This window comes from Citrobacter sp. On2M (assembly GCF_018035235.1).
Classification (GTDB): domain Bacteria; phylum Pseudomonadota; class Gammaproteobacteria; order Enterobacterales; family Enterobacteriaceae; genus Citrobacter; species Citrobacter meridianamericanus.
Window position 1 is genome coordinate 173,015 of the sequence record NZ_WPCV01000004.1, and the last position, 57,671, is coordinate 230,685.

At 52.1% G+C, this 57,671-nt stretch carries 52 protein-coding genes and 2 pseudogenes (2 of these 54 running past the window's edge); 24 read left to right on the plus strand and 30 right to left on the minus strand.

Going from position 1 to position 57,671, the window contains the following annotated elements; translation table 11 throughout:
• The 4 genes in view from kdpC to kdpF are tightly spaced (at most 20 nt apart) and all read right to left on the minus strand, a layout consistent with a single transcriptional unit that may run on beyond the window.
• A protein-coding gene (gene kdpC / locus On2M_RS11145; protein WP_187252804.1) for a potassium-transporting ATPase subunit KdpC crosses the window boundary here: on the minus strand, positions 1–535 show its 5' portion. Its footprint begins 32 nt before the window's first position; the window shows 535 of its 567 coding nt (coding positions 1–535); its start codon is at positions 533–535; its stop codon lies beyond the left edge, outside the window.
• An 8-nt stretch (positions 536–543) separates the two neighbouring features.
• Entirely contained in the window at positions 544–2,592 is a 2,049-nt protein-coding gene (gene kdpB / locus On2M_RS11150) for a potassium-transporting ATPase subunit KdpB (RefSeq protein ID WP_151219531.1), read from the minus strand.
• 20 nt (positions 2,593–2,612) lie between these two features.
• Entirely contained in the window at positions 2,613–4,292 is a 1,680-nt protein-coding gene (kdpA, locus tag On2M_RS11155; protein WP_210904827.1) for a potassium-transporting ATPase subunit KdpA, read from the minus strand.
• On the minus strand, positions 4,292–4,381 hold the full coding sequence (gene kdpF / locus On2M_RS11160; protein ID WP_001670793.1) for a K(+)-transporting ATPase subunit F: 90 nt from the start codon (positions 4,379–4,381) through the stop codon (positions 4,292–4,294). Before kdpF ends, kdpA begins: the two co-directional genes overlap by 1 nt.
• A 308-nt stretch (positions 4,382–4,689) precedes the next feature.
• Between kdpF and On2M_RS11165 the strand changes: the two genes are divergently transcribed.
• Both On2M_RS11165 and phrB read left to right on the plus strand, forming a co-directional pair.
• On the plus strand, positions 4,690–4,896 hold the full coding sequence (locus tag On2M_RS11165; RefSeq protein ID WP_151219533.1) for a YbfA family protein: 207 nt from the start codon (positions 4,690–4,692) through the stop codon (positions 4,894–4,896).
• Between the two features lie 125 nt (positions 4,897–5,021).
• Positions 5,022–6,440: a deoxyribodipyrimidine photo-lyase gene (gene phrB, locus On2M_RS11170; RefSeq protein ID WP_151219534.1), complete on the plus strand. Its 1,419-nt coding sequence runs from the start codon at positions 5,022–5,024 to the stop codon at positions 6,438–6,440.
• Between the two features lie 140 nt (positions 6,441–6,580).
• Here phrB and dtpD read toward each other — a convergent pair whose 3' ends face one another.
• Positions 6,581–8,062 (minus strand): dipeptide permease DtpD, encoded by a 1,482-nt coding sequence (gene dtpD, locus On2M_RS11175; protein ID WP_151219535.1) that lies wholly within the window; start codon positions 8,060–8,062, stop codon positions 6,581–6,583.
• A gap of 289 nt (positions 8,063–8,351) precedes the next feature.
• On the opposite strand from dtpD, the gene ybgI reads away from it, so the two are divergent.
• Genes ybgI through nei form a run of 8 tightly spaced genes read left to right on the plus strand, consistent with a single transcriptional unit; the run spans position 8,352 to position 14,645 of the window.
• Complete coding sequence (gene ybgI, locus On2M_RS11180; protein WP_071696195.1) at positions 8,352–9,095, plus strand: radiation resistance protein YbgI; 744 nt, start codon at positions 8,352–8,354, stop codon at positions 9,093–9,095.
• Positions 9,096–9,110: 15 nt separating this feature from the next.
• On the plus strand, positions 9,111–9,767 hold the full coding sequence (gene pxpB, locus On2M_RS11185) for a 5-oxoprolinase subunit PxpB (RefSeq protein WP_151219536.1): 657 nt from the start codon (positions 9,111–9,113) through the stop codon (positions 9,765–9,767).
• Positions 9,761–10,693, plus strand: a complete 933-nt coding sequence (gene pxpC / locus On2M_RS11190; protein WP_151219537.1) for a 5-oxoprolinase subunit PxpC — start codon at positions 9,761–9,763, stop codon at positions 10,691–10,693. The genes pxpB and pxpC overlap by 7 nt, the downstream gene beginning before the upstream one ends.
• Complete coding sequence (gene pxpA / locus On2M_RS11195) at positions 10,683–11,417, plus strand: 5-oxoprolinase subunit PxpA (protein WP_210904828.1); 735 nt, start codon at positions 10,683–10,685, stop codon at positions 11,415–11,417. The genes pxpC and pxpA overlap by 11 nt, the downstream gene beginning before the upstream one ends.
• Before the next feature lie 53 nt (positions 11,418–11,470).
• Entirely contained in the window at positions 11,471–12,193 is a 723-nt protein-coding gene (locus On2M_RS11200; RefSeq protein ID WP_151219539.1) for a DUF969 domain-containing protein, read from the plus strand.
• Positions 12,190–13,185: a DUF979 domain-containing protein gene (locus tag On2M_RS11205; protein ID WP_187259439.1), complete on the plus strand. Its 996-nt coding sequence runs from the start codon at positions 12,190–12,192 to the stop codon at positions 13,183–13,185. Before On2M_RS11200 ends, On2M_RS11205 begins: the two co-directional genes overlap by 4 nt.
• A gap of 9 nt (positions 13,186–13,194) precedes the next feature.
• Complete coding sequence (gene pcp / locus On2M_RS11210; RefSeq protein ID WP_210904829.1) at positions 13,195–13,839, plus strand: pyroglutamyl-peptidase I; 645 nt, start codon at positions 13,195–13,197, stop codon at positions 13,837–13,839.
• A 14-nt stretch (positions 13,840–13,853) separates the two neighbouring features.
• On the plus strand, positions 13,854–14,645 hold the full coding sequence (nei, locus tag On2M_RS11215; protein ID WP_210904830.1) for an endonuclease VIII: 792 nt from the start codon (positions 13,854–13,856) through the stop codon (positions 14,643–14,645).
• A 2-nt stretch (positions 14,646–14,647) separates the two neighbouring features.
• On the opposite strand, the gene On2M_RS11220 is transcribed toward nei, so the two are convergent.
• Positions 14,648–15,496 carry an AraC family transcriptional regulator gene (locus tag On2M_RS11220; protein WP_210904831.1) on the minus strand — a complete coding sequence of 283 codons (849 nt, stop codon included), beginning with the start codon at positions 15,494–15,496 and terminating at the stop codon, positions 14,648–14,650.
• 191 nt (positions 15,497–15,687) lie between these two features.
• Here On2M_RS11220 and On2M_RS11225 point away from each other — a divergent pair, with 191 nt between their 5' ends.
• From On2M_RS11225 to On2M_RS11240, 4 genes are all read left to right on the plus strand, one after another.
• Positions 15,688–17,469 carry a DUF2264 domain-containing protein gene (locus On2M_RS11225; protein WP_247604980.1) on the plus strand — a complete coding sequence of 594 codons (1,782 nt, stop codon included), beginning with the start codon at positions 15,688–15,690 and terminating at the stop codon, positions 17,467–17,469.
• A gap of 24 nt (positions 17,470–17,493) precedes the next feature.
• Positions 17,494–18,759, plus strand: a complete 1,266-nt coding sequence (locus On2M_RS11230) for an oligosaccharide MFS transporter (RefSeq protein WP_187252798.1) — start codon at positions 17,494–17,496, stop codon at positions 18,757–18,759.
• A 21-nt stretch (positions 18,760–18,780) separates the two neighbouring features.
• Positions 18,781–19,971 (plus strand): glycoside hydrolase family 88 protein, encoded by a 1,191-nt coding sequence (locus tag On2M_RS11235; protein WP_210904833.1) that lies wholly within the window; start codon positions 18,781–18,783, stop codon positions 19,969–19,971.
• Positions 19,972–20,051: 80 nt separating this feature from the next.
• Positions 20,052–20,840: an oligogalacturonate-specific porin KdgM family protein gene (locus On2M_RS11240; RefSeq protein WP_151219546.1), complete on the plus strand. Its 789-nt coding sequence runs from the start codon at positions 20,052–20,054 to the stop codon at positions 20,838–20,840.
• A gap of 19 nt (positions 20,841–20,859) precedes the next feature.
• Here the strand turns inward: On2M_RS11240 and On2M_RS11245 are convergent, their stop codons facing one another.
• From On2M_RS11245 to On2M_RS11270, 6 genes and pseudogenes are all read right to left on the minus strand, one after another.
• Positions 20,860–21,897, minus strand: coding sequence for an AbrB family transcriptional regulator (locus On2M_RS11245; RefSeq protein ID WP_210904834.1), 1,038 nt, complete (start codon positions 21,895–21,897; stop codon positions 20,860–20,862).
• A 122-nt stretch (positions 21,898–22,019) separates the two neighbouring features.
• A pseudogene (locus tag On2M_RS11250) lies at positions 22,020–22,424 on the minus strand (DUF2251 domain-containing protein).
• A 76-nt stretch (positions 22,425–22,500) separates the two neighbouring features.
• Complete coding sequence (locus On2M_RS24420; protein ID WP_255588270.1) at positions 22,501–22,635, minus strand: bacteriocin immunity protein; 135 nt, start codon at positions 22,633–22,635, stop codon at positions 22,501–22,503.
• A 170-nt stretch (positions 22,636–22,805) separates the two neighbouring features.
• Positions 22,806–23,090, minus strand: coding sequence for a bacteriocin immunity protein (locus On2M_RS11260; RefSeq protein ID WP_151224955.1), 285 nt, complete (start codon positions 23,088–23,090; stop codon positions 22,806–22,808).
• A pseudogene (gene tssD / locus On2M_RS11265) lies at positions 23,077–24,816 on the minus strand (type VI secretion system tube protein TssD). The gene On2M_RS11260 and the pseudogene tssD overlap by 14 nt, the downstream one beginning before the upstream one ends.
• 219 nt (positions 24,817–25,035) lie before the next feature.
• On the minus strand, positions 25,036–26,319 hold the full coding sequence (locus On2M_RS11270; RefSeq protein ID WP_151219548.1) for a citrate synthase: 1,284 nt from the start codon (positions 26,317–26,319) through the stop codon (positions 25,036–25,038).
• Positions 26,320–27,016: 697 nt separating this feature from the next.
• Between On2M_RS11270 and sdhC the strand changes: the two genes are divergently transcribed.
• The 8 genes from sdhC to sucD all read left to right on the plus strand — a co-directional run bounded on the left by sdhC (position 27,017) and on the right by sucD (position 36,790).
• Positions 27,017–27,421, plus strand: coding sequence for a succinate dehydrogenase cytochrome b556 subunit (gene sdhC / locus On2M_RS11275; RefSeq protein ID WP_016152282.1), 405 nt, complete (start codon positions 27,017–27,019; stop codon positions 27,419–27,421).
• The gene (gene sdhD, locus On2M_RS11280; protein WP_005122550.1) at positions 27,415–27,762 is read left to right on the plus strand and encodes a succinate dehydrogenase membrane anchor subunit; all 348 of its coding nucleotides are present in this window, start codon (positions 27,415–27,417) and stop codon (positions 27,760–27,762) included. Before sdhC ends, sdhD begins: the two co-directional genes overlap by 7 nt.
• On the plus strand, positions 27,762–29,528 hold the full coding sequence (sdhA, locus tag On2M_RS11285) for a succinate dehydrogenase flavoprotein subunit (protein ID WP_003022919.1): 1,767 nt from the start codon (positions 27,762–27,764) through the stop codon (positions 29,526–29,528). Before sdhD ends, sdhA begins: the two co-directional genes overlap by 1 nt.
• Positions 29,529–29,543: 15 nt before the next feature.
• Complete coding sequence (sdhB, locus tag On2M_RS11290) at positions 29,544–30,260, plus strand: succinate dehydrogenase iron-sulfur subunit SdhB (RefSeq protein ID WP_003022921.1); 717 nt, start codon at positions 29,544–29,546, stop codon at positions 30,258–30,260.
• A 364-nt stretch (positions 30,261–30,624) separates the two neighbouring features.
• A complete protein-coding gene (gene sucA, locus On2M_RS11295) occupies positions 30,625–33,426 on the plus strand; it encodes a 2-oxoglutarate dehydrogenase E1 component (protein WP_151224956.1) in 2,802 nt (933 codons plus the stop codon).
• Positions 33,427–33,440: 14 nt separating this feature from the next.
• Positions 33,441–34,664 carry a 2-oxoglutarate dehydrogenase complex dihydrolipoyllysine-residue succinyltransferase gene (gene odhB, locus On2M_RS11300; RefSeq protein ID WP_210904835.1) on the plus strand — a complete coding sequence of 408 codons (1,224 nt, stop codon included), beginning with the start codon at positions 33,441–33,443 and terminating at the stop codon, positions 34,662–34,664.
• A gap of 90 nt (positions 34,665–34,754) precedes the next feature.
• Positions 34,755–35,921: an ADP-forming succinate--CoA ligase subunit beta gene (gene sucC, locus On2M_RS11305; RefSeq protein WP_003022927.1), complete on the plus strand. Its 1,167-nt coding sequence runs from the start codon at positions 34,755–34,757 to the stop codon at positions 35,919–35,921.
• A complete protein-coding gene (sucD, locus tag On2M_RS11310; protein WP_003022929.1) occupies positions 35,921–36,790 on the plus strand; it encodes a succinate--CoA ligase subunit alpha in 870 nt (289 codons plus the stop codon). The genes sucC and sucD overlap by 1 nt, the downstream gene beginning before the upstream one ends.
• Positions 36,791–36,887: 97 nt before the next feature.
• On the opposite strand, the gene On2M_RS11315 is transcribed toward sucD, so the two are convergent.
• The 8 genes from On2M_RS11315 to otnK are packed head-to-tail and all read right to left on the minus strand — an operon-like array spanning position 36,888 to position 43,648.
• Positions 36,888–37,541: an aspartate/glutamate racemase family protein gene (locus On2M_RS11315; protein WP_151219549.1), complete on the minus strand. Its 654-nt coding sequence runs from the start codon at positions 37,539–37,541 to the stop codon at positions 36,888–36,890.
• Positions 37,538–37,957 (minus strand): heme-binding protein, encoded by a 420-nt coding sequence (locus On2M_RS11320; RefSeq protein ID WP_151219689.1) that lies wholly within the window; start codon positions 37,955–37,957, stop codon positions 37,538–37,540. The genes On2M_RS11315 and On2M_RS11320 overlap by 4 nt, the downstream gene beginning before the upstream one ends.
• Positions 37,958–37,962: 5 nt before the next feature.
• Positions 37,963–39,309 (minus strand): bile acid:sodium symporter family protein, encoded by a 1,347-nt coding sequence (locus tag On2M_RS11325; RefSeq protein WP_187259446.1) that lies wholly within the window; start codon positions 39,307–39,309, stop codon positions 37,963–37,965.
• Between the two features lie 21 nt (positions 39,310–39,330).
• Positions 39,331–40,143 carry a 3-keto-5-aminohexanoate cleavage protein gene (locus tag On2M_RS11330; RefSeq protein WP_210904836.1) on the minus strand — a complete coding sequence of 271 codons (813 nt, stop codon included), beginning with the start codon at positions 40,141–40,143 and terminating at the stop codon, positions 39,331–39,333.
• 34 nt (positions 40,144–40,177) lie between these two features.
• Positions 40,178–40,954, minus strand: coding sequence for a TIM barrel protein (locus On2M_RS11335; protein WP_210904837.1), 777 nt, complete (start codon positions 40,952–40,954; stop codon positions 40,178–40,180).
• Complete coding sequence (locus On2M_RS11340; RefSeq protein ID WP_187252788.1) at positions 40,935–41,744, minus strand: DeoR/GlpR family DNA-binding transcription regulator; 810 nt, start codon at positions 41,742–41,744, stop codon at positions 40,935–40,937. The genes On2M_RS11335 and On2M_RS11340 overlap by 20 nt, the downstream gene beginning before the upstream one ends.
• A gap of 6 nt (positions 41,745–41,750) precedes the next feature.
• Positions 41,751–42,395: an aldolase gene (locus tag On2M_RS11345; RefSeq protein ID WP_210904838.1), complete on the minus strand. Its 645-nt coding sequence runs from the start codon at positions 42,393–42,395 to the stop codon at positions 41,751–41,753.
• Entirely contained in the window at positions 42,392–43,648 is a 1,257-nt protein-coding gene (otnK, locus tag On2M_RS11350) for a 3-oxo-tetronate kinase (RefSeq protein ID WP_151224961.1), read from the minus strand. The genes On2M_RS11345 and otnK overlap by 4 nt, the downstream gene beginning before the upstream one ends.
• A gap of 372 nt (positions 43,649–44,020) precedes the next feature.
• On the opposite strand from otnK, the gene On2M_RS11355 reads away from it, so the two are divergent.
• Complete coding sequence (locus On2M_RS11355) at positions 44,021–44,914, plus strand: PocR ligand-binding domain-containing protein (protein ID WP_210904839.1); 894 nt, start codon at positions 44,021–44,023, stop codon at positions 44,912–44,914.
• Here On2M_RS11355 and cobA read toward each other — a convergent pair.
• The gene (cobA, locus tag On2M_RS11360) at positions 44,893–45,681 is read right to left on the minus strand and encodes a uroporphyrinogen-III C-methyltransferase (protein WP_210904840.1); all 789 of its coding nucleotides are present in this window, start codon (positions 45,679–45,681) and stop codon (positions 44,893–44,895) included. The two genes, On2M_RS11355 and cobA, sit on opposite strands and share 22 nt — an antisense overlap.
• 404 nt (positions 45,682–46,085) lie before the next feature.
• Between cobA and On2M_RS11365 the strand changes: the two genes are divergently transcribed.
• The gene (locus tag On2M_RS11365) at positions 46,086–46,988 is read left to right on the plus strand and encodes a LysR substrate-binding domain-containing protein (protein ID WP_151219554.1); all 903 of its coding nucleotides are present in this window, start codon (positions 46,086–46,088) and stop codon (positions 46,986–46,988) included.
• A 57-nt stretch (positions 46,989–47,045) separates the two neighbouring features.
• Here On2M_RS11365 and cobO read toward each other — a convergent pair whose 3' ends face one another.
• The 9 genes from cobO to glmL form a co-directional block, all read right to left on the minus strand.
• On the minus strand, positions 47,046–47,648 hold the full coding sequence (gene cobO / locus On2M_RS11370; protein ID WP_151219555.1) for a cob(I)yrinic acid a,c-diamide adenosyltransferase: 603 nt from the start codon (positions 47,646–47,648) through the stop codon (positions 47,046–47,048).
• A gap of 9 nt (positions 47,649–47,657) precedes the next feature.
• Positions 47,658–49,310, minus strand: coding sequence for a class I fumarate hydratase (locus tag On2M_RS11375; RefSeq protein ID WP_151224962.1), 1,653 nt, complete (start codon positions 49,308–49,310; stop codon positions 47,658–47,660).
• A gap of 93 nt (positions 49,311–49,403) precedes the next feature.
• Positions 49,404–50,405, minus strand: a complete 1,002-nt coding sequence (glsA, locus tag On2M_RS11380) for a glutaminase A (protein ID WP_151224963.1) — start codon at positions 50,403–50,405, stop codon at positions 49,404–49,406.
• Positions 50,406–50,479: 74 nt separating this feature from the next.
• Positions 50,480–51,787: a dicarboxylate/amino acid:cation symporter gene (locus On2M_RS11385; RefSeq protein WP_151219558.1), complete on the minus strand. Its 1,308-nt coding sequence runs from the start codon at positions 51,785–51,787 to the stop codon at positions 50,480–50,482.
• A gap of 168 nt (positions 51,788–51,955) precedes the next feature.
• A complete protein-coding gene (locus tag On2M_RS11390; RefSeq protein WP_005122536.1) occupies positions 51,956–52,273 on the minus strand; it encodes a DUF4387 domain-containing protein in 318 nt (105 codons plus the stop codon).
• Positions 52,270–53,640 carry an acyclic terpene utilization AtuA family protein gene (locus On2M_RS11395; protein WP_003831426.1) on the minus strand — a complete coding sequence of 457 codons (1,371 nt, stop codon included), beginning with the start codon at positions 53,638–53,640 and terminating at the stop codon, positions 52,270–52,272. The genes On2M_RS11390 and On2M_RS11395 overlap by 4 nt, the downstream gene beginning before the upstream one ends.
• A 3-nt stretch (positions 53,641–53,643) precedes the next feature.
• The gene (locus On2M_RS11400; RefSeq protein ID WP_005122534.1) at positions 53,644–54,885 is read right to left on the minus strand and encodes a methylaspartate ammonia-lyase; all 1,242 of its coding nucleotides are present in this window, start codon (positions 54,883–54,885) and stop codon (positions 53,644–53,646) included.
• Positions 54,885–56,330: a methylaspartate mutase subunit E gene (locus tag On2M_RS11405; RefSeq protein ID WP_151219559.1), complete on the minus strand. Its 1,446-nt coding sequence runs from the start codon at positions 56,328–56,330 to the stop codon at positions 54,885–54,887. The genes On2M_RS11400 and On2M_RS11405 overlap by 1 nt, the downstream gene beginning before the upstream one ends.
• An 18-nt stretch (positions 56,331–56,348) precedes the next feature.
• Positions 56,349–57,671: the 3' portion of a methylaspartate mutase accessory protein GlmL gene (gene glmL / locus On2M_RS11410; RefSeq protein ID WP_187252783.1), read on the minus strand. 66 nt of this gene lie beyond the right edge of the window; the window shows 1,323 of its 1,389 coding nt (coding positions 67–1,389); its start codon lies off the right edge, out of view — the gene reads right to left on this strand; the stop codon is at positions 56,349–56,351.

The window sequence follows — 57,671 nt, forward strand, 5'->3', positions numbered from 1 at the left end:
CCAGGTTCACCACCGGCTGGCCGATAAAACTGACCAACGGCTTTTGCGTATATTGTGCAACCAACCGCGTAACCTCTTCAACGCTGAGGTTGCGAGCCTGCGCCACGCGGGGAATTTGCCAGGCTACTGCGGCTGGCGTCAGGTTGTTATCCAGTCCGCTGGAAGAAGCTGTTACCAGTTCAACCGGAACCGCAGGATTTGCCTGCGGGTTGGCGGCACGCAGCGCGGCAATCCGGCTTTGTAGCTGTTTATCCAGTTCCGGGTTGCTGGCTGCCAGATTACTGCCGCCTGAAGCCATTGGATTATAGGGCATTTCCGCTGTCGCTGAGGGGCGTCCCTGAAAATAACCGGCAGCGGTAAACTGTTGCCCAATAAGCTCAGAGCCGCGAACAGTCTGACCTTCGCGCAGAAGCGAACCGTTAGCCTGGTGGGGAAACCACCATTGCCCCAACGCAGTGGTCAGCAGCGGATAAGCACCACCGGTGATAAGCATCAGGAAAATCAATGTTGATAATGCAGGACGTAATCCACTCATCTGAAACCTCACACCAGACCCAGCAGGGTCAGCAGTAAATCAATCGCTTTGATACCGATAAACGGCACAACCAAACCACCCAGACCATAGATCCACAAATTGCGGCGCAACATCGCGGATGCGGACAACGGTTTGTAGCTCACGCCTTTCAGTGCCAGTGGGATTAGAAAGACGATGACCAGCGCGTTAAAGATGACCGCGCTGAGGATCGCCGAGTCCGGCGAATGCAGCCCCATCACGTTCAGCGCGTTGAGCTGCGGGTAGGTGGCGGCGAATGCGGCCGGGATGATGGCAAAATACTTCGCTACGTCGTTGGCGATACTGAAGGTGGTCAGCGAACCGCGCGTCATCAGCATCTGTTTACCAATGTGCACCACTTCAATCAGTTTGGTGGGATTGGAGTCGAGGTCCACCATGTTGCCCGCTTCTTTCGCTGCCTGGGTTCCGGAGTTCATGGCAACGGCAACATCGGCCTGCGCAAGGGCTGGAGCATCGTTGGTTCCGTCGCCGGTCATCGCCACCAGACGACCTTCCGCCTGATACTGACGAATTAGCGCCAGCTTGGCTTCCGGTGTGGCTTCCGCTAAGAAGTCATCCACACCGGCTTCTGCGGCGATTGCTGCGGCGGTCAGGCGGTTGTCACCGGTGATCATCACCGTTTTGATCCCCATTTTACGCAGTTGGGCAAAACGTTCTTTAATTCCGCCTTTTACGATATCTTTCAGGGCAATCACACCCAGTACGTGAGAGCCTTCGGCCACCACCAGCGGCGTTGCGCCAAGACGAGCGACGTTTTCGACCTTCTGCTCCACATCGGCAGGAAAGTGGCCGCCGTTGGCTTCAACGTGACGACGAATGGCATCAACCGAGCCTTTGCGGATCATACGGTTGTCAATGTTGATGCCGCTCATCCGGCTTTGGGCGGTAAACGGCACAAAGGTGGCGTGCAGCGATTGCACGTCGCGAATACGCAGATTAAAGCGCTGTTTAGCCAGGACAACAATGCTGCGGCCTTCCGGTGTTTCATCGGCCAGGGATGAAAGCTGCGCGGCATCGGCCAGCGTTTTGACGTCCACACCCTGAGCGGGCAGAAAATCTGAAGCCTGACGATTACCCAGCGTAATAGTGCCGGTTTTATCCAGCAGTAGTACGTCCACATCACCTGCCGCCTCTACGGCACGTCCGCTGGTGGCGATGACGTTCGCGCCCAGCATACGGCTCATCCCGGCGACGCCAATCGCGGAGAGCAGCCCGCCTATCGTCGTAGGGATTAAACACACCAGTAGCGCAACCAACACCGTGACGCTGACTGCGCTTCCTCCCCAGGCGGAAAACGGCCATAGCGTGGCGGTCGCCAACAAAAAGATAATGGTCAGGGCAATCAGCAGGATTGTCAGGGCGATTTCATTGGGCGTTTTACGCCGCTGTGCGCCTTCAACCATGGCGATCATCCGGTCGAGGAACGTTTCACCGGGGTTTACGCTGCATTCGATAACCAGCCAGTCGGAGAGAATGCGGGTGCCGCCAGTGACGGAGGCGAAATCACCACCGGATTCACGAATCACAGGTGCGGATTCACCGGTAATGGCACTTTCATCTACCGACGCGCCGCCTTCGATCACCTCGCCGTCACACGGAATAATATCGCCAGCTTCCACCAGCACGATGTCGCCTTTACGTAAATCATCTGCGGGGACGTGATCCATCGCCGCGCCGTATTTCGGTTCGCGAAGTTTGCGGGCGAAGGCGGTTTTTTTGACGCCTTTCAGGCTGTTGGCCTGAGCTTTACTGCGTCCTTCCGCCAGCGCTTCAGCAAAATTGGCGAACAGAACGGTAATCCACAGCCACAGACTTATCGCGCCGGTAAACCTCGGGCTGCCCGGCATATGGCCTGTTGCCATCGCCACGGTTAACAGGGTCGTTAACAGACTGCCCAACCAGACGATAAACATCACCGGATTACGCCACTGGGTATGTGGGCTTAATTTTTTCACGGCGTCCATCAGCGCTTGTGCGACCAGAGAGGGTTCGAACAGCGCCAGTTGCTTGCGACTCATAGTAATGTGCTCCGCATCACTTAGTGTAATGACAGGTATTCTGCGACTGGGCCAAGCGCCAGGGCAGGAACAAAGGTGAGAGCGCCAACCAGTAACACCGTACCGATTAACAACCCAACAAACAGTGCGCCATGGGTAGGTAGCGTGCCGGGGCTTGCTGGCTGGATCTTTTTACTTACCAGCGATCCGGCAATCGCCATCACGGGAATGATCACGCCGAAGCGGCCGAAGAACATGCACAAGGCCAGCAGGCAGTTCCAGAACGGGCTATTGGCGCTTAATCCGGCGAATGCGCTACCGTTGTTGTTCGAGGCAGACGACACGGCATACAGCACTTCGCTAAACCCGTGTGGACCCGGGTTTAGCATGGCGCTGCGGCCAGCTTCGGACATCATCGCTATCGCCGTACCGAGCAGAACCAGCGTAGGGGTGACCAGAATCGCCAACGCGGTCATTTTCATTTCGCGCACGTCGATTTTCTTACCCAGATATTCCGGCGTGCGGCCAATCATTAACCCAGCGATAAATACCGCCAGCAACACGAATAACAGCATGCCATACAGACCTGAACCCACACCGCCGAAGACCACTTCGCCAATCTGCATTAACCACATCGGTACCATGCCGCCCAGTGCAGTGAAGGAGTCATGCATCGCATCAACAGCACCGCAGGATGCGGCTGTCGTGACGACGGCAAACAGACTCGTGGCCAGCACGCCAAAGCGGTTCTCTTTACCTTCCATGTTGATATTGCTGTCTGCACCGAATGCCATCAGGTGCGGGTTGCCCTGAACTTCGGCCCACATCACGACGGCTACGCAGACCACAAAAATCAGTGACATGGCCCACAGTAGGGTCCGCCCCTGGCGGCGATCGCCCACCACATCACCAAAGGCAAAACACAAGGCGGTGGGAATTAAGAAAATGGCCAGCATTTGGACCAGGTTGGTCAGCGCGGTTGGGTTTTCAAACGGATGTGATGAGTTTGCATTAAAGAAACCACCGCCGTTTGTACCGAGCATCTTAATCGCTTCCTGTGAGGCGACCGGCCCCATTGGCAGCAGTTGTTTCACCCCTTCAAGGGTGGTAATGGGCTGATAAGGCAATAGATTTTGCAACGTACCTTGCTGAATGAAGAACAGAGTAATGATCAACGCGATGGGAACCAGGATCCACAGCGTAATGCGAACCAAATCGACCCAGGCGTTGCCCAGCGTATTCATACTCTGGCGCGTGAAGGCGCGAGTCAGGGCAAAAATCACCGCAATACCGGTCGCCGCAGACAGGAAGTTCTGCACGGTCAACCCGGCCATCTGGCTGAAATAGCTTAAGGTGGTTTCGCCAGCATAGGATTGCCAGTTGGTATTAGTGACAAAACTCACTGCGGTGTTGAGCGCCAGATCCCACGAAAGCCCTGGCAGTTGCTGTGGATTTAACGGCAGCAGGTTTTGCGCCATCAGCATCGAAAACAGGACCAACAGGCCAAGCACATTGAGCGCGAGGATAGCCAGCAAATACTGCCGCCAGTTCATCTCCTGCTGCGAGATGCCCAGACCGCGCCAGAGCAGATGCTCCACACCAGCCAGACCCGGCAGGGATGTATTGTTGATCAGTCGAGCCAGCCCGAACCCTAACGGTCTGGCGATGACAAACAGCACCAGCAAGAAACTGGCAATAAGTAAGAATCCTTGGGCCGCCATCAGAACGCCTCCGCATTAATCAGGGCATACACCAGGTAACCTAATAATAAAAAGACCAGCACAATGCCGGTTATCACGCCTGCACTCACAGTGCACCTCCAGTGGCATAAATGTGATAACCAGAGCGTAGATTTTTACCTGCAAAGATTTCGCAAAAATCAGCGGGCGGGGTATAAAAAAAGTATAAAAATGGCAAAAACCATTATTTAACTAATGATTAGTATTAATTTAACTTTTATGTAACTTAATTACAGTTTTAAGCTAAACGGAGCATCAATAGATAAAAATAAGTGGTCGGATGAGTAGCAAAATTACACACAAGGCGGTATTATTTTCATCAGTTAACCAAATTTATTTTTCCGGTGCGATTCACCGAGCAGATATATGGGAGAGGATTATGGACTTATATAAAGAGTATCCAGCACACATTGTTTTCTTACGCCGTACCTTTGCCGTTGTGGCGGGCGTGCTGGCGCTACCGGTCATGCTTTTCTGGAAAGACCGCGCCCGTTTTTACAGCTATCTGCATCGCGTATGGTCTAAAACCAGCGATAAACCGGTGTGGATGGAGCAGGCTGAAAAAGCCACCTGCGATTTCTACTAAGTTATCGTTCTTGCTTAAAAAAACCGCTCACAGCAATGTGGCGGTTTTTTTTTATGTGTAGATGTCTACACTTGTCGGTGTAATGAACAAAGCGTGGCAATGACTAATTTATATCCGGGAGTATTATGACCACCCATCTGGTCTGGTTTCGACGTGATTTACGTCTGCATGACAACCTCGCGTTAGCGGCAGCCTGTCGCGATCCTTCCGCGCAAGTTTTAGCGCTCTATATCTCTACTCCTGAGCAGTGGAAAGCCCACGAAATGGCCCCACGTCAGGCTGCGTTTGTGAATGCGCAGTTGAATGCCTTGCAGGCGGCGTTGACGGAAAAGGGCATCCCGCTCTTGTTTGATGAAGTTGCAGATTTCGCGGCCAGCGTAGAAACCGTCAAAAACGTCTGCGCACAGCATAACGTCAGCCGGTTATTTTATAACTATCAATACGAAATAAACGAACGTCAGCGTGATGCCGCCGTCGAGAAATCATTACTCCATGTGGTGTGCGAAGGTTTTGACGACAGCGTGATCCTGCCTCCGGGGTCAGTCATGACCGGCAATCATGAGATGTATAAAGTCTTTACACCGTTTAAAAATGCCTGGCTGAAGCGAGTTAAAGAGGGGGTTCCAGAATGCGTTAGCGCGCCGAAGGTGAGAGAAAGCGGTGCGCTTGATGTTCCGTTAACATCAATAACGCTGAGCTATTCGCAGCAAGATTTTGATGCGCAGCTATTTGCGGCAGAAGAGAAATTAGCGATCGCGCAATTACGTAAGTTTTGCCAGCAGGCCGCGGGAGAATATGAGCAACTACGTGATTTTCCGGCGGTTGACGGTACCAGCCGATTGTCCGCGAACCTGGCGACAGGCGGGCTTTCGCCGCGCCAGTGCCTGAATCGACTGATCGCGGAGCAGCCGCAGGCTCTGGAGGGCGGGGCGGGCAGCGTCTGGCTGAACGAACTTATTTGGCGTGAATTTTATCGTCATCTGATGGCTTATCATCCGGCGCTGTGCCGGCATCAGCCGTTCATCCGTTGGACCGATCGTGTGCAATGGCAGAATAACCCGACACATTTGCAGGCCTGGCAAACGGGGAATACCGGATACCCTATTGTCGATGCGGCGATGCGTCAGCTCAACGCTACAGGCTGGATGCATAATCGATTACGCATGATTACGGCCAGTTTTTTAGTCAAAGATCTGCTAATCGACTGGCGTAAAGGCGAGCAATATTTTATGTCGCAGCTGATCGATGGCGATCTGGCGGCCAATAACGGTGGCTGGCAGTGGGCTGCCTCAACCGGAACCGACGCTGCGCCGTATTTCCGTATCTTTAACCCTACAACTCAGGGCGAAAAATTTGACCGTGACGGCGAGTTTATCCGCCAATGGCTGCCGGAACTGCGTGAAGTGCCGGGGAAAGCCATTCATGACCCGTGGACGTGGGCTGAAAAAGCGCAGGTGTCGCTCAACTATCCTCGTCCAATTGTCGATCACAAACAGGCAAGGCTGGCAACGCTGGCGGCCTATGAGGCGGCACGTAAAGGATAGCGTAAACCATGTTGGAGCAGGGAATAGATCGCGAAATGGTAAAACTGGTGACAGGTGTTTCTGAAACGGATTTGGCTGTAAGCCATGCATAATCGCCAAAAAACAGGCCCGAATCTTATCACATCATCGGGCCTGTACATTCAGGACTCTACTGCCAGCGGACGGTTTCTGAATTTAAGCGACTGGTATAACCAAATCAGCAGCACCAGCACCACGCAGGCCAACGCGCCCCAGGTAATTTCGCTAAAGACATCAATATACGCATTGATCGAATAGTTGATCGCCCCCGCACTGTCAAACGAGCCTTGCGACGTCTGATCGGCGATAACGCCTGCCAGATAGTTGGCGATGGCGCCGGAAAGCAGCATATAAATGCCTGTTAATACGCCGGTCACCCCAGGGATCTCGATACGCGTAATTTGCGACATCGCCACCGGGTCGATAAACAGTTCGGCAAAGCCCATGACCGCCAGCCCCAATACCATCAGCGGCATGGAAGAGTGGCCGTAGGCTGCGGACCAGCGGGCGCTTAAGGTCAGAATGCAGAACCCTGCGCTCATCAAACCGAGGCCCAGGGCGAATTTACCCCAGATACGTACGGTTCGATTGCCGCCAACGCTTTCTTTGACTACCCAGGCCAGCACGATACCGCACAGCATAACGGCAAAGGCGTTAACCGACTGGAACATCGCGGTCGGGACGGAATACCCCAAAATATCGCGATTAACGAAGCGGTCAATATACAGGCTAATCGAGCTGCCGCCCTGTTGAGCAAAGGCCCAGAACAGCAGGCTGAAGAAGGTCAGCGTCACGATAAGCCCCAATTCTTTGCGCTGCTTCTGGTTTTGCGCCTGACGGTAAATCTTCGCCAGAACCGCCAGACCAATAACCGTGGCAACGATCAGTGCGTAAACGGACCACTCTTTCCAGAACAGGACGGTAATCAGCAACGGTGCTGCAACCAGCAGAACTAACAGCCAGGCCCAGTTTGGCAGCATATACTTTTTCGCACACAGCACGGTTTTGTTGACGCCAGTGGTATGAGCGAAATGGCGATTACCGCATAAGAAAATCACCAACCCTGCCAGCATGCCAATCGCAGCCAGCGCAAAACCCATCGCCCAACTGTACTCTTCCTGCACGTAGCCGCAGGCAATGGGCGCAATGATCGAACCGATGTTACCGGCAGCGTAGAGCAGAGAGAATCCACCGTCGCGGCGCGGATCTTCAGGCTGATACAACTCGCCCAGCAGGCAACTGATATTGGATTTAAACAGACCGTAGCCGCAGACAATAATCGCCAGCGACAAATAAAGGAACGCCGGAGCCATTTCACTGGCGCCCAGGACCAGATGTCCCACCGCCATTAAAAATGCGCCGATCATTACCGCCATACGATTGCCGAGCACCTTATCGGCCAGGTACCCCCCGAGAATAGGCGTGACGTAGACCAGAGAGCAATAGGCGCTGAACAGTTCATATGCGTGATTATCGTCGTACTTCAGCTGGTTGGTGAGATAGAGGATCAGCAGTGCACGCATGCCGTAAAAACTGAAGTATTCCCAGATTTGTAGCGCGACGACGTAGTAAATCGCCCGCGGTTGAGATGCTTGTTTATTCATTATTTTCTCGAAGTCAATGCCTCGCGACTGGCCTAACGTGCTGCGCGAGTGTGTTTCCTTAAAGTTGTAACTTTGATACAGATCTGATTATTTTTGCAATATGCTGTCTGATTGCATAAATATACATGAATTAGATCGCGTGAGGGGAAGCAAATTGCCTTCAAAGATGGTGTGATTGTTTCTTGATGTGTCAGTGAAATGGCTATCGACGAATGCTGGCGGGGACGCTATTTTAACCTAAGCTGTGATGCTGATTGGGCAGGCAGAACTAATGACTACGAGGACGACGATGAAAAACACCGAACTGGAACAACTGATCAACGACAAACTGAATAGCGCCGCCATTAGCGACTATGCGCCGAATGGTTTGCAGGTTGAGGGCAAAGAAACGGTGCATAAAATCGTGACCGGCGTGACCGCAAGTCAGGCGTTACTGGACGAGGCGGTACGCCTGCAGGCGGATGCGGTCATCGTTCATCATGGTTATTTCTGGAAAGGTGAATCCCCGGTAATTCGCGGCATGAAGCGCCATCGTCTGAAAACGCTGCTGGAAAATGATATCAACTTGTATGGCTGGCACCTGCCATTGGACGCTCATCCCGAGCTGGGGAATAACGCGCAACTGGCCGCGCTGTTGGGGATTACTGTGATGGGGGAAATCGAGCCCCTGGTGCCATGGGGAGAACTCTCCATGCCGGTTCCGGGGCTGGAACTGGCATCGTGGATTGAAGCGCGTTTAGGCCGTAAACCGTTATGGTGCGGTGATACCGGGCCGGAAACCGTTCAGCGCGTCGCCTGGTGTACGGGAGGCGGTCAAAGTTTTATTGATAGCGCAGCCCGGTTTGGCGTCGACGCTTTCATCACCGGTGAAGTTTCAGAGCAAACCATTCATTCGGCCCGCGAACAAGGGCTGCATTTTTATGCTGCCGGCCACCATGCGACCGAACGTGGCGGCATTCGCGCATTAAGTGATTGGCTCAATGAAAATACCGATCTGGACGTGACCTTTATCGATATTCCTAATCCGGCGTAATAAAGAGGGACGAAAGTGCAGCGAGCGCGTTGTTATCTGTTAGGTGAAACAGCGGTGGTTCTAGAACTGGAACCGCCCATTACGCTGGCGACTCAGAAACGCATCTGGCGTCTGGCGCAGCGTCTGGTTGATGCCCCTAATGTACTGGAAGCTATTCCGGGTATGAACAATATCACGGTGACCTTGCGCGACCCGCAAACGCTGGCTCTGGATGCGATTGAACGCCTGCAGCGCTGGTGGGAAGAGAGTGAGGCGCTGGAGCCGGACTCACGCTTTATTGAAATACCCGTTACCTATGGCGGTGAGGCCGGCCCCGATCTGGCAGAGGTCGCCCGGCACAGCGGATTAAGCGACAAGCAGGTTGTTGAGCTTCATGCGTCGGTTGATTACGTGGTGTGGTTTATCGGATTCCAGCCCGGATTTCCCTATCTGGGGAGTTTACCTGAACAGCTCCATACACCCAGGCGTGCAGAACCGCGTCTGCTTGTTCCGGCAGGTTCTGTGGGTATTGGCGGATCCCAGACGGGGGTCTATCCGCTTTCCACGCCTGGCGGGTGGCAATTGATTGGCCGTACCTCCGTTGCATTATTTGATCCAAAACGGCAAGAGCCGATTCTGTTACGGGCTGGTGATACCGTGCGGTTTGTCCCGCAGAAGGAGGGGGTATGTTAAATATTATTCGCGCTGGCATGTATACCTCAGTCCAGGACGGGGGACGCCATAGTTTTCGTCAATCCGGAATCAGTCACTGCGGCGCGCTGGATAAACCGGCACTGAACGTTGCCAACCTGCTGGTGGGCAACGATGCGAATGCCGCTGCGCTGGAAATCACGCTGGGGCAGCTGGTGGTGGAATTTGAAGCCGATGGCTGGTTTGCCCTGACCGGTGCGGGATGCGAAGCGCAGCTGGATCGTACTCCCGTATGGAGCGGATGGCGGCTACCGGTGAAAGCCGGGCAGCGCCTGACGCTAAAACGTCCGCATCACGGCATGCGCAGCTATCTGGCGGTAGCGGGCGGTTTTGATGTTCCCGAAGTTATGGGTTCGCGCAGTACCGATCTCAAAGTGGGCATTGGCGGGCTGGAAGGGCGCCTGCTATGTGATGGCGATCGGCTGGCAATTGGCACTTCAACCCGGCAATTCAGCGGGCCGCAGGGCGTAAAACAGCTGATGTGGGGAAACAATATTCGTGCGCTGCCCGGGCCTGAATATCAGGAGTTCGACGAGGTATCGCAGGCTTCTTTCTGGCGTTCGCCGTGGCAGCTCAGCCCACAAAGTAACCGGATGGGGTATCGTCTGCAAGGGCAGCCGCTGACGCGCACGACCGATCGCGAGCTGCTGTCACATGGTTTGCTTCCCGGTGTGGTGCAGGTTCCGCATAACGGCCAGCCGATCGTACTGATGAACGATGCGCAGACGACAGGCGGCTATCCGCGCATCGCCTGTATCATCGAGGCGGATATGTATCATCTGGCGCAGATCCCGCTCGGCCAGCCGATTCATTTTGTGCAGTGTTCGCTGGAGGAAGCGCTCAAGGCGCGCCAGGATCGGCAGCGTTATCTGGAACAATTAGCATGGAGACTAAACAATGAAAATTGATCTCAATGCAGACCTCGGCGAGGGATGCGCTAACGATGCCGCGTTGCTGCAACTGGTCTCTTCAGCCAACATTGCCTGTGGGTTTCACGCTGGTGATGCGCAGACAATGCTCTTAAGCGTGCGTGAAGCGCTAAAAAATGGCGTGGCGATAGGTGCGCATCCGAGCTTTCCGGATCGGGAAAATTTTGGCCGTAGCGCTATGACCTTGCCTGTGGAAACGGTGTATGCGCAAACGCTGTATCAAATTGGTGCGTTGGCTGCTATTACGCGGGCTGAGGGTGGCGCAATGCGTCATGTCAAACCGCACGGTATGCTGTATAACCAGGCCGCTAAAGATCCTCAGTTAGCCGATGCGATTGCCAAAGCGGTACATGCCTGCGATCCGTCGCTGGTTCTGGTGGGCCTTGCAGGCAGTGAGCTGATCCGTGCCGGAGAACACTATGGCCTGGTAACGCGCCAGGAAGTGTTTGCCGATCGGGGTTATCAGGCTGATGGCAGTCTTGTAGCGCGCAGCCAGCCAGGCGCACTGATTGAAGATGAAGAGCTGGCGCTGGCGCAAACGTTAGAAATGGTGCAATCCGGCAGAGTAAAAAGCCAGAGTGGAACATGGGCGAGCGTGACGGCCCAGACGGTATGCATTCATGGGGATGGCGAGCACGCACTCGCTTTTACCCGTCGCTTGCGTAGCGCCTTTGAAGCATGCAATATTCAAATTAGCGCATAAAATTATTCATACAAAACAATAACATATTACACAACAACATAAGGGATTTAATTATGGGAGAGGCTATTTCTCTCTGGCCATTGACGGGGATCGCCGTCATCGTGGTCGGATTTCTTTTACGTTTTAACCCGGTATTGGTGGTTATTATTGCCGGGATCGTCACGGGACTGGCGGCGCATATGCCTATCGCCACTATTCTCGAGAAACTGGGTGAAGGTTTTCTTAACACACGCAACCTGCCGTTTATCCTGCTGATCCCACTGGCGGTAATCGGTCTGCTGGAGCGTCACGGTCTGAAAGAACGTGCACAGACGTGGATCGCAAAAATTCGCAGCGCAACCAGCGGCCGTCTGCTGATTGTTTATTTGTTCATTCGCGAAGCGACCGCTGCGTTAGGGCTGACCAGTCTGGGGGGACATCCGCAAATGGTGCGTCCGCTGCTGGCGCCGATGGCGGAAGGAGCCGCTGAGAAAAATCACGGCGAGATACCTGGGGCGGTACGCTATCGACTGCGCGCCATGTCCGCTGCGACCGATAATGTCGGGCTGTTTTTCGGTGAAGATATCTTTGTTGCTTTCGGCGCCATCATCTTCATGCACAACTTTATGCTGGAGTCCGGCGGGATCCAGACTGAACCGTTACACATTGCCCTGTGGGGGATCCCGACGGCAATTTGTGCCTTCTTGATCCATGGCGCACGTCTGTGGCGTCTGGATAGCTATTTGCAACGTGAAGTGGCGAAAGCGAATGCCGTAGCGAAAGGGGAAGCACAATGAATTTTCAACAAAGCTACCTCTACTGGCTGGCGGGCGCGGTATTACTGATTGTGGCCGTCATGTCCTGGCAGGATAAAGCGAACCCGCGTCGTTTCACCACTGGTCTGTTTTGGGGCATATACGGCGTACTGTTTCTGCTTGGTGACTGGACATACTCGCTGTTTGGCGACAAACGCGCGGTACATATTGCCGTCGGTGTTGCGGTGGTCGTCCTGGCGCTGATTGCCGGTTTTGGTGGCGTGAAGCTGGGAAGCTACCATCAACGTACACAACAACAGCGTGAAGAGAGCGCCAGCCGACTGGGTAACCGTTTGTTTTTCCCTGCGCTGGCTATCCCGGTGGTGACCGTTATCGGCGTGCTGATGTTTAATCACATTCCGGGCTTACAGGATGCGCTATTTGGGCCGGGCAATCACGCCACGCTGGTGACGCTGTTTTCGATGACCGCAGGTTCATTAATTGGTCTGGCAATGGCGGTTAAAATGACCCATGAGCGGGCGCATCAACCGATCCAGGAGGCGCGTCGCCTGCTGGATTCCATTGGCTGGGCTTTCATCTTGCCGCAGATTCTGGCTACGCTCGGACTGTTGTTTACGGCAGCGGGCGTAGGCAGCGGCATTTCATATCTGACGCAGGAATATCTGGCGGTAGACAGCCGTTTTATCGCGGTGGCAGTGTACACCATCGGCATGGCATTGCTGACGATGGTGATGGGTAATGCGTTTGCAGCTTTTCCGATCGTGACCGCCGGGATTGGTATTCCGATCCTCGTGCTGCAGCACGGCGGTAATCCGGCGGTAATGGCGGCAATTGGTATGTTCTCCGGTTATTGCGGGACATTGATGACACCGATGGCGGCGAATTTTAACATTGTCCCTGCTGCGCTACTTGAGCTACCGGACAAAAACGCGGTGATTAAGGCGCAGGTGCCAACCGGCATACTGCTGCTGCTGGTCAACGTGTTCCTGATGTATTTCCTGATGTTCTTGTAAGGTGACAGGATGAAAACAGTACTCATCACGGGATTTGAACCCTTTGGCGGCGAGTCAGTTAACCCTTCCTGGGAAGTGGTCTCGGGTCTCGACAATGCTATCATCGGTGGGTGTCGCGTCGTCGCCCGCCAGTTGCCGTGCGTCTTTGGCGAGGCTCTTGTCGTACTCAATGACGCGATTGACGCGCTGTCGCCATCGCTGGTGCTCGCAGTCGGGCAGGCCGGGGGCCGCACGGATATCACCGTGGAACGCGTGGCAATCAACGTGGACGATGCGCGTATCGCGGACAATCAAGGTCAACAGCCAGTAGATGTGCCGATTGTGGCCGATGGTCCGGCGGCATGGTTTAGTACACTGCCGATCAAAGCGATGGTTGTGGCGATGCGCAACGCGGGAGTTCCGGCCTCGGTTTCCCAGACCGCTGGCACTTTCGTGTGTAACCACGTGATGTATGGCCTGCTGCATAAACTACGCGACGCACCGGCGGTGAAGGGCGGCTTTATTCATATCCCTTATTTGCCGCAACAGGCCGCACAGCATCCCGGGGCGCCAAGTATGGCGGCTGAAACAGTGCGCCGGGCGCTGGAAGTCGCAATTGCCACAGCATTGCAGGTGGAAAATGACATCGCAGTGACGGGCGGCGCAACACATTAACAAAGGACAGTATTATGCCTGAAGGCCCGGAGATCCGCCGCGCGGCGGATAACCTGGAGGCGGCAGTCAAAGGCAAACCCCTGACCGATGTCTGGTTTGCCTTTGAGCAGCTAAAACCGTATCAATCTCAACTGATTGGGCAGCGTGTTACTCAGCTTGAAACGCGGGGGAAAGCATTACTGACCCATTTCTCTAATGGTCTGACGCTGTACAGCCACAATCAGCTCTATGGTGTGTGGCGAGTGGTGGAGACGGGCAACATCCCGCAGACCTCACGGGTACTCCGTGTCAGTTTGCAAACACAAGACAAAACTATCCTGCTCTATAGCGCGTCTGATATCGAGATGCTGACGCCAGAACAACTTACCACCCATCCGTTCCTGCTGCGGGTTGGGCCGGACATACTGGATCTACGTTTAACGCCCGATGACGTTAAAGCACGTCTGTTATCCCCGCGTTTTCGCAACCGGCAGTTTTCTGGCCTGCTGCTTGATCAGACATTTCTCGCCGGATTAGGTAACTACTTGCGGGTAGAGATTCTCTGGCAGGTAGGGTTGACCGGGCAGCATAAAGCGTCGCAGCTTGCCGATGAACAGTTGGATGCGTTGGCGCATGCGCTGCTTGATATTCCACGTCTGTCCTATAACACCCGCGGGCTGGTGGATGAGAACAAACATCACGGCGCGCTGTTTCGCTTTAAGGTCTTTCACCGCAATGGCGAAGTCTGTGAGCGCTGTGGTGGAATCATTGAGAAAACGACGCTCTCTTCGCGACCCTTTTACTGGTGTCCGGGATGTCAAAGATAGGTCTATACCGAAGCATAGGTTTTGCGATATTGCAGCGGCGTTTTACCCATGTTTTTGCGAAAGCTGGTAATAAACCAGGCATATTCGGAGAAGCCGACCTGGGCGGCGATATCGCGTACCGAGCCGTTGGTATGTAACAGCAGTTCGCAGGCCTGACGAATACGCCGCATCATCAGGTATTCCTGAATAGTGCCCCCGGTCTCTTCGTGAAAACGGCGCGAGGCATGACCTCGTGAACACCCCATTTCACTGGCGATATCTTCCAGCGAGCAGCGCTGATGAAAGTGTGTTTCGATCCAACGGATAATGCTTACCGAAAATGTATTTTGCCCCGTGGCCTGCGCCTGATGTGGCAGTAGGCTAATAAGTTGCATCACCAGGAATGCGCTGTCACTGATGCTAAAGGTCTGGCTTTTGAGCTGTTCTTCAAACCGGCTCAGCAACGTTTCAATGACCGGCTGAACGTCGCCTACGTCAAATACCCTCGCTTTCTCTCCCCTGGCGCACAGCTGGCGCAGCAGCATTTGCTGTCGAGGAAAGTCCCGCAGGTACTGCTCAATCTGCGGGGCGTTAAAGTGCAGCGTTGTGCGGTGATAAATATTGCGTGCATTCTGTTCGACAAACACTTTATGCAACTTTCCTGGCGGGAAAATAAAGATTCGCCCAGGTTTAACGGTGTACTGCTGGTGCTCCATAAGCGCGATACCAACCCCCTGAGAGACCGATAGTATCTCCACGCACTGATGCCAGTGATAGTAGTTGGCAGGCATATTCTTCATACGATTAAAGTAAATCGACTTATCGTTGATATTAATGTGTTCAAGATAGCTGCTGTCTTCAGTCTGCTGCATAACTGTCTCATTGGGTGATGTTAACAAACTTAAGTTTTTATCACTGTAATCGAATTTTTGCTGTGAAATGCAGATGAATGTTGTTCTTCATCACCAGTGTTGTGCGGAAATACGACAATTATCACATTTGTATGTCAGGCCAAATCCTTATTATGCGCCCAACACTTCATCAAATGAAACGAGGTTTCATTATGCGGGCAAGGCAAGAATATGTAGAAATGGCGCGGAAATGGTTGGTATCAGCCATTCCTCATCTCACTCGCGATAATACGCGGTTGGACGTTGGAAATACGTCAGCACAATATCCGGCAGACATTGCCGGAATAGAGGGGTTCGCGCGTTTGTTGTGGATCCTATCGCCGTTGCTGAGCGGAGGAGAGGCGAGTGATTATCGTGAGACATTTATTCGCGGTATTCGTCATGGCTGCGATCCCAAACATCCGGACTATTGGGGCAATCTGGTCGATAACGATCAGCGCTGCGTGGAAATGGCCGCTTTTGGCGTTGCGCTGGCGCTGCCGAATACGGGGTTGTGGAACGAGTTAACAGCCGATGAGCAGGGCAATCTGGAGCGCTGGTTACGGCAAAGTGCTGAAATCCAAATCCCGGATAATAACTGGCACTTTTTCCCGGTATTGGTGCAGGTCGGGCTTAAATGTGTCGGACTCCACTACGATATGATGGTTATTGATAAACATCTGAACGCGATTGAGTCGTTCTGGCTCGGTAACGGCTGGTATTCCGACGGTGCAGGCAAACCGCGCGATTACTATATCTCCAGTGGGTTTCATTTTTACAGTTTGCTGTATAGCCATTTTATGCAGGACGCTGACCCTGAACGTTGCCTGCGCTATCGCCATCGCGCGCGTCAGTTTGCCAAAGATTACATCTATTACTTTACCAGTGACGGGAATGCGATTCCGTTTGGTCGCAGCCTGACTTATCGCTTTGTCCAGGTTGCGTTCTGGAGCGCTGTCGTCTGGACAGGGCTGGATGTTTTTACGCTCCCTATCGTAAAAGGCGTTATTTTGCGCCACCTCGACTGGTGGTTAGCGCAGCCTTTCATTGATCCGGAGGGGTTATTCTCGCTGGGATATACCTATCCGAATCTGGTGATGACTGAAGATTACAACAGCCCGTGCTCGCCCTGGTGGGCATGTAAGGCATTGCTGATTCTGGCACTGCCGGAACAGAGCACGTTCTGGCAAGCCGAGTCGGCCCCGTTGCCTGAACCAGAGCCAATTCATCCGATCAAGGAAGCTGGGCAATTTGTCGTTCATGATGATGAAAATCGACACGCCTGGATGCTGATGTCCGGGCAGTACGATCGCAATAATTTTGTCAATTTCGATGCCAAATACGGCAAATTTGCTTACTCCAGCCACTTCGGTTTTACCCTTGAGCGTGGTCTTTATGGCATCAACCATGCGGCCTGTGATTCGATGCTGATGTTCAGCGAACAGGACAACTATTGGCGCGGCCGCCGTGAGTGCGAGGCTGTAGAAATGACCGATACGTTGATTCGAAGCCGTTGGCTCCCATGGTCAGATGTCGCAGTGACGACCTGGCTGATCCCGTTTCAGCAAGGGCATATTCGAATCCATCGCGTGGAAACCGCGCGTACGCTTGAGTGTGTGGAAGGGGGATTTGCGCTTAATCGCCATCAGCTTATCGATACCAAAACTGCACAGCACGAGGTCACGCTTCGCGCCATCTCAGGTGTATGTCAGATAACCGATCTGTTGGCTGGACGCCAACCGGAGGTCGTCACTACGCCACCTAACAGCAATATTCTGTATGCATCTCCGGGAGAGATCCCCTGTCTTCGTAGCACGCTTACACCGGGCACGCACTGGCTGGCCTGCGCCATCAATGCCACTTCGCTTTTATGGCTGCCGCCCCCAGTGGCAATGGCCTTCGACTGCGAAAACCAGGCGCTGACGCTGGGTGCCAAAACGTTGGAAATCTTATAACTAACGCATCTCCGGAGAAAAATAATGGCTAACTCTGTGCAGTCGACGCGCTCGGCTTACATAAAATTAAGTCTGTTTGTATTCCTGTTTACCTTTACCTGGGCGGCCAGTTTTGGTCTGTATGCTATCTGGCTGGGAGATAAAGCCGGGCTGGATGGTGTGGAAATCGGCACGGTGTTTGCTGTAAACGGCGTTTTTGCGGTAGTTATCAAACCTGTTTACGGTTACATCATGGATAAAATGGGCATGAAAAAACATCTGCTTTATTTTGTCTGTCTCGTTTCGGCCCTGATGGCACCCTTTTTCATCTGGTGTTACCTGCCGCTATTACAAACGCATTTTATCAGCGGGATGATCGTCGGCGCGCTATTTTTCAGCCTCGGTTGGTATGCGGGCGTGGCGGCGGAGGAGTCCTATGTTGACCGTTTCAGCCGTCTGTACGCGATGGAGTTTGGCCGGATACGCATGTGGGCGGCGCTGGGGTGGGCAACGGCGTCGTCATTCTCCGGTTATCTCTACAATATATCCCCCAAAATAAACTTTGTTATCAGTAGCGTCTCCGCACTGTGCATGTTTGCGGTTCTGTTGACGCTGAAAGTTGATCACTTTGGCCAGGAAGAGAATAACGTCCTGTCGAAAGAGAAGATTGTGATTGGTGATGTGTTCGAGCTGTTACGTAATAAAAAATTCTGGACCTTTGCGCTGTATATCGCGGGAGTGGCATGGATGATGTTTATTGCCGAGCAACAGTTCTCTCGCTATTTCGTCACTTTCTTTAGCACTAAAGAAGAAGGTAATGCCATGTTTGGCTATATGAGTACCGCGCAGTCGGCCGCTGAGTTTTTCGGCATGATGCTGGTGCCTGCCATTATTAACCGCATTGGCGCCAAGCAGGGGATGATCCTGACCGGTCTGGTGATTAGCTTACGTTTGATTATCTCCGGACTAACTAACGATCCGCTGATTATCTGTCTGGTTAAACCATTATATGGAATTGAAATCGCCCTAATTCTGGTTTCAGTCTTCAAATATATTGCCGAGCATTTCGATAAACGCGTTAACGCCACGATGTATCTGCTGGGCTATCAGGCCATGATTTACGTCGGCTCAATTGTCGTGGCGCCGCCTGCTGGCTATGCCTACCAAAAAATTGGTTTTGAGCATACCTATCTGATTATGGGCGTGGTTGCCCTGGTATTTACCGGGATCTCTGCCTTCACGCTTTCTACTTGCTATCAACATAAAAAAAATATTGCAGCCCCTGTCCATGGGCAAGAAGCCACCCATTAAAGTAAAGAAAACGAGAGAATTATGTCTGCAACTATTCGTAAAGAACCGATCGTTCCTGTTGTCCTGCGAAGCGGCGAACGCGCTGCTATTGCGCAGAAGATTCGCCGTGCTTTACCGGTAATTTTATCTGCTATCGATCGTAACAGCGTTTATTTTGGCTCGCGTTTTCCCGATGCGGCATGTGAGGACGGGCGTTATCCAATTATTGATAATCAGGAATGGACTACCAGTTTCTGGACTGGCCAACTGTGGCTGGCATGGGAATGGACGCGTAATGATGCCTATCGTACGTTGGCCGAACAACATGTTCGTTCTTTTGGCGAACGTATTGCCAGACGGGATCATACTAATCACCACGATCTGGGTTTTCTGTACAGCCTTTCCTGCATAGCGGCTAATAAACTGACCGGCAATCGCGAGGCAGCTTATATCGCGCAGCAGGCAGCAGAAGTGCTGATGGAACGCTATCACGAGAAATGCGGCATTATTCAGGCGTGGGGCGAACTGGATAATCCAGAGCAGCAGGGCAGGATGATTATAGACTGCAATATGAATCTGCCATTACTGTATCAGGCCAGCGCCAGCACCGGCGATCCACGTTTTGCAGAAGCGGCAAAAAATCATATTGAGCAGGCACGACGTTATATTGTGCGCGAGGACGGTTCGACGTTCCATACGTACTATATGGATGTTCACACCGGGGAACCGCGATTTGGCAATACTCATCAGGGTTTTTCTGATGATTCCTGCTGGTCGCGTGGGCAGGCATGGGGCGTTTATGGCTTTTTGCTGAATTATCTCTATACCGGAGATGAACGACTACTGGAACTGAGTCAGACGCTGGCAAATTACTTTATAAATCGTTTACCGGAAGATCTTATTTGTTATTGGGATTTGGCACTCACCGATCCCCATAGTGAAAGGGATAGCTCAGCCAGCGCAATACTTGCCTGCGCCTTGCTGGAGTTGGTTAAGCAGCTCCCGGCGACTCATCCAGATCGTGAAAGCTACGAAGCGCTGGCATTACGAATGATTGCGCGAATGCTTGATGACTATCTCAATACTGTGCATAAAGCAGGCGAAGGATTATTACAGCACTCTGTATATTATTTTAAAGGTAATGTTGGCGTCGATGAATGCTGTGCGTGGGGTGATTATTTTCTGATGGAAGCATTGACCCGCGCAACATCCTGCTGGAATAGCTACTGGTAATATACCGCTCCCCCAGTTTAATAAATATGCTATTGGTTTAGCAGGGGGAGCTTTTATCTCTGTACGGCGAGGAAAGTATAATGAAAAGCAATAATATTAAGAAGGCCATATTAATGGCTATATTGGTCATGCCCTCAACTGGCGCTTTGGCTGCGGAAAATAATACGACAACGGTCCCTCAGGTAAAATCAACTCCTTTTACGACGGTTTATTTTGCGCCGCGTACGCAGTATCGTACAGCCAGCAAAGGTTTTTTACAGCGACTGATGTTAACCGGCGTGGTACAGGATCCTGACTCAATTTTCAGCAAAATGTACTGGAGTTTTGAAACCGATGCCGATCTAGGAAAAAACATGGATCAGTGGAAAAGCAGCTATCAGGAAGCTGAGTTTAACAAACCTTTTGCGCTGGGTGAGAGTGACTTCTGGCTTGAGCCTGGCGTGGTGTTTCACTGGGAGTCTGCCGGTTCACGCGTTGATCCTTATATCGGGATTGGCTATCATTTTGATCCGACGCTGGGTGCGGTTTTACGCTATCGCTATAACCACCAAAACCATGACAGCGAAACATTGCAAGGCGACTGGGATGATTCTTCGGAACACCGTGTCGATATTTATTTAACCAAATATTTTACGCCAAACTTCTGGGTGCAATACAATCCGACGTATTACAGTAAAACTCATGGCGATAAATTTGAGTATGCTAATGGCAAGAATCATACCCTGCAGCATAACTTTGTATTTAATTTCCATGCTACGCCACGTTTTTATCCGTTTTTTGAATTAGGCTATCTTGATAAATATAAAGATGGTAATGATACAAAAAATGAATATCAAATCAGGGTAGGGTTTAAATATAACTTAAACTGATCCGGGTTTATGAGGGGAATTATTTTGGCGCATGCACCGAAATAAATCTCGCCACTGCCGGACCAGTCAATAATATACTGAATAGCCGCAGGGTTTGCATCGCCATGATCAGCGCCATATCGGCGTGGCTTCCTGCGGCAATCACCGCGACAGAATCCACACCACCTGGACTGGTCGCCAGATAGGCAGTGAGAAAATCAATCTGCATGTAATGCGCCAGTCCCCAGGCCATCGCGGCGCAGATCGCCATCAGTGAAAAAATGGACAACAGGATCTGCGGCAAAGGGCGCAGCGCCATTAAAAATATCTGCTTGTCAAAGCCCAGGCCGATTTGCCAGCCGATGGCCATATAGGCTATCGCCAGTAGCCATTCCGGCAGTTCAATCACCATCACTCCGCTTGCATTCAGCAAGGCACCCACCAGCATCGGCAATAGCATGACGCCAGAGGGAATACGCAGTAAGCGTCCAGCCGTGCCGGCAACGGCGGCCAGCATCAGAGTGCTGAAAAGATTGCCGCTTAGAGGCGGAAACCAGATGATTTGTTCACTGACCGCCTGCGCCTGGTCGCCCATCACCAGCCGGGTGACCATCGCCGCCGCGCCGACCACCAACAGTACGCGCAGATACTGCATAAACGCCACCAGTCGGATGTCGGCACCATAATCCTGGGCCATTGCAACCATTGCCGCTGCGCCGCCTGGTGACGAGCCCCATGCGCCGGTGTTACCCGGTAGATTACTGTAGCGAACCAGCAGCCAGCCGATTATCGCGCTGCTGATAAGGGTTGCCAGCAGGATAACAATCACCATCGGCCAGTGGGCTGCAAGGGTTGTGAAGATTGAACCGGTCAGATTTTGGGCAATCATGCAGCCGAGAATCGCCTGCGCGCCAAGAAATGTGCAGCGGGGAGGATGCAGAGAGATGCCGCGCAGACTGAAGATGATGCCGACGATCATCGAACCGAGCAGCAAGGGTCCTGGAAGATGAATAAGCAGAAAGAGCAGGGAAAGCAGGAGCGATAGCACAAACAACAGGCTCCACTGCAAAACAGGCATCCCATGCTCCTGAGTTATATGTTGCGTTTAACGTGTTGATACAGCATAGAGAAAAAGTCCGCTGAAAAAAATATCAAGTATCAATAAAAACGGACTAACCGGTGATCGGGTATTGATGCCTGTTATCTGAATAAATCATCGACAGCATCATTCCATGCATGCCCAAAGACAGACCATTCCTGACTGATTGTAGGTGGAAAACCGCTCCGGCAGTATCCATTTTTAGATTCAAAATCAAAGACACCGTGTGGGTAACCATTTATTAGCAACACACATTTCTTACTGTCTTCTGACCAACCGATCTTCACATCTGATGGGATATGCCCATCTGACACATCTTCTGCATTGTAAATATGCAGTGCATCTTTGATAGGATTTCCGTCTGCTGATTAATCAAATGCATAGAAGTACCCTGTTTGGCCATCATCTTCAAATACAGCAGTGTAAGAACCTTCTGGGGCCAAACTTTCTATTACCTGCTTTTCACCGACGATGAGTTGAGTTTGAACAGTGACCGTTATTGTCATTTTAATTTCCCTGGATGTATAAAACTACGTTGTTCTGAAATTGATATTGATGATTTAAGTGCTTGATTTGGAATGTTTATATTAATTGTTTAAATGATGGGCGTCCCTGGAACTTACGCCATCTTTTGATTTCATCAATGACGCCTTGCAGGCTGTCTTCTCGGTCATCTGGGGGATAAAAAATCAAACCATTACCTTCCGGATGATCCACTATTTTATCGAAATGATCGACTAATGAGTCGATGTAATATTCACGGTCTATTTCTCCCTGGTAGCGTGGGTTTGTGGAGAATTCATATGAATTCAGCTTCGGTGTAGTCTTCGAGTTTTTGCTTAAGATGATTCATATATTCACTGTTTTAATAAATTTCTTTGCAGAACTTATTTAGAATCTTTAAATAACTCTAAGCCATGAGATGCTCTCCATTTTTTTATTTCCCTGAATATTCCCAAGGGTGAACATTCAATCTCATCTGGTGTATTAAAAATCAGTCCATTACCAAGTGGATGCTGGGTGACTTTGACTACATGCAGTTGTAGATCATCGATAAATTTACCAAAATCCTTGGCATTTAGCCCATGTTTATTCTCAAAAAAGTTAGATAGCAGAGCAATGAACTCTGACTCAGTGTAATCGCTTATGGTTTTTTCATTATCTATTAGCATTTTTATGTATTCCTATATGTAAGCGAGGAGTAGTAATGTTTATATTATCCATATTAAAAACTTCTCCGCCATGCTGGATTTCTTCTACGTGATGAAGTTCAAAAGTCGTTCTGCCGCCTACCTGCTCTGAAGGAATAGGATATGGTGCCAACCCCATTCTTATCAGGGTTTGGTTAGATGGTTTAAAATCCTTCATAAGCTCAGGGCATTCTGACACCGCAAGCCAGAATTCTTCTCTGAAATGGTCAAAGTTGCGAAATGTTCTTCCTCGCAGCTTATCCGCCACCTGTGCAGGTATCGGCGCTCCCAGCCCAGAACTGGCGGCCTCAAGCCAACGACCATTTCCGGATAAAATTTCACCGTGGCCGGTTGCTGTACCGGGGTCGTCCCGGGCTGTTTTCAGGTATACATATATCGGCTGAATGCCTGAATCGGCCGGAAAAATCAGAATATAATCGTTAAAATCGGCGACATCCGGCACAAGGAACGGTGGCGTGGTGTATTCGTTTTTGCCATCCGGGATGGGTGTTACCAGAATGGTTGGCTGATCCAGCGGTGGAACATCGTTTCCAGTATGTTCAGGTACATCACCCGTCGCAGGATTTTCCGGCGTCCATGTGATTAACGGCCCGTCTGCGTCGTGGGCAGGCGTAAATTCATAGCGATGATGTTCATCGTTCCACAGCATATTCGCAACGCGCACGTTTGCGTACGGAGTACCTTCGCCGGTATGCACGCCGTAGACTTGCGATTTACCGTGAATGTCGGTTCCCCAGAAAAAACGAACCCGGGTTGTGGCAGTGCCACCTACCAGCGCCTTTTTCCGTAGTTCTTCTTCATACCAGAACTCATCGCGTCCGGGAACGCGTGCACTGTCCGTACCCGCGGACGGAATATACAGCGCGGAAGCCAACGCGCCGATATAAGGAACGCCGCGTGCGGCGCTGAGCATGCCACTGAGTGACCACTCGCCCCACACCTGCGTCAGCCCACCTAAGATCGGCAGCGCGGCCGAGGCTTCTGCGGGCTGTGCATATCCGCAACAATCATCGACGGAAGATTGTGCGAAAACCGCCATCTGTCCGAAGTTTTCAGCCGATTCTTCACGGCTCCCCGCGTCTGTACAGCCTTTTTCTTTCAGACAGGATTTAGCATAGACCGGCGTAACTGCTGGAATGTGTGGTGCAGGGGGAGAAGGGCGTTTCACTATGGGTTTTATCGTACTGACCGGCTGAGGGCGGGGTGGTATAAACAAACGGTTGTACTCAGCAGGCAATGCCAGGTAGTCAAACTCAGTGTTGGCAATCAGGTGTTTGCAAAGAATATAGTCATACGATACTGCAATTTCTTCGGTATCCAGCTCGTTTAGGGCCACATAGGTTTGTATGCTTTTTACCGATGCATTTCTTAATTGAATATAATAGTAGCGTTCCCATCTACCAAATCTGTTTATTCTCCATAAATCAATTTCAATAAACAGACGTTCATTATTATTGATGGCGTTAATCAATAATGGTGTGCTTTTATCAATTAGTTTTGTGAAGTTCAGTAGCTGGGTATTAATACCAGAATCAGTATTAGCTAATCCATTCGAAAGTGAAAAAGCAAAAATCTCATCAGGATGGTTTTTCTGTCAGCGATTTCCTACAGATGCGTAAGTGCCACAGCCGGAAGAAATATTTCCTTGTTGTTCACCTGTTATCTTCAGGTAAATAAGATCGCCCATGCCATTTAATCCAGAGGTGTATTTTATAAGACCGAATTAAATAGCTAATAAATTTAAAAATCAAATAATGCATTGGCGATTAATGCTATATAAAAGGGGGGCATGTCTGAAATGTATTATGGGACGAATTAGCTGATGAGAATAATATTGATGAGATGAATGAGGTAATTTGAGCAGGGTCTGAGAAAAACCACCGGAATTACCCGGTGGCCTGAACAATTAACGCTTAATTTCAGACTTAAAATCGCGCTTGTCGTAGCCGGTATACAGCTGACGTGGACGTGCGATCTTCATGCCGTCGGTGTGCATTTCGTTCCAGTGTGCAATCCAGCCAACGGTACGCGCCATGGCGAAAATAACGGTGAACATAGAAGACGGAATACCCATTGCTTTCAGAATGATGCCGGAGTAGAAGTCTACGTTCGGGTAGAGTTTCTTCTCAATGAAGTACGGGTCGTTGAGCGCAATGTGCTCAAGCTCCATAGCCACTTCCAGCAGATCATCTTTGGTGCCCAGTTCTTTCAGCACTTCGTGACAGGTTTCACGCATCACGGTGGCGCGTGGGTCATAGTTTTTATAAACACGGTGACCAAAGCCCATCAGGCGGAAAGAATCATTCTTGTCTTTCGCGCGGCGAACAAATTCTGGAATGTGTTTAACGGAGCTGATTTCTTCCAGCATTTTCAGTGCAGCTTCGTTTGCACCGCCGTGTGCCGGTCCCCACAGGGAAGCAATACCGGCTGCAATGCAGGCAAACGGGTTAGCGCCAGACGAACCCGCGGTACGTACGGTAGACGTCGAGGCGTTCTGTTCGTGGTCGGCGTGCAGGATCAAGATACGGTCCATTGCGCGTTCCAGAATCGGGTTTACTTCATATTTTTCGCACGGCGTGGAGAACATCATGTTCAGGAAGTTACCGGCGTAAGAGAGATCATTACGCGGGTACACGAACGGCTGTCCGATGGAGTATTTGTAGCACATCGCGGCCATGGTCGGCATTTTGGACAGCAGACGGAAAGCGGCGATTTCGCGGTGACGCGGATTATTCACATCCAGCGAATCGTGGTAGAACGCAGCCAGCGCACCAGTAACACCGCACATAACGGCCATCGGGTGAGAGTCGCGGCGGAAACCGTGGAACAGACGGGTGATCTGCTCGTGGATCATGGTATGGCGAGTGACCGTAGTTTTGAACCCGTCGTACTCTTCCTGCGTCGGTTTTTCGCCGTACAGCAGGATATAACACACTTCCAGATAGTTGGACTCGGTCGCCAACTGGTCAATCGGGAAGCCGCGATGCAGCAAAATACCTTCGTCACCATCGATGAACGTAATTTTGGATTCGCAGGATGCGGTAGAGGTAAAACCTGGATCAAAAGTGAACATCCCTTTTGATCCGAGACTACGAATATCAATAACATCTTGACCGAGCGTACCTTTCAGCACATCCAGTTCAATAGCAGTATCACCATTTAGAGTGATTTTTGCTTTAGTATCAGCCATTTACGGTCTCCTTAGCGCCTTATTGCTTAAGACTGCCGGAACTCACATTTGCTTTCGTACATCAATGAACCGTTACCAGTTTGTTATTTGGCTCGCCGCTCTGCGAAAGAGGGGATGACCTGGGTACAGAGCTATGGGCGCTTGCAGGTAAAACGGTCTTTTCATGGCGAATAAACTGCAAATCAAGAACTTAGCAATCCGAATTATTAAACCTGTCTATCACTAATAACTGTCCTGACGGTATTGGTCAATACTTCCACACTGTTGCATAACTAAATCTCCGGTGAAAGAGTGACCCCATAACTTTTACGCATTATATGCTTTTTCTGGTGTCGATTGTAACAACTTTGTTTAATGATTGTCAAATCAGATGATTAAAAATTAAAATAATGTTGTTATCGTGACCTATGTCACTGTTCGGGATAAAACCCGACAAACTATATGTAGGTTAATTGTAATGATTTTGTGAACGTCCTATACTGCCGCCAGGTCTCCGGAATACCCTGCAATCCCGAGCCAACCAGCGTTGTAACGTGTCGTTTTAGCATCTGGAAGCAGTGTTTTATATGACGCGTAGTTATAGTAAGGACGCTGTCTGACCCGCACGCAGACCGGAGGAAGGAAATCCCGTCGTCTTTCAGGCTACAGGTGTCTTCATCTTCTGTACCCGAAGTCCAAAGGGAATAATAAGAACAGCATGTGGGCGTTATTCATGATAAGAAATGTGAAAAAACAAAGACCTGTCAATCTGGATCTGCAAACGATCCGGTTCCCAATCACGGCGATAGCGTCCATTCTCCATCGCGTATCCGGAGTGATCACCTTCGTGGCGGTCGGGATTCTGTTGTGGTTATTGGGTACCAGCCTTTCCTCCCCTGAAGGTTTCCTCGCGGCGTCATCCATTATGAATAACTTCTTTGTGGAGTTAATTCTGTGGGGGATCCTGATTGCGCTGGCATATCACGCCGTAATGGGCATTCGCCATCTGTTGATGGATTTTGGCTATATCGAAGAAACCCTCGAAGCAGGGACACGCTCCGCTAAAATTTGTTTCGTTATCATTGTCGTGCTTTCACTTCTCGCAGGAGTCCTCGTATGGTAAGCAACGCCTCCGCATTAGGACGCAACGGCGTACATGACTTCATTCTGGTTCGTGCTACCGCTATCGTTCTGACGTTATACATCATCTATATGGTCGGCTTCTTCGCCACCAGCGGCGAGCTGACGTTTGAAGTCTGGACCGGTTTCTTCTCATCGGCATTCACCAAAGTCTTCACCCTGCTGGCACTTTTTTCCATCTTGATTCATGCCTGGATCGGCATGTGGCAGGTGTTGACCGACTACGTTAAACCTCTGGCTGTGCGCCTGATTCTGCAACTGGCTATCGTCGTTGCGCTGGTGGTTTACGTCATTTATGGATTTGTTGTGGTGTGGGGTGTGTAATGAAACTGCCAGTCAGAGAATTTGATGCTGTTGTGATTGGTGCCGGCGGCGCAGGTATGCGCGCGGCGCTGCAAATTTCCCAGAGCGGTCAGACCTGTGCGCTGCTCTCCAAGGTGTTCCCAACCCGTTCCCATACCGTATCTGCGCAAGGTGGTATCACCGTTGCGCTCGGTAATACCCATGAAGATAACTGGGAATGGCACATGTACGACACCGTAAAAGGGTCGGACTACATTGGTGATCAGGACGCTATTGAATATATGTGTAAGACCGGTCCGGAAGCGATTCTGGAACTGGATCACATGGGGCTGCCGTTCTCTCGCCTTGATAATGGCACCATTTATCAACGTCCGTTTGGCGGCCAGTCGAAGAACTTCGGCGGTGAGCAGGCGGCACGTACCGCAGCCGCGGCAGACCGTACCGGTCATGCGCTGTTGCACACGCTGTATCAGCAGAACCTGAAAAACCATACCACCATCTTCTCAGAATGGTATGCGCTGGATCTGGTTAAAAATGCCGATGGCGCGATTGTCGGTTGTACCGCGCTGTGTATCGAAACCGGTGAAGTCGTTTACTTCAAAGCTCGCGCAACCGTGCTGGCGACTGGTGGTGCTGGCCGTATTTATCAGTCCACTACTAATGCCCACATCAACACCGGTGACGGCGTTGGTATGGCTATCCGCGCCGGTGTTCCGGTGCAGGATATGGAGATGTGGCAGTTCCACCCAACCGGTATCGCCGGTGCGGGTGTTCTGGTCACAGAAGGCTGCCGTGGTGAAGGTGGCTACCTGCTGAATAAACACGGCGAGCGCTTTATGGAGCGTTATGCGCCAAATGCGAAAGACCTGGCGGGTCGTGACGTGGTGGCGCGTTCCATCATGATCGAAATCCGTGAAGGTCGCGGCTGCGACGGCCCATGGGGCCCGCACGCCAAGCTGAAACTTGACCACCTGGGTAAAGAAGTACTGGAATCCCGTCTGCCGGGCATTCTCGAGCTGTCTCGCACCTTCGCTCACGTTGATCCGGTGAAAGAGCCGATCCCGGTTATCCCAACCTGCCACTATATGATGGGCGGTATTCCGACCAAAGTAACCGGCCAGGCGTTGACCGTAAACGAGCAGGGCGAAGATGTGGTGATCCCTGGATTGTTTGCCGTCGGTGAAATTGCCTGTGTATCGGTTCATGGTGCAAACCGTCTGGGCGGCAACTCGCTGCTGGACCTGGTGGTGTTTGGTCGTGCGGTGGGGCTGCATCTGCAAGAGTCTATCGCCGAGCAGGGCGACCTGCTGGATGCGACCGAAGACGAAATCGATGCTTCTCTGGCGCGCCTGAATCGCTGGAACGGCAACCGCAACGGTGAAGACCCGGTGGCGATTCGCAAAGCGCTGCAGGAATGTATGCAGCACAACTTCTCGGTATTCCGCGAAGGCGATGCGATGGCGAAAGGTCTGGAAGAGCTGAAAGCGATTCGCGAGCGTCTGAAAAATGCCCGTCTGGACGATACCTCCAGCGAGTTCAACACCCAGCGTGTTGAGTGCCTGGAACTGGATAACCTGATGGAGACCGCGTACGCCACCGCAGTATCTGCAAACTTCCGTACCGAAAGCCGTGGCGCGCATAGCCGCTTCGACTTCCCGGAACGTGATGATGAAAACTGGCTGTGCCATTCCCTGTACCTGCCAGAGTCGGAATCCATGACGCGACGTCAAGTCAATATGGAACCGAAGCTGCGCCCGGCATTCCCGCCGAAGATTCGTACTTATTAATGCGGAGACAGGACAATGAAACTCGAGTTTTCAGTTTATCGCTATAACCCGGATGTTGACGACGCTCCGCGCATGCAGGATTACACCCTGGAGGCGGAAGAAGGGCGCGACATGATGCTGCTGGATGCGTTGATGCAGCTGAAAGAAAAAGACCCATCGCTGTCGTTCCGCCGCTCCTGCCGTGAAGGGGTCTGCGGCTCCGACGGTCTGAATATGAACGGCAAAAATGGACTGGCCTGTATCACACCTATTTCTGCGCTGAATCAGCCGGGCAAGAAAATTGTCATTCGCCCGCTGCCGGGCTTACCGGTTGTGCGCGATTTGGTGGTAGACATGGGGCAATTCTACGCACAGTATGAGAAGATTAAGCCTTACTTGTTGAATAATGGGAAAAATCCGCCGGCTCGTGAGCATTTACAAATGCCTGAGCAGCGTGAGAAGCTCGATGGGCTGTATGAATGTATTTTGTGTGCATGCTGCTCAACGTCCTGCCCATCGTTCTGGTGGAACCCGGACAAGTTTATTGGCCCGGCTGGCCTGCTGGCCGCGTATCGCTTCTTAATTGATAGCCGCGATACCGAGACCGACAGCCGCCTGGAAGGTTTAAGTGATGCTTTCAGCGTATTCCGCTGCCATAGCATCATGAACTGCGTCAGTGTATGTCCTAAAGGGCTGAACCCGACGCGTGCCATCGGCCATATTAAGTCGATGCTGCTCAAACGTAGTGCATAAATAGTTGTTGTTGCCGGGGAAGTGATTCCCCGGTAGTGCAGGAAACCTCTAAAAACTGCCACATTGATAGCAATAATCGCAGCCTGAACAGCGAAGATTATTAGACAGTTTTTAAAGGTTCCTTAGCGGACGCAGAAAACACGACAGTCCGCAACAAGTGAACCCCGGCACGCACATCGGTGTGCGTGGTAGTATCCACGGCGAAATACTCGTCATAGATCACGTTGCATGTGCGTTGGCTGCACTTGCTCACCCTGGTCACTTACTGGATGTAAGCTCCCAGGGATTCGCAAGCTTGCCGCCTTCCTGAAACGTGATCTATTTAGAGTATTAAATAAGCAGAAAAGATGCTTAAGGGATCACGATGCAGAACAGCGCTTTGAAAGCCTGGTTGGACTCTTCTTACCTCTCTGGTTCAAACCAGAGCTGGATAGAACAGCTCTATGAAGACTTCTTAACCGACCCTGACTCGGTAGATGCTAACTGGCGTTCGACGTTCCAGCAGTTACCTGGTACCGGAGTCAAACCGGATCAACTCCACTCAAAAACACGTGATTATTTCCGTCGGCAGGCGTTGATTACCCCACGTTACTCTTCTTCTATTTCCGATCCTGATGCCAATGTGAAGCAGGTTAAAGTCCTGCAGCTCATTAACGCCTACCGTTTCCGCGGTCATCAGCATGCGAATCTCGATCCGCTGGGACTGTGGCAGCAAGAAAATGTGGCCGATCTGGATCCGTCCTTCCACGATCTGACCGATGCGGATTTCCAGGAAAGCTTTAACGTAGGTTCTTTTGCCGGCGGCAAAGACACGATGAAGCTGAGCGACCTGGTTGTCGCGCTGAAACAAACCTACTGCGGCCCGATTGGCGCCGAGTATATGCACATTACCAGCACTGAAGAAAAACGCTGGCTTCAACAGCGTATCGAGTCTGGCCGCGCCGCGTTCAGTAGTGAAGAGAAGAAACGCTTCCTCAGCGAACTGACCGCTGCGGAAGGTCTGGAACGCTACCTGGGCGCGAAGTTCCCGGGAGCGAAACGCTTCTCGTTGGAAGGCGGGGATGCGTTAATCCCAATGCTCAAAGAGATGATCCGCCACGCCGGCAACAGTGGTACCCGTGAAGTGGTGCTGGGTATGGCGCACCGTGGCCGTCTGAACGTGCTGGTCAACGTGTTGGGTAAAAAACCGCAGGACCTGTTCGACGAGTTCGCTGGCAAACATAAAGAACACCTCGGTACCGGCGACGTGAAGTATCACATGGGCTTCTCGTCGGATATCGAAACCGAAGGCGGTCTGGTTCACCTGGCGCTGGCGTTTAACCCGTCGCACCTGGAAATCGTTAGCCCGGTGGTTATCGGTTCCGTGCGCGCGCGTCTGGATCGTCTGGACGAGCCAAGCAGCAACAAGGTACTGCCAATCACCATCCACGGCGATGCGGCGGTAACCGGGCAGGGCGTGGTTCAGGAAACCCTGAACATGTCGAAAGCGCGTGGTTACGAAGTGGGCGGTACCGTTCGCATCGTGATCAACAACCAGGTGGGCTTTACTACCTCTAACCCGCTGGATGCGCGTTCTACGCCGTACTGCACCGACATCGGTAAGATGGTTCAGGCGCCAATCTTCCACGTTAACGCGGATGACCCGGAAGCGGTCGCTTTCGTGACGCGTCTGGCGCTGGACTTCCGTAATACCTTCAAACGCGATGTGTTCATCGATCTGGTGTGCTACCGCCGTCATGGCCACAACGAAGCCGACGAGCCGAGTGCAACTCAGCCGCTGATGTATCAGAAAATCAAAAAGCATCCGACCCCGCGTAAAATCTACGCTGACAAGCTGGAAGCGGATAAAGTCGCCACGCTGGAAGATGCGACCGAAATGGTCAATCTGTATCGTGACGCGCTGGATGCTGGCGAATGCGTGGTGAAAGAGTGGCGTCCAATGAACATGCACTCCTTCACCTGGTCGCCGTACCTCAACCACGAGTGGGACGAAAGCTACCCGAACAAGGTAGAAATGAAGCGTCTGCAGGAGCTGGCAAAACGCATCAGTACCGTGCCTGAAGCCGTTGAAATGCAGTCGCGCGTTGCCAAAATTTACGGTGACCGTCAGGCCATGGCCGCAGGCGAGAAGCTGTTCGACTGGGGTGGGGCAGAGAATCTGGCTTATGCCACGCTGGTTGACGAAGGCATCCCAGTTCGTCTGTCGGGTGAAGACTCCGGTCGTGGAACCTTCTTCCACCGTCACGCAGTGATCCATAACCAGGCGAACGGTTCAACCTACACGCCGCTGCAGCATGTGCATAACGGCCAGGGCACGTTCCGCGTATGGGACTCCGTGCTGTCTGAAGAAGCCGTGCTGGCGTTCGAGTATGGTTATGCCACAGCAGAACCGCGTACGCTGACCATCTGGGAAGCGCAGTTTGGCGACTTTGCCAACGGTGCTCAGGTCGTTATCGACCAGTTCATCTCTTCCGGCGAGCAGAAGTGGGGCCGTATGTGCGGTCTGGTTATGCTGCTACCACACGGCTATGAAGGTCAGGGCCCGGAGCACTCCTCCGCACGTCTGGAACGTTATTTGCAACTTTGCGCTGAGCAAAACATGCAGGTTTGCGTCCCGTCCACCCCGGCACAGGTCTACCACATGCTGCGTCGTCAGGCACTGCGCGGGATGCGTCGTCCGCTGGTGGTGATGTCACCGAAGTCGCTGCTGCGGCATCCGCTGGCAGTGTCCACGCTGGACGAACTGGCAAATGGCACCTTCCTGCCAGCCATTGGCGAAGTAGATGAACTTGATCCGAAAGGCGTGAAGCGTGTCGTGATGTGTTCTGGTAAGGTTTATTACGACCTGCTGGAGCAACGCCGCAAGAACGACCAAAAAGATGTTGCCATTGTGCGCATCGAACAGCTCTATCCGTTCCCGCATAAAGCGGTGCAGGAAGCGCTGAAACCGTTTGCTCATGTACATGATTTTGTCTGGTGCCAGGAAGAGCCGCTCAACCAGGGCGCATGGTACTGCAGCCAGCATCATTTCCGTGAAGTAATTCCATTTGGGTCCGCTCTGCGTTATGCAGGTCGCCCGGCCTCTGCCTCCCCGGCAGTAGGATATATGTCTGTTCACCAGAAGCAGCAACAAGATCTGGTTAATGACGCGCTGAACGTCGATTAAATAAAGGATAAATAATGAGTAGCGTAGATATTCTTGTTCCCGACCTGCCTGAATCCGTAGCGGATGCAACGGTTGCAACCTGGCACAAAAAACCGGGCGATGCAGTACGTCGTGATGAAGTACTGGTAGAAATCGAAACTGACAAAGTGGTACTGGAAGTACCGGCATCAGCGGACGGTATTCTTGATGCGGTTCTGGAAGATGAAGGGACAACCGTCACTTCTCGCCAGATCCTTGGTCGCCTGCGTGAAGGCAACAGCACCGGTAAAGAGACCAGTGCCAAGTCTGAAGAGAAAGATTCTACTCCTGCACAGCGCCAACAGGCGTCTCTTGCTGAGCAGAACAACGATGCCCTGAGCCCGGCGATCCGTCGCCTGCTGGGTGAGCATAACCTCGAAGCCAACGCCATTAACGGCACCGGCGTCGGTGGTCGTATCACACGTGAAGATGTTGAAAAACATCTGGCCAAAGCACCGGCGGCGAAAGCAGAATCCAAAGCGCCAGCCGCTGCACCTGCGTCACAGGCTCAACTTGGCGCGCGTGGTGAAAAACGTGTTCCGATGACCCGTCTGCGCAAACGCGTGGCTGAGCGTCTGCTGGAAGCGAAAAATTCCACCGCGATGCTGACCACATTTAACGAAGTCAACATGAAGCCAATCATGGATCTGCGTAAGCAGTACGGTGACGCGTTTGAGAAACGCCACGGTATCCGTCTGGGCTTTATGTCTTTCTACGTGAAAGCGGTGGTTGAAGCGCTGAAACGCTATCCGGAAGTCAACGCGTCCATCGATGGTGATGACGTGGTATACCACAACTACTTTGATGTCAGCATGGCGGTCTCCACGCCACGTGGTCTGGTAACGCCGGTTCTGCGCGATGTGGATCTGCTGGGTATGGCGGACATCGAGAAAAATATTAAAGAACTGGCAGTTAAAGGTCGCGACGGCAAGCTGACGGTGGAAGATCTGACGGGCGGTAACTTCACCATTACTAACGGTGGTGTATTCGGTTCCCTGATGTCTACGCCGATCATCAACCCACCGCAGAGCGCCATCCTGGGTATGCATGCCATCAAAGATCGTCCGATGGCCGTAGACGGTAAGGTTGAAATCCTGCCGATGATGTATCTGGCGCTGTCTTATGACCACCGTCTGATCGATGGTCGTGAGTCAGTGGGCTTCCTGGTAACCATTAAAGAGTTGCTGGAAGATCCAACGCGTCTGCTGCTGGACGTGTAGTTAATAAGAGTATCACCTGCCCCGTAGGCCTGGACGCTTATCAGGCCTACGGGTAAAAGATAACGATTACCTGAAGGATGGACAGAACACATGAACTTACATGAATATCAGGCAAAACAACTTTTTGCCCGCTATGGCTTACCGGCACCGGTGGGTTATGCCTGTACTACTCCGCGTGAAGCAGAAGAAGCCGCTTCAAAAATCGGCGCTGGCCCGTGGGTAGTGAAATGTCAGGTTCACGCTGGTGGCCGCGGTAAAGCGGGCGGTGTGAAAGTTGTGAACAGCAAAGAAGACATTCGCGCTTTTGCTGAACACTGGCTGGGTAAACGTCTGGTCACTTACCAGACAGACGCCCATGGTCAACCGGTAAATCAGATTCTGGTTGAAGCAGCGACCGACATCGGTAAAGAACTTTACCTCGGCGCAGTGGTTGACCGTAGCTCCCGTCGCGTGGTCTTCATGGCCTCTACTGAAGGCGGTGTGGAAATTGAAAAAGTCGCGGAAGAAACCCCGCACCTGATCCACAAAGTGGCGCTCGATCCGCTGGCAGGGCCGATGCCGTACCAGGGACGTGAGCTGGCGTTCAAACTGGGTCTGGAAGGTAAACAGGTTCAGCAGTTCACCAAGATCTTCATGGGGTTGGCGACCATTTTCCTGGAGCGCGACCTGGCGCTGATCGAAATCAACCCGCTGGTTGTAACCAAGCAGGGTGACCTGATCTGCCTCGACGGCAAGCTGGGCGCTGACGGCAACGCGCTGTTCCGCCAGGCTGATCTGCGCGAAATGCGCGACCAGTCTCAGGAAGATCCGCGTGAAGCGCAGGCTGCACAGTGGGAACTGAACTACGTTGCGCTCGACGGCAATATCGGCTGTATGGTTAACGGTGCGGGCCTGGCAATGGGCACCATGGACATCGTTAAGCTGCACGGCGGCGAACCGGCTAACTTCCTCGACGTTGGCGGCGGTGCCACCAAAGAGCGCGTGACCGAAGCGTTCAAAATTATTCTCTCTGACGACAATGTTAAAGCCGTCCTGGTTAACATCTTCGGCGGTATCGTACGTTGCGATCTGATCGCCGACGGTATCATCGGCGCGGTTGCCGAAGTCGGCGTTAACGTCCCGGTTGTGGTGCGTCTGGAAGGCAACAACGCCGAACTCGGCGCGAAAAAACTGGCTGATAGCGGCCTGAATATTATTGCAGCGAAAAGTCTGACGGATGCAGCTCAGCAGGTTGTTGCCGCAGTGGAGGGGAAATAATGTCAGTTTTAATTAATAAAGATACCAAGGTTATCTGCCAGGGCTTCACCGGTAGCCAGGGGACATTCCACTCCGAACAAGCGATTGCTTACGGTACGCAGATGGTTGGCGGTGTAACGCCAGGTAAAGGTGGCACCACGCACCTGGGCCTGCCGGTGTTCAACACCGTGCGTGAAGCCGTGGAAGCGACGGGCGCAACCGCGACCGTTATTTACGTTCCGGCACCGTTCTGCAAAGACTCCATCCTGGAAGCGATTGATGCTGGCATCAAACTGATTATCACTATCACCGAAGGCATCCCGACCCTGGATATGCTGACCGTGAAAGTGAAGCTGGATGAAGCTGGCGTGCGCATGATTGGCCCGAACTGCCCGGGTGTTATCACCCCAGGCGAATGTAAAATCGGTATCATGCCGGGTCACATTCACAAGCCGGGTAAAGTGGGTATCGTTTCCCGTTCTGGCACCCTGACCTATGAAGCGGTTAAGCAGACCACCGACTACGGTTTCGGCCAGTCTACCTGTGTGGGCATCGGCGGCGACCCGATCCCGGGGTCTAACTTTATCGATATCCTGAAACTGTTCCAGGAAGATCCGCAGACTGAAGCGATCGTTATGATCGGTGAGATCGGCGGTAGCGCGGAAGAAGAAGCCGCGGCTTACATCAAAGATCATGTGACCAAGCCGGTTGTGGGTTACATCGCGGGTGTGACTGCGCCGAAAGGTAAGCGTATGGGTCACGCGGGTGCGATCATCGCGGGCGGTAAAGGTACTGCGGACGAGAAATTCGCGGCTCTTGAAGCTGCGGGCGTGAAAACCGTTCGTAGCCTGGCCGATATCGGCGAAGCACTGAAAACCGTTATTAAGTAAGCAATAAAAATACAGCCCTGACTTTCTGCATGGTCAAGGGCTGGTCCCGTTTCGACATGGTTGGCCATCTGATGATGGCCTTTTTTTTGCCAGTAATTTAGCTTTCAGCCAACGTTTTCAGCCAGCGAATACCGCTTTCCGGCGAGGTCATTACCGGCACAGGCGGGGAAGGGAGCTGTTGTAGAACGCGCGCCATCGAAGCCTGCGCCAGCATCACGACATCCGCTTGGGTAAAGGCGCTCTGTAACCCTTCACTAACGATACGGTCATGGGTCTCCATATCTCCCGCCAGTAACGCGTGGAATGCCTCCTCCATTAATACAGGCGTAATGGTTCGCGATTTACCGCTCTGTTGAACTTTGCGCTGGACGTAATCCAGCGTTGGCTTCAGCGTGGTTGCCACGGTCGCCAGGACGGCGATTCGCTCACCTTTTTCAATCGCCTCTTCCACCATCGCGCAGTCAATGCGCGCGAGCTGGAGTGGGGTCATAAACTGACATTGCTCCACCGCAGTACCAATTGAGGAACAGGCGGTAATAAAGATATCGCAGTCCGCCTTTTCAGCAATATGTACATAGTCGGCGATGCGGGCGGCAATATCTGGAGTCACTCCCTGGGCCTTCATTACCTGCTTGATCATGGATTCTTCAACCAGGTGCATAACTTCAACATCCGGCATAATGTCGGCGATCAGCTGTTGCATCATTGCAAGTGTGGCTGCGCTGGTATGTAGCATGGCGACCTTTTTCATTGGGCTATCTCCTTAAGTAACGTTTCCGCGACGGCCAGCGCCGCATCATGATCTTCCTGTGCGGATAAACCGCCTACCGCGACGGCACCGAGGCATTTCCCCTGGCGCAGAATCGGGATCCCACCCGGCAGCGCCGTAAAACGCGGATCGGCAAAATAGCCAATATCCAGCTGCTCTTTCTGCAGACGCTGTAAAAATGCCTGCGTGGTGCAGCCCAGGCGGCTGCTGGTACGCGCTTTACGCTGGGTTAACTCGATGGTTAACAGTTTGGCGTTATCCATTCGTGCAAAGCTAAGCAGTTCTCCATTGGCATCGCATACGGCCACGCTTAACGGGCGATTTGCGTAACATGTTTCGGCGAGCTCGAGCGCACAGGTTACGGCGCGCTGGGCGTGTTCCAGAGTGAGAGTTGTCATCGTGATTATCCTTTCGACAGATTTTCGCAAGCGGGTTGAACGGGATCTTTGGCTGCGGCTGCCTGCGCCTGTCTGGCGTCTTTTTTGCGCCAGTAGTTGGCGAGCAGCGAGCCGCTAACGTTGCCCAGTGGTGTCATCACCGCTGATGCGAGGCCTACGGTTGCCAGTTTGCCCATCGCCGCGGCAAGCCCGGACGCCATACCGCCGTTTTGCAGGCCGACTTCAAAGGCCACGGTACGGGCAGACTGTACGTCCATGCGGAAGATCCAGCGGCTCATCAGGTAACCAATCAGGAAGCCGCCGAGGTTATGCATCAGCATGGCGAAACAGAGCAGGAAGCCGACCTGTACCAGGTTGTCGCGCCCGGCTGCGGCGGCGGTGGTGGTAAAGAAAATGATCCCCATCATTGAGATGGTTGGCATGACCTTCTTCACGCCCGCCACACGGCCATACAGCCAGTTGTAGAACAATGCCCACACGAGACCGCCTGCCACGAAGTTGAGGACCACCGCGTACATCTGTGCTTCGGCGCTGGCGTGATCAAACAGCGCGTCCCAGCCGCCGGCAATCATATACAGCAGCCAAAGCGCGCCGATCCCGGCCAGCATCTGGACGACACGGCGGCCGCGCACGCCGGCATAGGTTTTCAGATAGTCATGCAGAATTGCCGCGCCGATGGGAATTAATACGATTTTCACCACGTCCATCACCATCGCGGTGAGTTGGATATCGATCATCGAGCCCGCCAGCAGGTTGACCCACAGCGGCGTCATTACCGTTGCCGCCAGCGTTGAGACTGCGGCGATTGACACCGCCAGCGCGAGGTTAGCATTGGCGATGTAAACCATTACCGTAGATGAGAGACCGCTTGGGCAAGCGCCAATCAATAAAATGCCTACTGCGACTTCAGGCGGAAAATCAAAGATCAGGGTAATGCTCAGGCCGAGCAGGGGCATGATCACGAAATGGCAGAAGGTACCGATAAACACAGCCCACGGCATTTTGGCAACATCAATAAAATCTTGGATCGTTAGCTTCGTGCCCATGCTGAACATGGTGGCCTGAATCACGAGGAACACGATCCATTTATGGGTGATATTGAAACCGCCCCAGACGATCAGATCCGTAGACCAGGTCATGGCGGCCACAAAACCGGCGATGATCCACAATGTAAACTGATAGCTGCGTAAACCAGGCCAGTAGCCCGCACCGGCGGCGAATCCGGCGGTGAACATCACCAGCCCCGGCTGCCACAGCGCCGCGGACTGGATTAGTGCGCCGATAATCGCCAGCGCCGCGCCCGCAACGCTGAGGCCAAGTCCGGTTTTATGAATAACAGTGGTCATAGTCATGTTGAAATGTCCTTGCTGTTGTTATTGCTGCCGGGGGGGAATAGATAACATACGCCGTGCAATTTCCGGCGTGGCGACTTTTTTATCCATACTGCGAATGAGCGTAGCGAGTTTGGCGACTTGCTGATAATTATGCTGCGCTTTTTCTTCGGCGCTTAAATAATAACTATCTTCAAATCCGATTCGTACTTCACTGGCACCCATAGCGACAGCAGCAGCGATAATATCGAAATTCTTTCTACCAAAATGGGTAATTCCCCATAAGGCATCGCGTGGAATCATGCTACGCAACGCAATTAATGCATCAATGGTTGCAGGCGTACTGCCGCGGTGGCCGAGAACGATATTAAAGAGCATGGGTTTTTGAAATTTTATTTTATCTTCAAGGTTCAGGATGTTATTAATCATGCCGATTTCAAAAACTTCAAACTCTGGGGTAATATTGCGTTCGGTTATTTGCCGGGAACAATATTCCACGTCCGGAGCGGGATTAAAATACACCGCATCACCGAGGTTGACGGAACCGACGTTCAGCGAAGCCATCTCTACGCCTGGACAGGCGAGTGGTGCGCAGCGTTCGGCGATGGACATCGAAGAGACGCCGCCGGTAGAAGCCTGAATAATCAGGTCTGAATGGTGCATAACGCGGTCAATGGTAGCCTGAAAGTCGATAGTATCTGGCGTCAGGCGTCCCTGTTTATCACGAACGTGTAAATGCACGATGGACGCGCCATGTTCTACGCTGGCGAGTATTTCCTGCGCCAGTTCTTCGGGTATAACTCTGGGGCAATCCGCGGCAACGGGTGCCAGCGAAATAATAACAGTATCCGACATTTTTTCCTCCGATACAGAGATAGAGATATTAAAATTATAGGTAAGGTGTCATCCAGTTTAATGCGTCTGGCCCTGATATTGACGGTTGATATTCACAGCCAATCCAGCCCTGGTAATTCATTTTTCTTATAAAATTAAATAGCCATGTTTCATTTAACTCCCCGGTTCCCGGTTCATGACGATAAGGAACAGAAGCAATTTGAAAATGTTTAATAAGGGTAAAATAGTGTTCGATATTTTTAGCCACGTTGCCATGAATTTTCTGACAGTGGTAAATATCAAACTGTAAACCGATATTTTTCTTAGCAACTTCGTGAATAATTGATTCGGCCAACGGGAAGCTGTCAATAAAATAACCGGGCATATCTTGCGAATTTAATGGTTCAATCAGTACATCGATTTCCGCGTCTGCCATCACATCACAGGCGATGCGCAGCCGATTTGTCAGGAGATCGCGCTGGGCGTGCAGCGTCAGGTCGCCGCAGCGCAAGCCCGCCATAATGTGAACCCGGCGACAGCCCAGCGCCGTGGCATAATCGCGCGCCACGTTCAGGCTATGGTGAAATTCTTTGTCGCGACCGGGCTGTGCGGCCAGTCCTCGTTCACCTTGCGCCCAGTTGCCAGCCGGCGCGTTCATCAGCACTACCGGCAGGGATGTTTCCCGCTGAGCGGCTTGCAAATGTTTCAGCGGATGCTGCCAGAGAAATAGCCCTTCTACACCGCGAAAACCGGCCGTCTGCGCCGCCGCAAATCGCGCCGCTATCGGTAAATCTGTAAACAACCAGTCGAGATTAGCCGCTAACTTCAGCATGGCGCGCACCCTCCAGGCCATCAACCAGATGCAGCTTAACGCCCTGACTGGCAATCGTTTGTTGCGCGTCTTCCGGTAACCGGTTATCAGAAATAATGTCGGTTAACTGCTGCAGACCACAGATGTGGAACATACCGTATTTGCCAAATTTACTGCTGTCGCAGACCAACACCCGGCGTCGGGAGACGGTGAGTACCGCTTCTTTGACCGAGGCTTTCCCTTCACTCGGCGTCGACATACCGCGTTCGGTATCCCACGATGAGGAGCTTAGAAACGCTACGTCAATATTAATGGTGTGCAAAAAACTGGCGGCGCTTTTTCCAAGACATGAGCGGTTACGTTGATCTACAAGGCCACCGGTGTGATAGAGCGTAATGTGCGGCATATCCATCAAATAGTGGCTGATGGAAAAATCGTTGGTGACTACCGTCAGATTGAAACAGTGGCTGGCGGCGACGGCTTTCGCCACTTCAAACAACGACGTTCCGGCATCCAGATACAGCGTTTGTCCGGGCTCAATGAGCATGGCGGCAAGCTGGCCCATTTTACGCTTCACATCATGATTCAACTCGGCTTTTTCCCGCCATGGCAATTCAGATTTCAACAGGTTATTGAGCTTCACGCCGCCGTTAATGGCGATAACTTTGCCTTCCTCTTCCAGCAATTGAATGTCGCGACGCACGGTCATATGCGACACGCTCATCAAATCTGCCAGTTCATTAAATGAGGCGGCATTTTTTTCGTGCACGTAGCGGTAGATAAAATCACGTCGTTGCTCGGGGATCATCATGTCACCTCACGCTTGCCGGGAATGTTCAAGTTCGGCCACCGCCTCTTCTGAGAGCGGAACATAGCCGAGCGGTTTTAACGTCAGCCAGATGCGAGCACTGTCTTCCAGCTCCTCGGCGTTAAATACTGCCTCACGCAGCGAGCGACCGCTTACTACCGGCCCATGATTGGCCAGCAGCGCTGCCGAATGGTTTGCTGCAATTTCACTCAGCGCGCTGGCAATACCTTCATGGCCGGGCTTGAAATAAGGTAGCAGCGGTAACTGCCCGACCCGCATCACGTAGTACGGCGTTAATGGCGGCAGACAGTTTTCCGGCGTGGCACACGGCAGGCAGGAGAGTGCGGTCAGCCATGGAGAATGCAGGTGTACGACTGCACCGCAGGATGGCCGATGCCGATACCACGCCAGATGCATGGGAACCTCTTTTGAGGGTTTGTCACCGCTAAGATGAACGCCGTTGGCATCAAGCCGACTTAGCGTGGCCGGATCAAGTTCGCCCAGGCAGGAGTTGGTCGGGGTCACCAGATAGCCGCCATCCGGCAATTTGGCGCTGAGATTGCCGGAACCGCCGCTGCTGTAGCCGCGCACAAACAGGGAACGGCCATAATGGACGAGTAGTTCGCGCAGTTGGTGTTCACTCACCGGATTCATAATGCGTACTCCTGGGCAGTAAAAAAGAAATCTTCGTCACCAAAGTTGCCTGACTTCAGTGCCAGCGCCAGACCTGAAGAAAATACCCACGGCACGCCTGGCGCAATGGTTTTGCCAACGGACAAACGCTTCACCTGCAGGGCTTCCACAACGGTGCCGGACGTTTCACCGCCTGCGACGATAAATGTGTTTACACCTGCAACCTGTAGCTTTGCGCTCAGTCGGGAGAAAGCGTGTTCGATTGCCTGGCTGGCAGACTGTTCGCCGTACTCCTGTTGAATGCGTTTAAGTACTTCTGGCGGCTGAGTGGCGTAAATCATCGGCGCGAATGGGTCGCTGATATGCGTCATCGCCCAGGCACACAGTTCATCGGTGTAGCGTTCTGCATCAAACAGGCAGCGAGCCACATCGAGCACTCGAGATGCTGCCGCGGCTTTGTAACGAGTAACCTGGCGATTGCTCATTGCTGAACAGCTACCGGAGAACACCACGGTTTTTGCCGGCAGTGGAAAAGCGTCCGACTGCTGGGTTTGCCGACCTCCGGCGCAGGCGGCCAGCGCACCACCAAGCCCGGATCCCCCGGCTAACAGAGGGCTGGCATGGAGTGCCTGCGCCAGCGTGTTGAGATCTGCTTCATCCAGCGTATCGACAATAACGTGACGCGTACCTTCAGCCTGAAGTTGGGCCAAAGTATGAGTGACCGCTTCCACACCTTGACGCAGCGTTCTGAGGTTGATGCAGCCAACCGACCCCGGCGTTTGTGCGCTCAGCAGGCGCGGCAGGCTGGCATCGGTCATGGGATTGAGCGGATGCTTTTCCATTCCGGACTCGTTAAGCAGTACGCCATTTACAAAAAGATGGCCATGCACCACCGTGCGCCCGTTTTGCGGCAGGGCGGGGCAGTGGACGATCACGGGAGTCTGCAGGTCGTTCATCAACGCATCGCTGACTGGTCCAATGTTGCCTGTTGGCGTGGAGTCAAACGTCGAACAATATTTAAAATAGATCTGGCGGACACCTGCCTTTTGTTTCAGCCAGCGGGCACAGGACAGAGATTGTGCGACGGCCTGTTCTGAGGGTAATGAGCGGCTTTTCAGCGAGATGACGATAGCGTCAACCTCTTCATTCCAGCATTGAGCGGCATCAGGCATTCCGGGTAGTAGCGCAACGCGCCACCCCTGCTGCGCCATAAAGCTTGCAATGTCCGTTGCGCCGGTGAAATCGTCGGCGATAACGCCTGTGGTGACGGCCATGGATCAACTCCGTTCAGATTGTTTGCTAATTGAATATATTATTCAGGAGGGCCTTTCACATTCACATGATGATTATCACAAATAAGCACATCATTGATTCATGGTAAAAATTGGTAATCTATTGAAAAGAATGGAGATAGATTATGAGCGTTGCGAAAAGAGCCTCACAAGGAAGTGTGAAGATTCGTTAATCTTTGAGAAAGCAAAGTCAGTAGTGTGCAGCCGAGTATTATCGTGTCCGCTATAATTCTCTTGCTAATTGATCATAATAATCTGCGTAAATGAGATTATTTTTTGCGGTAAACATCATTTTTTCTTGAGACTAAATTTTGCATATTACCAGCTTTAATATAATTAATGCTGGGGGATAGCGTGCAGTTGAAAATCCAGAATGACTATTTACACCATTTTTTTTCTATCGCAGAACTCTTTTCCCGTGCCACTGGGTTAGCGTCGGTAGTCGTGGATATTAACGGTATACCATTGTCTAAATATCATAATTTTAATTCGTTCTGCACATTAATGCGGGCAGATGAACGTTATCGAGTGGGGTGTCAAAAGTGCGATAAGTACTGTGCTTTTGAAGCACTAAGACAGCTTAAACCCAGAATACTCACCTGTCATGCCGGGTTAAGCTTGTTTTCTATGCCATTAATTTGTGAAGGGCAACTTTACGGTTCTATTATCTGTGGGCAGGTCCGTGTAAAGTATCAGGAGTATAAAACTATCGCCATTGATAATGATAATTTATGGATGGGTAATATTGAATTAAAAGAACAATGGTATCAGGTTGCGGAAGCAGATAATAATTCACTGGTGGCGTCGGCAAATCTGTTAAATTTTATTGTTGATAATTTTGAGAAAGAGCAACCACAATTGGAAGAAGTTGTTATTCCACCGGTCGGTCATATTCAGAATTATTTCACAGAACCTTCCCGACACGAGAAAAAACTGCTGGCGGCACTGCGTTACATTGACGAGAATTTATATGGTGAATTGTCTTTGGAATCCGTTGCGGCTCATGTTTGCTTAAGTGCGAACTACTTCAGCCGATTTTTCAAAAAACGCCAGGGCGTTAATTTTAAAACCTGGGTGAGCCAGAAAAAGATGCAGAAAGCGGGGGAGTTATTACACGATCCGGTTCATTCAATAGACAGCATTGCCCGGAAACTGCAATATGCGCAAACCAGCTATTTTTGCCGCGTTTTCCGGGCGGCGCATCAAACGTCGCCCCAGTCTTTTCGTCATGCCAAACTTTCGCAGTAAAGGTTTTCCGGCAGCGAGATGGCTTCAGGTATAAAAGAGAGCCGATCGCTCAGGGTCACCACGTCACCAATGACAATCAGCGCGGGTGGAAGGATGTTCGCTTCCTGCGCTTTGCTCAGTAATGAACCGAGCGTACAGGTCAGGCGGCGTTGATTTTCTCGGGTCGCGGACATAATTAGCGCGGCGGGCGTGTCTGCTGCTTTCCCGCCCATCAATAGTTCTTCACAAATAAACGCCAGATTAGCGATACCCATGACGATGACCAGCGTACCGTTAAGTTTCGCCAGTTGACGCCAGTCCTGCTGCTGGTTGCCTTCGCGCGTATGGCCAGTGACTACGTGAAAGCCAGAGGCAAATTCGCGATGCGTCACCGGGATCCCCGCGTAGGTCAGACCGCCAATAGTAGAACTGATCCCTGGCACAACTTCAAAAGGGATCCCGGTCTCAACGAGATCCTCAACTTCTTCAGCCCCACGGCCAAAAACATACGGATCGCCCCCCTTCAGGCGCACAATGTTGTGATGCGTTTGGGCATACTGGACAAGTAGTGCGTTAATTTCATCCTGCGGGACGCAGTGGAAGCCCGGGTTTTTGCCAACATTGATAAGCAGACAATCAGGTAATGCCCATTCCAAAATTTTAGGATTGACCAGCCGATCGTAAATAATGACGTCTGCGTGTTTAACGCACATCATCGCTTTGAGGGTGAGTAATGAAATATCACCGGGACCTGCTCCAACGAGCCAGACCTTTCCGAAAGTTTTCACATTGCGTCCTTTATCACGTCTAACAAAAATGGCAGAAACTACATCAAGGAATGATAAAAAGCAGTCGTTTGCCCGTAAGTTATAACGTGAAATTATCCGGAATTATGGCATGGATAATATTGATTAATCTCGCAAAGTTTTTTCTGCAATAAACAAGATGACTTGAAAAATTATTAAGAACTTATTGGCACGTTTTACTTAGGTTTAACCTTATTTAAATTGTGTTTATTGTTGTGCTTGAGTATTATTGGTTAATATTTATCCGTCGTCAGTGTGAGTAAATCATGGATTGGATCAATGACATCAATGGATAAAATAAAATATAACTCTCGGTGCTTATCTGGGTGCCTTGAATTATTTTTTATAAATTAAACTATTTTTGTACGCTGCATATGGAAGAGGTTATGAGAGGAAAAATACCCAAGACGGAGTTGCTGGTAACTTTTGAAGTGGTTGCGCGTCACGAAAGTTATACCCGGGCAGCTGAAGAGCTGGCATTGACTCAAAGTGCTGTTTTCCGCCAGGTAAATGCACTAGAGGATTTTCTTAATACCGCGCTATTTAATCATGCCAAAAAGCGCATATTTTTAAATGCTGCGGGCAAACACTATTTAGGTATCGTTAAAGAAACGTTAAATAAACTCGAGCGCGATACGACCACAATAATGACCTGGCAGCCGACCGTACAGGTTATTGAGCTGGCGGTGAATCCGACGTTCAGCACGCACTGGTTGATCCCAAACTTGCGCGAGTTTAACAAACTCAATCCAGATATTATTGTGAACATCCATTCGCTGGCGAATATCGGTGATTTTCTCAATCGCGAGTATGACGCAGCAATTATGCGTGAAGACTTTTACTCGCCGTGGTCAGAGGTTGAGTACCTGTTTGAAGAGGAAATCCTGCCGGTATGCAGTCGCTGTCTGCTGGCTGAACCGGAACGGAAACTGACGGTTGATGAACTGCTAAATGAATACCCGCTGTTGCATCAAAGTACGCGTATCAAAGGCTGGCAGGAATGGTTTGCACTGTCTGATGTCAGCAGTCCGCTGGTGAATAAAGGACCGAGGTTTGATCTGTTGTCGATGCTGATTGCGGCGGTCCGCTCTAATTTGGGCGTTGCGCTGCTGCCCCGTTTTGCCATTCAGCACGATTTGGACAGTGGTGATATGGTTATTCCTTGCGATGTCCCGATGCGCACCGGGAACCGTTTCATCATGACGTGGCGTGAAGAGAAATCAGAGTCCGAACATTTACAGATTTTCCGTAGTTGGCTGTTGAATAAATCCGTGGTGTCGCCCATCTGATGGCCCCAGCGCTACGTTGAAATCGGCCTACGACTCTGTGAGCCGTAGGCCGTATGACTACCAGTCGATCCCAACCTGCGCCTGAATTCCTCGGTCAAACGCGTGCCTGACCGGGCGAATTTCACTGATCGTATCGGCCATTTCCAGCAATAGTGCATGGCATCCACGTCCGGTGACAATTACGCTCTGCTGGGCAGGGCGATTTTCGATGGCGTTGAGAACCTCCTGGGTATCCAGGTAGTGGTAAGCCAGCATGTAGGTGAGCTCATCCAGCACCACCAGATCGTAATGCGCATCAGCCAACATGCGCTTACTTTCCTGCCAGACTGTCGTTGCTGCCTCGATATCTGCCTGTCGATTCTGCGTTTCCCAGGTAAATCCAGTCCCCATAATATGGAATTCGACGCCGAGCGGTTGCAAAGTGTTGTACTCACCATTATCCCACTGGCCCTTAATGAACTGCGCGATGCCAACGGTTTTTCCGTGACCAACCGCGCGCGTTGCCGTACCAAAGGCTGCGGTGGATTTTCCTTTACCGTTACCGGTGAAGACTATCAGGATCCCTTTCTTCTCCGTTGCCGCCGCCACGCGGGTATCAACCTGCTCTTTCAGTTTCTGCTGACGCTGGCGGTGCCTGTCATTATTGGCTCGCGCTTCCATGGTGACTCCTTAGTGTCCTGCCGGACAAGTTGCGCAGCGATGCTGCTGCTCAAACTGGCTAAAGAAGTTATTGCCTTTGTCGTCTACTAATACGAACGCAGGCATATTTTTAACTTCCATCATCCACACCGCTTCCATTCCCAGCTCTGGATATTCAAGGCACTGCAGGCTCTTCACATACTGCTGGGCCAGTAGAGCCGCCGCGCCGCCAATGCTGCCGAGGCTAAATCCACCGTGTTTGTGACAGGCATCAGTGACCTGCTGACTGCGGTTACCCTTGGTGAGCATAATGAGACTTCCGCCTTGTGCCTGGAAAGCATCGACGTATCCATCCATGCGTCCGCCGGTTGTCGGACCCAATGAACCGCAGGCCTGGTTTTCGGGGGTTTTGGCGGGGCCGGCGTAATAAACGATATGTTTTTTCATGTATTCCGGCATCGGTTCGCCGTTATCCAGGCGCGCTTTGATGTTTGCGTGGGCGATATCTCGGGCAACAACAATTGGGCCGCTTAACGACAAACGAGTGCCGATCGGCAGGGCGGACAGGTCATGCAGAATTTCGCGTAACGGACGATTCAGATCCAGTTGAACGGTCTGGGCGCCGTTTTCCACACGCTGTGAATCAGGGATAAATTTGCCCGGGTTATGCTCAAGTTTCTCCAGCCAGATACCGTGTTTGTTGATTTTGGCTTTGATGTTGCGATCGGCTGAGCAAGAGAGGGCCATGGCGATAGGGCAGGAGCCGCCGTGGCGTGGCAGGCGGATCACCCGGATATCGTGGGCAAAGTATTTGCCGCCAAACTGCGCGCCGATGCCAAACTCGCGGCTGGCATTGAGCAGTTCGGCTTCCAGCGCTGTATCGCGGAACGCCTGACCCAGCTCGTTCCCGCTGGTGGGCAGGTTATCGTAATATTTGGTTGATGCCAGTTTGGCTGTCTTCAGGGCCTGATCGGCGGACAAGCCTCCAACCACGAAAGCGATGTGATACGGCGGGCAAGCAGCAGTACCCAGTGATTTCATTTTTTCGATCAGGAAAGCAGTGAGCTTTTCCGGCTGCAGAATAGATTTAGTTTCCTGGAATAGCGCCGCCTTATTGGCAGAACCGCCGCCTTTGTTGACGAACAGGAATTTATATTCGTTACCCGGCGTGGCGCTGATGTCGATTTGCGCCGGCAGGTTAGTCTGGGTATTGATCTCGGTATACATGTCCAACGGGGCATTTTGCGAGTAACGCAGATTGTTTTCGGTGAAGGTGGTATACACGCCTTTGCTTAAGGCTTCGGCGTCATCGCCGCCTGTCCAGACATGCTGTCCTTTGCTGGCCACAATGGTTGCCGTCCCGGTGTCCTGGCAGTTAGGCAGGACACCTTTGGCCGAAACTTCAGCGTTGCGCAGCAGTTGTAATGCGACGTACTTATCGTTACCGCTGGCCTGCGGGTCGTGCAAAATGCTGGCTATCTGTTTCAAATGTCCGGCGCGCAGAAAAAATGAAGCCTCATAAAATGCCTGCTGTGCTAATAAGGTTAACGCTTCGGGCGCCACCTTAATCACTTCCTCTCCGTCTAACTCCGTTACCGTTACGTGCTGGTTACTCAGTAATTCATACTCGGTACTATCTTTACTCTGAACAAAGAGCTCCTGCCAGACAAATGGTTTAGACATGTTTACTTCTCACCTCTTCATTTTTGCCGGATGACGGCGTAAATAAGCGCGCTAATCGTAGGCCGGATAGGCGAAACGCCATCCGGCATCGTGTTATTTTGCTAAAAAGACATTGGCCTGCGTCGCTTCGGCGACATATTCGATGGTTTGCTGGGCGCGAACGCTGTTGCCAGCCTCATCCAGCGGCGGAGAGTAGACGGCAATGGCATATTCGCCAGGAACAACGGCAACCATCCCGCCGCCGACACCACTTTTCGCCGGAATACCAACGGTGTACAGCCATTTACCGCTGCCGTCGTACAGTCCGGCAATCGCCATTTCCGCCAGCACCTGCGGAACATATTTTTCATTCAGCAACTGCTTGCCGTTGAACGGTGATTTCCCTTTGTTCGCCAGCACTGCACCCATTTTGGCCAGTTGCTCAACGGTGATATCCACCGAGCACTGACGGGTATAAATTTCGACGGCGTCGTCGGTGTTGCCATAGAAGCTGTTATAGGATTCCATCAGCTTCGCCAGCGCCTGATTGTGTTGGTTGGTTTCCATCTCGGATTTGAAGACCGGCTCATTAACCGTGAGCGTGGCGTCGGCCCAGACGTTCAGGTTGTCGAGGATTTTGTTCCAGCGATCGGTTTTATCTTTGGCTTCAATCAGGCTAACGGTGCTCATGGCTCCGGCGTTTACCAGCGGGTTCTCAGGCGCACCTTTGGTCAGTTCCACCGCTAAACCGGAGTTAAAAGGCATGCCAGTGGCATTTGCCCCGAGTTTATCCAGTACCACCTGAGGACCGTGTTGTTCCATGGCGAGCGCCATGGTGAAGACTTTACTCAGGGATTCCATGGGAAAGGGTTTGTTAACATCGCCAACCTGGTAGATCTTGCCATCCACCGTAGCAATAGTGATGGCAAAATTATTTGGGCTGTAGGTCGCCAGGGCAGGGATGTAGTCGGCGACTTTTCCATCGTTATTACTTTTGAACTTTTGATGCGCCTGTTCTATCAGTCTGGCGTAGTCCGGCGAGGTTTGCGCGAATGAGGTCGCGCTAAACAAGATGCTGAAAGAAAAGAGACTCACGCCGATAATTGTTTTATTCATTGTGCATTCCTGCTGATTTGATAACTATGTTGCCGGATAGCGGCGCAAGCGCCTTATCCGGCAATCGTGTTTTATCAGGACATCGCAACTTCAGACTGTTCAGTAACCGGGCGTTCCTGTTCCGGTGACTTCACTGGCGCAGTTCCACGGCAACCCTGGCCGAAGTGTTCGCCTTCCCAACGACCCACAATGGCAGCGCCCATGGCGTTACTCATGACGTTGGTGGCAGAACGACCCATATCGAGGAACGGATCGACGCCCATCAACAGGATCAAACCGGCTTCCGGAATGTTGAATTGGTTCAGGGTGGCGGCGATAACGACCATCGAGGCACGCGGTACGCCCGCCATTCCTTTAGAGGTCAGCATCAGAATTAACAGCATGGTAATTTGCTCGCCCATGCTCAGTTCGATATTGCAGGCCTGAGCAATAAAGACGGTGGCAAAGGAGCAATAGGCCATGGAACCGACCAGGTTAAAGGAGTAACCGATAGGCAGAACGAAGCTGGCAATTTTTGAGGAAACGCCGAATTTTTCCAGCTTATCCAGCGTGCCCGGGAAGGCGGCTTCAGAACTGGAAGTCGTAAAGGCCAGTAGTGCAGGCTCGAAGATTGATTTGGTCAAACGTGCGATACAAGGCCCGACTATCATGGTTGACAGGCCAATCAGGATTGCCCACAGCATACCCAGCGTCAGGTAGAATTCACCCATGAAGATCCCGGCGCTGACCATCACTCCCAGACCACGTTCGGCAATCAAACCTGAAATAGCGGCAAAAACGGTCAGCGGCGCAAACAGCATGACGTAACCCGTCAGCTTCAGCATCACGTGCACCAGAGAATCCAGAACCTTCACGATAGGCTCGGCTTTTTCACCAATGGCGGCCAGGCTGCAACCAAGGAAAATTGAGAACACCACGATCTGCAGAATTTCGTTCCGCGCCATCGCATCGACAATACTGGTCGGTACCGCGTGCGAGATGAACACTTTCAGCGTGAATGGCTCTGACTTAACCGCGGCAACGACCCCGGCGTCATGCGGCACGAAGTTGATACCTGCGCCTGGCTGGAAAATATTAACGATAACCAGACCCAGCGCGATTGACAGCAATGATGCGCAAATAAACAGGAAGAAGGTTTTTGAAAATATACGTCCCAGCGTTTTGGCATCGCCCATTTTGGCAATACCCACAACCAGAGTTGAAATAACCAATGGCGCGATAATCATTTTCACCATACGTAAGAATATAGTGGTGAAAATGGAAATGTCTGCTGCATAAGATTTTGCTGTTTCAGCCGTGACCATATTATTGATGGCTACCCCGGCAATCATGCCGAGTATCAGACCTAATATGATCATCTTCGTTAAACTTATTTTCTTCATGTGTACTCCATCGGATAAAGGTTGGTAATTGGAATTGTGTAGGGTGGCGTGCGCCTGAGCCTGGACAGCAGCTTAGACGCACGCCTGTTGTGACCAACCGCATGAATAATTCGAAGCACTGTGATACAGCTGAATTCTGTGCCCCAATGGTTGTTATTGTGTTTTTTGTTACAAGTCGAACTCAATACTTAATAATGGTGCGTGTTGCTGCGCACCATAAACATCATTGTCACCAACGTTGCCGGAAATAATATCGCGCGGCATGACAATTTTTACGGCATTCGCCGGGTCGAACCACACAATATTGTGAATAAAGTCAGGTTCAACGTTATATAAACCGGCAATAAGCTGCGGTGTTAATTGCTCGGAACGTTTTACGCGCTGATAATCTTCCCGGGTTTTAAATAAAATATCTAAAACCAGTTCGTACGGTCCGGCGTTTTTCGAGCGAATAACTTGCGCCAGTGAACAAATTGACTGTTTCATGCCTGAACTCCTTCTGGCGTCACCTGTTCAATGTGGAAATCAAAACGCAGCGCATCGCTTGCTTCAATCAGGTGATAGATCGAGAACTCATACACCGGTCCACTTTGAATATCAGATGGCGAGAACGGGAAGGCGAGGTTGCCCGCCGTCGCAATGCGATTCTCATAGCCGTAGTGCAGCAGGGTAGAGCGCACCAGCGAGCAAACGCTGTTGGCGATATCCTGCGTCGGCGCGACGACATCCAGTAAAATCCCCAGTTCGTGACCGGCGGTTTTCATCGGTTCATGGTTGCCCATCACGCCGTTCTTCCCGTAAAGGTGGAACGTCATACGGATGCTGTCGTCATTCAGGGAGAGGTTACGTGCTACGCTTGCCTGGACCTCTTCGAGAATGGTGTCAATTCCGGCAATCATAATCGGGTCACGCGTTCCGGCGATGGTCAGGCAGCGGAAGCCAACCTGACGCGCCCCTTCCAGTTTCAACGCATACGGTGTTTCTTCATGACGTGAACCGCTGACATACACTTCACCCTCGTTAACCTGGGTAAAGGTGCACGCTTTCAGGTTCAGCACACCGCCGGGGCCCGGCAGGAAGTACGGATCGGACTTCTCATACAGGGTGTGCGCCGCAGCTGACGTTTCTGTGAACTTACGCTTGGGATTGAACGCCTTCAGCGTAAAGCCGTTGTCGTCGATAATCCCCATCGCACAATCGGAGCCGGAGCCGGGGGTGGCAGCAATGGCAGCACACTCAAGGATCTTACCGCAATGCAACGCCAGACCTTCATCAAAGCCCTGCATAATTGGCAGCGCGGCAAAGCAGGCCGGATCGTAGGCGCGTCCGCCCAGCACCACTTGCGCACCGGCTTTCAGTGCGCGCTGGAAAGGCTCGATACCCATCTGCGCGACGATGTAGGTACTCTCTTCGATCGCCTCGTGAGTCAGTTCCGGCACAAAGTCGAGTGCGGTGATTTTGCCGTTATCCAGCGCCTGATGAACGATTTCTTTGTCGACATCTGACGGGATTAGCGCCATTGAGAAGGACAGTTTTTCTTCCTGTGCGATCTCATGGATAATCTGGCGACACCACTCCAGATGCGGAGCTGCGCCAGAACCACCGGCGGTGCCGATCACGACCGGGATGTTGTTCTTAACGCCCGCCACAATCATATAGCGCAGATCGCGTTTTACCCCGGCTCTGTCGGTAAAGGGTTTACCTGCCCCCAGGTAATGGGGGCCCGGATCGGAGGAACCCGCGTCAACGGCAATAAGATCGGGTGACTCTTCCATGGCTTTGCGAAAACTTTCTTCCGGGAAGCCATAACCCAGGATAGCCGTCGGCGATAAGATCTTAAATGTGCGAGCCATCTCTTAATCCTTAGTTTGCAACAACGCGATGGTGCGATTCATCTCGTTAAACACGATGTTGAGACCTTCATCGAATCCCATTCCTGGTTTGACCAGCATGCGCATCGGACGCGCGGCAAGCGCCACGTGTACGCAGGTGCGAGCACTGATCTCGGTTTCGTTACAGGTACCGCCCTGATAGGCTTCCATGGCGTGTTTGTTGCAGTACAGCACTGCATCAACAATGTTATGAATGCCGCCAAGATCAGGGGTTTTGATCTGTACCATGTGGCAGCTGCCCGCATCGGTAAAGTCCACGATATCCTGATAGGTGTTACACCATTCGTCGGCGACAATTTTCACGCCGGAGCCCAGACGGGTCAGTTCTTTGGTGATGGCGGTCAACATGCGGATCTGATCCGGCTTGTTACCCGCATCTACTGGCCCTTCGATATACAGCGGCAAGCCTTGAGCTTCGGCTTCCAGGCTGGCGATGTATTCGGCGCAGCGCACGGGATCCATATCGAAGATCAAACCGATCGTGCCGTACACATCAATATGCAGCGTCGGGTGATAACGTTCGCTGGTGCGCAGGCTTAAGATACGGTCGGACAACCAACGTACATACTCACGCAGTTTTTCGCCTTTAAAGCCCAGCTTCTCTTCGACGTTGTTGATCAGCGCATGCGGCAGGACGTCCACACCTTTGAGGATCATCTTGTCAACGGCGATATAACGGTCGTCGCCGCTCTGGCCAAATAATGGAATAGCTTCCGGTACGCACGGCAGTTGCCATTCATCGCAAACCACTTCAGTTTTCAGACGACCGGTAGCCAGCGCCGCCGCATCGAGCAGCGCCTGAGACAGACCATAGCGGACGGCAGTATGCAGCAGATGACCGTCAATACGCAGTTGGTCAAAGAAACGGGCGTTTGGCAGGAACGCATCAACGTCACGGCCTTCCAGCAGCGGTTTGATGTGATCGTTGAGGAACGGAATGAAATTTTCTGCCAGGAAAAGCGGATCACGACCACCTGCGCCTGAATATTGAACCGCTGCGCAATCGCCCACCGCTACCGCGCCATTCTCCAGAATCAGTTGCACGGAAACGCATTCACCCGCCTGACGAACAGAGGTAAATCCTGGCGTTACCGGATCGCCGGTATAGATAAACCCGTCATGACCGGCGCCATTTTTGATGGCCTGCTGATCGTCAAAATAAAATGAGGAGTAGCCAGCGGTGAAAAGGGCCTTTTTGATTTTCATTATGGTCTTCCTATTAATTTACTGTGGGATACGGCGTTGATGTCATCAATGACCATCTGGAAAGAAGGCTTGCGGCCTTCAAAATGTGCGCGCTCTGCGACATAGTCGTGGTGCAGGGCGAGAATATCTTTCGGCAGTGGAACTGCACCGGCTTCGAGAATACGGATAGCGCCTGTGTTATCGCGAACAGGGAGGATCTTACCGGCGTTGCAAGCGGCAGGCGCGAACGGCACATCCAGTACGCCAGCTTCAAAGGCCAGCACCGTGCCACGCGCAATGTCGCCATTGCCCAGTTCGAAGACTTTTTTCAGCACTGCGCGGACTTCGCTCTTGATCAGATCAACTTCCTGCTCGACGGCAGCGCATTGCGGGAATTTCTGGTCACTGACCATGTTGAGCATCTGGCGTGACGCTTTCAGACCCTGGGCGTTGGCTGCTGCCGTTGGGATACCGAACGCTTCGTGCGGGCTTTTGGTGATCACTTTCGTGGCACCGGACATACCCGCAACCGCTGCCCCCCAGGCGATAACGGAGAAGGCTTTCGCTTCATCTTCCGGGAATCCGCCCATCCACTGGTGGAAAACGGTGCTCAGTTCGTAATCGTCGAATCCGTGGTTATGGAAGTATTCGTGGGACAGTTCGCGCAGCGCCTGAATAGCGGCGATATCCTGCGTCAGGCTACCGACCTGGCCGTAGCCGACGGTAATGGACTTCACGCCCTGTTCCAGCGCCAATAGACCTTCAATAATCGCCACCGAGTGGGACATAAACGGCGGGATTAGGGTGCCAGTTAGCGGGCCGAACGGTTCACGGTTGATACGAATACCGTTCTCTTCGTACAGGCCCATCAGGCGATCGCAGTACTGCCAGTCACGGATGGATTTTTCCAGGGTGACGCGCTTAGCGTAAGGAATGTTGTAGGAGATACCGCCGCCTTCGTAGCTGGTAAAACCACTGGCCATAGCGATTTCCGCCAGCAGGCGAGCATCTGGCGTTCCGTGGCGAACCTGGATCGGTTTTTCCAGCGATTCAGTCATCCGGCGGCAGGCAGCTACCCCGTGATTGACGACCGGTAAACCATTCAGTTTGGACGTCCCAGCTTCGATGGATTTCTGGATCCCGACAGCGGCTTCTTCATAGCGATTCAGACGGGTATAGGCATCGATGGTGCTTGGCAGGAGGTCGCACTCTTCCTGCAATGTTTTGAGCAGCGCAATATGCTCATCCATTAATGCTACGCCTGCGCGCGGCTGGCTCAGGGTCCTGCCTTCCTGATCGGCCTTCAGCAGAGCAAGGGAGAAGCGTTTGTTATCTGGAATTGATTGCTGGTACTTCACGCCATCTTCGAAGTTCTCAACGTCTTTGCCGGTTTCCCAGGTTTGTAACACCTGATGCCTTTCGGTCATGAATTCGTCGTGGGTTAATTTTTTATTTCGAAGTTCCATTCGTAGATGCCTTAAGTTTTATAGGGTTAAACACTGAATGCTGGTGCGAGCAGCGGCTTGCGGGTACAGTCTGGCGACGTTTGCCAGTAGAGGGAGCAGGCCATTTGAATCGCGGTAATACTCAAACTGGTTCGGTAACAGAATTCTTTTGCCCTGGTCGTCCAGCTCCCGATATTTGAGCCAGTTATGGATATCGAACTGGCTGGCGCGAGAGAGCCATCCCCCTGAACCGACGACTTTGCGCACGGTGGTGAGATCGCGACCCATCTGTAAATCCACGTTACCCACGCAGGTACAAACCTGCTTTTTAGTGCCCGCGTGGCGCTCAGCGGCATAGCCCACGCATAAACCTGCCAGCAGGGTGTCGAAATATTTCTCTTCCTCGCTGAGTGGCAGGTAATCCGGTTGCCCAACCAGATGACGTAGGTAGCGGTAAAACGCTTCCTCGCGCTGTGGCTGTTGGGCGAAGATGACTTTCACCATATCCTGCGTGCTTTCTCCCACCACAACGGCGGAAACGCGCATGCCCAGGTCACCTTCAACGGTACGTTTGACGAACGGTTCAGGAACACCATGCAGGACGGTGTCGGGGGAGAGGGTATTCGCGCTGGCCGAATAGACATCCGTGGTGGCTCCGCCCATATCAATCAGCATGAACTCCTTCCATGCGTTGTCGTAATCGCTAATGGCTTTGACTAATTCATAGACTGTCCATGGCGTCGGCATTGGCTCTTCGCCTGTTTCGCCGACAATGACGTCCAGACCTTTACCTTTGACAATGCGTGACAAGAACACATCGCAAATCGCCTGGCGTGCGGCAAACGGATTCGGGTGATCGAGGTCAGGTAGAATGTTGTCTACCGTGGTCAGATCTTTGTCTCCCAGAATCGTTTGGATTTCGTCCTGAATGTCCCGATTTCCGGCGTAGATAATGGCGCAATCAAGCTTTGAGCCTGCCAGAGCGCGCGCATTCGCCAGGCCGTAACTTTCTTCGCCGCCGTCTGTACCGCCGGTAAACAACAGAATGTCTGGTGGTGATGATTCCAGTTCCTGGATGTCATGACGGTTCAGTTTGTACGAATAATATTGCGCGATTTTCGCTCCTGCCGAATGGGCGGTAACTTTTGCCGATTCCAGCGTAATGGAAGGCACCAGCCCCATTGCTGCTACGGCGAGCCCACCTTTGGCCGAGGAGGAGTATTTCAACTGTACTTCACCACTTTTCAGTAACGGGCGAGCATCGGCAACATTCAGCACCTGATTCAGGCTGGCAAAAAAACCGTCTGCCAGATGATGTGTGGTGGTTGGGGTCAGGACATGGTTTACCAGGGTTAATTCCTC

What these genes read in the sequence shown, in the direction of transcription:
- On2M_RS11365 (WP_151219554.1), top strand. Translation starts at nt 46,086, where the DNA reads ATGAGAGGAAAAATACCCAAGACGGAGTTGCTGGTAACTTTTGAAGTG.
- On2M_RS11330 (WP_210904836.1), bottom strand. Translation starts at nt 40,143, where the DNA reads ATGTCGGATACTGTTATTATTTCGCTGGCACCCGTTGCCGCGGATTGC.
- On2M_RS11340 (WP_187252788.1), bottom strand. Translation starts at nt 41,744, where the DNA reads ATGATGATCCCCGAGCAACGACGTGATTTTATCTACCGCTACGTGCAC.
- On2M_RS11325 (WP_187259446.1), bottom strand. Translation starts at nt 39,309, where the DNA reads ATGACTATGACCACTGTTATTCATAAAACCGGACTTGGCCTCAGCGTT.
- sdhB (WP_003022921.1), top strand. Translation starts at nt 29,544, where the DNA reads ATGAAACTCGAGTTTTCAGTTTATCGCTATAACCCGGATGTTGACGAC.
- odhB (WP_210904835.1), top strand. Translation starts at nt 33,441, where the DNA reads ATGAGTAGCGTAGATATTCTTGTTCCCGACCTGCCTGAATCCGTAGCG.
- glsA (WP_151224963.1), bottom strand. Translation starts at nt 50,405, where the DNA reads ATGAATAAAACAATTATCGGCGTGAGTCTCTTTTCTTTCAGCATCTTG.
- On2M_RS11260 (WP_151224955.1), bottom strand. Translation starts at nt 23,090, where the DNA reads ATGCTAATAGATAATGAAAAAACCATAAGCGATTACACTGAGTCAGAG.
- On2M_RS11165 (WP_151219533.1), top strand. Translation starts at nt 4,690, where the DNA reads ATGGACTTATATAAAGAGTATCCAGCACACATTGTTTTCTTACGCCGT.
- On2M_RS11315 (WP_151219549.1), bottom strand. Translation starts at nt 37,541, where the DNA reads ATGAAAAAGGTCGCCATGCTACATACCAGCGCAGCCACACTTGCAATG.
- On2M_RS11225 (WP_247604980.1), top strand. Translation starts at nt 15,688, where the DNA reads ATGCGGGCAAGGCAAGAATATGTAGAAATGGCGCGGAAATGGTTGGTA.
- On2M_RS11385 (WP_151219558.1), bottom strand. Translation starts at nt 51,787, where the DNA reads ATGAAGAAAATAAGTTTAACGAAGATGATCATATTAGGTCTGATACTC.
- On2M_RS11245 (WP_210904834.1), bottom strand. Translation starts at nt 21,897, where the DNA reads ATGCCTGTTTTGCAGTGGAGCCTGTTGTTTGTGCTATCGCTCCTGCTT.
- nei (WP_210904830.1), top strand. Translation starts at nt 13,854, where the DNA reads ATGCCTGAAGGCCCGGAGATCCGCCGCGCGGCGGATAACCTGGAGGCG.
- sucA (WP_151224956.1), top strand. Translation starts at nt 30,625, where the DNA reads ATGCAGAACAGCGCTTTGAAAGCCTGGTTGGACTCTTCTTACCTCTCT.
- sucD (WP_003022929.1), top strand. Translation starts at nt 35,921, where the DNA reads ATGTCAGTTTTAATTAATAAAGATACCAAGGTTATCTGCCAGGGCTTC.
- sdhA (WP_003022919.1), top strand. Translation starts at nt 27,762, where the DNA reads ATGAAACTGCCAGTCAGAGAATTTGATGCTGTTGTGATTGGTGCCGGC.
- On2M_RS11335 (WP_210904837.1), bottom strand. Translation starts at nt 40,954, where the DNA reads ATGCTGAAGTTAGCGGCTAATCTCGACTGGTTGTTTACAGATTTACCG.
- dtpD (WP_151219535.1), bottom strand. Translation starts at nt 8,062, where the DNA reads ATGAATAAACAAGCATCTCAACCGCGGGCGATTTACTACGTCGTCGCG.
- On2M_RS11230 (WP_187252798.1), top strand. Translation starts at nt 17,494, where the DNA reads ATGGCTAACTCTGTGCAGTCGACGCGCTCGGCTTACATAAAATTAAGT.
- On2M_RS11220 (WP_210904831.1), bottom strand. Translation starts at nt 15,496, where the DNA reads ATGCAGCAGACTGAAGACAGCAGCTATCTTGAACACATTAATATCAAC.
- On2M_RS11200 (WP_151219539.1), top strand. Translation starts at nt 11,471, where the DNA reads ATGGGAGAGGCTATTTCTCTCTGGCCATTGACGGGGATCGCCGTCATC.
- kdpB (WP_151219531.1), bottom strand. Translation starts at nt 2,592, where the DNA reads ATGAGTCGCAAGCAACTGGCGCTGTTCGAACCCTCTCTGGTCGCACAA.
- On2M_RS11240 (WP_151219546.1), top strand. Translation starts at nt 20,052, where the DNA reads ATGAAAAGCAATAATATTAAGAAGGCCATATTAATGGCTATATTGGTC.
- On2M_RS11395 (WP_003831426.1), bottom strand. Translation starts at nt 53,640, where the DNA reads ATGGCTCGCACATTTAAGATCTTATCGCCGACGGCTATCCTGGGTTAT.
- On2M_RS11345 (WP_210904838.1), bottom strand. Translation starts at nt 42,395, where the DNA reads ATGAATCCGGTGAGTGAACACCAACTGCGCGAACTACTCGTCCATTAT.
- On2M_RS11400 (WP_005122534.1), bottom strand. Translation starts at nt 54,885, where the DNA reads ATGAAAATCAAAAAGGCCCTTTTCACCGCTGGCTACTCCTCATTTTAT.
- sdhC (WP_016152282.1), top strand. Translation starts at nt 27,017, where the DNA reads ATGTGGGCGTTATTCATGATAAGAAATGTGAAAAAACAAAGACCTGTC.
- On2M_RS11405 (WP_151219559.1), bottom strand. Translation starts at nt 56,330, where the DNA reads ATGGAACTTCGAAATAAAAAATTAACCCACGACGAATTCATGACCGAA.
- On2M_RS11235 (WP_210904833.1), top strand. Translation starts at nt 18,781, where the DNA reads ATGTCTGCAACTATTCGTAAAGAACCGATCGTTCCTGTTGTCCTGCGA.
- On2M_RS11205 (WP_187259439.1), top strand. Translation starts at nt 12,190, where the DNA reads ATGAATTTTCAACAAAGCTACCTCTACTGGCTGGCGGGCGCGGTATTA.
- On2M_RS11270 (WP_151219548.1), bottom strand. Translation starts at nt 26,319, where the DNA reads ATGGCTGATACTAAAGCAAAAATCACTCTAAATGGTGATACTGCTATT.
- phrB (WP_151219534.1), top strand. Translation starts at nt 5,022, where the DNA reads ATGACCACCCATCTGGTCTGGTTTCGACGTGATTTACGTCTGCATGAC.
- sucC (WP_003022927.1), top strand. Translation starts at nt 34,755, where the DNA reads ATGAACTTACATGAATATCAGGCAAAACAACTTTTTGCCCGCTATGGC.
- On2M_RS11375 (WP_151224962.1), bottom strand. Translation starts at nt 49,310, where the DNA reads ATGTCTAAACCATTTGTCTGGCAGGAGCTCTTTGTTCAGAGTAAAGAT.
- pcp (WP_210904829.1), top strand. Translation starts at nt 13,195, where the DNA reads ATGAAAACAGTACTCATCACGGGATTTGAACCCTTTGGCGGCGAGTCA.
- cobO (WP_151219555.1), bottom strand. Translation starts at nt 47,648, where the DNA reads ATGGAAGCGCGAGCCAATAATGACAGGCACCGCCAGCGTCAGCAGAAA.
- ybgI (WP_071696195.1), top strand. Translation starts at nt 8,352, where the DNA reads ATGAAAAACACCGAACTGGAACAACTGATCAACGACAAACTGAATAGC.
- otnK (WP_151224961.1), bottom strand. Translation starts at nt 43,648, where the DNA reads ATGGCCGTCACCACAGGCGTTATCGCCGACGATTTCACCGGCGCAACG.
- On2M_RS11390 (WP_005122536.1), bottom strand. Translation starts at nt 52,273, where the DNA reads ATGAAACAGTCAATTTGTTCACTGGCGCAAGTTATTCGCTCGAAAAAC.
- pxpA (WP_210904828.1), top strand. Translation starts at nt 10,683, where the DNA reads ATGAAAATTGATCTCAATGCAGACCTCGGCGAGGGATGCGCTAACGAT.
- kdpA (WP_210904827.1), bottom strand. Translation starts at nt 4,292, where the DNA reads ATGGCGGCCCAAGGATTCTTACTTATTGCCAGTTTCTTGCTGGTGCTG.
- On2M_RS11320 (WP_151219689.1), bottom strand. Translation starts at nt 37,957, where the DNA reads ATGACAACTCTCACTCTGGAACACGCCCAGCGCGCCGTAACCTGTGCG.
- sdhD (WP_005122550.1), top strand. Translation starts at nt 27,415, where the DNA reads ATGGTAAGCAACGCCTCCGCATTAGGACGCAACGGCGTACATGACTTC.
- pxpC (WP_151219537.1), top strand. Translation starts at nt 9,761, where the DNA reads ATGTTAAATATTATTCGCGCTGGCATGTATACCTCAGTCCAGGACGGG.